Here is a 57671-nt window from a genome sequence, read left to right as displayed (position 1 = left end):
AGGGCGCATTAACGGAAAGACAGGTTAATTGTTTTTTTGTCAGCGAAAATTTCTATAACTCTGTGATCGCGATCACCCTGATAACGCGATGTTAGTTTTTTGTGTATAAAAGACGGGTAACCCCTTCCGCGCGCAGGTGATACAACCGCCCATGCAACATATCTGACCAGCTAATTTTCAGAACATAGCCCATATCACTACTCAAACAACCAAACAGCAGAACATATCGCCATAAGCCCATTCTCTCCCTGCCCTGGTAGTGAAAAAATCCAGTAAAACCTAATGGATGAAATTTAACGCTAAATAACATTTAGGTTTCTGGCGTATTGTATCGGCTTAGTTAAATGTAACAGACCATTACAAATGTATTGCCAGATGGGTCAGGATAGTGAACATTACCCGCCGTTTCCCCTCCCACTATAACTATAAAGCGGATGGTTTTTTAGACATCACGCTATGAACACCCCCGTTAATATGGGATGTAAAAAAAGAGGTATATGTGTCTACTGCAAACAATAAACCAGCGGAAGAGAGCGTAAGTCTTAACGCTTTCAAACAACCTAAATCGTTCTATCTCATCTTCTCTATCGAGTTATGGGAGCGTTTTGGTTTCTACGGCCTGCAAGGGATCATGGCTGTTTACCTGGTTAAACAGCTGGGTATGTCAGAAGCCGATTCCATCACGCTGTTCTCTTCTTTCAGTGCGCTGGTATATGGCCTGGTCGCGATTGGCGGCTGGCTGGGCGATAAAGTCCTGGGTACCAAACGTGTTATTTTGCTGGGTGCCATCGTTCTGGCAATCGGCTATGGCCTGGTCGCCTGGTCCGGCCACGATGCAGGTGTGGTCTATTTAGGGATGGCGACGATTGCCGTGGGTAACGGCCTGTTCAAAGCGAACCCGTCCTCACTGCTCTCTACCTGCTATAACAAAGACGATCCGCGTCTGGACGGTGCATTCACCATGTACTATATGTCCATCAATATCGGCTCCTTCTTCTCCATGCTGGCGACCCCGTGGCTGGCGGCAAAATTCGGCTGGAGCGTGGCATTTGCCCTGAGCTTCGTCGGGCTGCTGATCACCGTGGTGAACTTCCTGTTCTGCCGCAGCTGGGTTAAAGAGTACGGTTCTAAACCGGACTTCGCTCCTGTGCAGATGGGTAAATTGCTGGCAACCATCGTAGGTGTGGTTGTACTGGTTGCCATTGCCACCTGGCTGCTGCACAACCAGGGCATCGCGCGTGCGGTTCTGGGCGTGGTTGCACTGGGTATTGTGATCATCTTCGGTAAAGAAGCCTTCTCTATGCAGGGTGCTGCACGTCGTAAGATGATTGTGGCCTTCATTCTGATGGTTGAAGCCATTGCCTTCTTCGTGCTTTACAGCCAGATGCCGACTTCACTGAACTTCTTCGCCATTCGTAATGTTGAGCACTCTATCCTCGGTATCGCGTTCGAGCCGGAGCAGTTCCAGGCGCTGAACCCATTCTGGATCATGGTCGGTAGCCCAATTCTGGCGGCGATTTACAACAAGATGGGTGACCGCCTGCCAATGCCGCACAAATTCGCTATCGGTATGGTGCTGTGCTCGGGCGCCTTCCTGGTGCTGCCGCTGGGTGCGAAATTCGCCAGTGATGCGGGTATTGTCTCTGTTAACTGGCTGATCCTGAGCTACGCGCTGCAGTCTGTCGGCGAGCTGATGATCTCCGGTCTCGGTCTGGCAATGGTTGCTCAACTGGTGCCGCAGCGTCTGATGGGCTTCATTATGGGTAGCTGGTTCCTGACCACCGCGGGCGCAGCGATCATTGCAGGTAAAATTGCCTCCCTGATGGCAGTACCGGAAAACGTGACCGATCCGCTGCTCTCCCTGAATGTCTATGGCTCCGTGTTCCTGCAGATTGGTATTGTGACCGCCGTTATCGCAGCACTGATGCTGCTGACGGCCCCGAAACTGAACCGTATGACTCAGGACGACGACACGACGGCGAAAGCGAGCAACACCGCGACCGTGTAATGTCATCGGGAAACGACTGAAGAGAAGCCGCTAACTGTGCGTTAGCGGCTTTTTTTTTATCTGGCGGCGCACTAACATAGCGATAACCTTAGCCAAAAGGAGTTACCGATGAAACTGTTCTACAAACCGGGTGCCTGTTCGCTTGCGTCACACATCACGCTGCAAGAGAGCGGTATAGATTATACGCTAAACGGCGTTGACCTGATGAAGAAACGCCTGGAAAACGGCGATGATTTTCTCGCAATTAACCCGAAGGGACAGGTTCCTGCGCTGCTGCTTGATGATGGCACGCTGCTGACTGAAGGGGTCGCCATCATGCAGTTCCTGGCTGACGCCGTGCCGGATCGCCAGCTGCTGGCCCCTACTGGCAGCGTCGCGCGCTACAAGACGCTGGAGTGGATGAACTACATCGCTACCGAGCTGCATAAAGGTTTTACGCCGCTCTTCCGCCCGGATACGCCTGAAGAGTACAAACCGACCGTCCGCGCGCTGCTGGAGAAAAAACTGCAGTACGTGAACGACTCCCTGAAGGATGACCAGTGGATTTGCGGCCAGCGCTTTACGATTGCCGATGCCTATCTGTTTACCGTACTGCGCTGGGCACGTGCGGTTAAACTGAATATGGAAGGTCTGGGCCATATCGCGTCCTATATGGATCGCGTGGCGGCACGTCCGACGGTGGCAGCGGCGCTGCAGGCTGAAGGGCTGAACTAAGCGTCACCGGGCGGCGCAATGCCGCCCGGCATCTTTTAAAGCTGTGTCGCGCTAAAATAGTGCTCTGGCTGGGCAATGCGATCCTGCGCCGCAACCACCTGCAGTTCGTACTCCTGCATCCCCTTTGTAGCGACCATGATCTCGTACACCGCTGCGGTAACGTGCTCCAGCGCTTCACGCAGGCTTGCCCCCTGGAGCAGCTTCACCAGCAGCAGACCGCTGGTCACATCGCCGACGCCCACCGGCTGGCGTACCCCAAAATCCACCAGCGGACGGCTGATGTGCCAGGCTTCGTCTTTGGTAACCAACAACATTTCAAAGCGATCCTGACTTAAACCCGCGCGTGCCAGATGTTTTACCAGCACAATTTCAGGGCCCTGAGCGATCAACTCCCGCGAGGCGGCAACCGCTTCTTCAACGTTTGTCACCGGATGCTCGCAAAGAATTTCCAGCTCCACGAGATTGGGGGCAATGATATCGCTGGCGGGCAGTGCATGGCGCACGTGAAACTCCGCCACGCCCGGCGCCACAATGCAGCCCTTCTCCGGATGGCCCATCACCGGGTCGCAGAAATACTTCGCACCGGGGTTTGCCGCCTTCACCTGGCGCACAATACCCAGAATGTGCTCGCCCTGCTCCGCCGAGCCCAGATAGCCGCTTAACACCGCGTCGCAGGTTTTAAGTTTATCTATCTCAGCGATCCCCTGAACAATCTCGGTCAAGTGCGACGGCGGCATGACGCAGCCAGTCCATTTACCGTACTGCGTATGGTTAGAAAACTGGACGGTGTTTAAAGGCCAGACGTTGGCGCCAAGGCGACGCATTGGAAACTCTGCGGCGCTATTACCCGCATGGCCAAACACGACGTGGGACTGGATGGCGAGGATGTTCTTCATGTTTTACTTACCACAACCCTGAAAAAATAAAGGGGCGTGGTTTCCCACGCCCCTGTGTACTAATTATTACTTCCAGCAGACCAGACAGTAATTTTTCTTCCCGCGACGCAGCAGCGTGTAGCGGCCGTAGAGGCGATCGCCCTCAACGAAGGTATATTCCGGATCGGCCTGTTTTTCACCATTGATCGTGATGGCATTGGAGGCGATGGTTTTACGTGCCTGACCGCGCGACGGCTGCAGCTCTGAATCAACCAGCGCCTGCATCAGGTCTGCGCCCTTTTCCATCTCAACCATAGGTACGCCATCCTGCGCCAGCTGCTCGAAGTCAGCCTCGCTCAGATCGCTCAGGGTGCCGTTGAAGAGGCTGGCGGTAATGCGTTTTGCCGCAGCCAGCCCCTCTTCACCGTGTACCAGTTTGGTCACTTCATCCGCCAGCACATATTGCGCGCGTGGGGCTTTACCGCTGTTTTTATCTTCTTCTTCCAGGGCGTTGATGACTTCAATGTCCATAAAGGTGAAGAATTTCAGGAAGCGATAAACATCGGCATCCGCGGTGTTAATCCAGAACTGGTAGAACTTGTACGGGCTGGTCTTCTTCGGATCAAGCCATACCGCGCCGCCTTCGGTTTTACCAAACTTGGTACCATCGGCTTTGGTGATCAGCGGAACGGTCAGACCGAAGACCTGGTTCTGATGCAGACGGCGAGTCAGGTCGATGCCGGAGGTAATGTTACCCCACTGATCGGAGCCGCCAATCTGCAGCGACACGCCGTGCAGCTTGTTCAGACAGGCAAAGTCATAGCCCTGCAAAAGGTTATAGGAGAACTCGGTAAAGGAGATGCCCTGATCGTCACGATTCAAACGCTGCTTCACCGCTTCTTTGTTAATCATCTGATTTACAGAGAAGTGCTTGCCGATATCACGCAGGAAGGTCAGCACGTTCATGCCGCCAAACCAGTCGTAGTTGTTAGCAGCAATCGCAGAGTTATCGCCACAGTTAAAGTCGAGGAACGGTGCAACCTGTTTGCGGATTTTATCCACCCACTCCTGCACGGTATCTTCGGTGTTCAGTTTACGCTCGGCGGCTTTAAAGCTTGGGTCACCAATCAGACCGGTTGCGCCACCCACCAGCGCGACAGGCTTATGGCCTGCCTGCTGGAAGCGTTTCAGGCATAACAAAGGAACAAGATGCCCCAAATGCAAGCTGTCAGCGGTGGGATCGAAGCCGCAATAGAGCGCGATGGGACCTTGCGCCAGCAGCGAAGCTAACGCTTCTTCATCCGTCACCTGAGCCACCAGGCCCCGCTCTTGCAATTGTTTAATCAAGTTACTGCTTGCCATCAAATGCTCCATTAATAATCGACTGCACCTCTGTCGGTACACGACTTTTCGCCAGACGCGAAAGAGACATAGAATAAAGCGCAAGCGCGGCATGCGCTAGCGCTTAACACAACAAATTTCGGGGATTACGGAGCCAGACGGTCGATTTTCCAGCCGCCATTATCGCGCTGGTATAAAAAGCGATCGTGAAGACGGTGTTCACCGCCCTGCCAGAACTCCATCTGATCGATGGGGATACGGAATCCGCCCCAGAAACTGGGAAGCGGCACTTCGCCCTGCTGAAACTTTTGCTTCAGCTCGAGGAATTTACTCTCCAGCACGCCACGGGCGGAGATGCGGCTTGACTGCTTAGAGACCCAGGCACCTATCTGGCTATCACGTGGGCGACTATGGAAATATTTCACCACCTCGAGCGTAGACAGACGTTCCACTTTGCCGGTCACCATGACCTGACGCTCCAGCATATGCCAGGGGAAAAGCAGGCTGATACGCGGATTGTTCTCCAGATGGTGGGCTTTACGGCTGCCGAGGTTGGTATAAAACACCAGACCTTTCTCGTCAAAGTGCTTGAGCAATACGATGCGCTGATAGGGCTGGCCATTTTCATCAACGGTCGCGACAACCATGGCCGTGGGATCGGCCAGTTTCGCTTCGCAGGCTTGTTTCAACCAGCGTTCAAACAGCACCAGCGGTTCAGCAGGGAGGTCCTGACGGCGCAGCCCCCCTTTGGTGTATTCACGGCGCAGATGCGCAATTTGCTGCAAGTGATCGTTATCTGACATGGCGTTATCTGAGATAAGAAGTGGGTGGCGCTATTGTGCGCCGCCCCTTTGAAAATCTCAACGCTTCGGATTCTGCAGCTGGCAGTTGTTCATGATGATGCGGTCGCGTTTATAAATTGTGGCCGTGTCTCCCTTAGACCAGAAGACATAGACCCCATCGGTATAGCGCGCCCCGGAGGCAGAGATCCCCTGCTTCAGGTTCAGCAGTTTGTTGTCATAGACGAAGCTCACTTCCTGACGCGGGTTATTGAGATTGACGGTGATCGGTTTCTCATCGCACTGGTACTCCAGTTTGTCGGTCTGCATACGTTCGACAAACTGGTTGTAGTAGCTACAGCCGGAGAGTAAGAGAGGGGCAATCACAAGCAGCAGTTTTTTCATGGATCTGTTCCAAAGACTTTCCTGGTCCTGGAGGGTGAAATCACCCTCCCACATGCCCTTAGTGTACTGCCTGCCTGGTAAGGAGAATTTCAGTTAACTCTGATTTTGCCGGGGGTTAGCGGGATAGACCGCTCCCAGCACGCTTGCTTCACGCGCACCGGTCACAGAGGGCAAATTCCCTGGTAACCCCGCCACGGTACGCCAGGCCAGCCAGGCAAATGCCAGCGCCTCCATGTCGTCCCCACTGATACCCGCTTCATCGGTTGTGGTGACTTCGGTACCCGGCAGTAACGCGGCCAGACGAGCCATTACCAGTGGGTTTCGGCTGCCGCCACCGCAGACCAGCAGACGTTCGCAGCCGCCGCTGAGCAGAACCTGTTCGGCAATAGATACCGCCGTGAGTTCGACCAGCGTCGCCTGGACATCCTCCGCTGCCAGTCCCGGGAAGGTGACGAGGTGACGCTCAAGCCAGCCGTAATTGAAATATTCGCGCCCGGTGCTTTTCGGTGCCGGTGCGGCAAAATAGGAATCGCTCAGGAGATTCTGCAGGAGGGGGAGGATCACCTTCCCGCTACGGGCCCACTGCGCGTCCTTGTCATAGGGTTTGCCCATCTGTCGCCAAATCCAGGCATCCATCAGCATGTTGCCTGGCCCGGTATCGTAACCCCGTACCGGCTGACCTGGGATCAGCAATGAGAGGTTGGCGATCCCGCCAATATTCAGCACCATTCGCCGTTCAGTGGGATGCGTGAGCAGCGCCTGATGAAAGGCGGGCACCAGCGGTGCACCCTGCCCGCCTAACGCAATGTCACGGCGGCGAAAATCGCCCACCACCGTCACGCCGGTTCGGGCCACAATCTGATTGTTATCGCCAATTTGCAGGGTATGCGGGGCATCGCCGGTCGGTTCATGCCAGACGGTCTGGCCATGACAGCCAATGGCGACCACATCCTGTGGGCGCAGATTCTCCTGGTCCAGCAGCGCCTGTACCGCCTCGGCAAACAGCTGCCCCAGACGAGTATCCAGCTGTCCCAACTGGGAGAGCGTCAACTGTTGGCCCTGACAGATGTCGAGAATGGCCTGTTTGAGTTCGGGGGGGATAGGCCAACTGAGGCTGGCCTGCTGTGCCACCATGTTCTCATCGATTGCCGCGAGAACAACATCCACACCGTCGAGACTGGTTCCTGACATGACGCCGATGTAACGACCCGATTTCATACGCTTTCCTTTATTCGCGTGGGGGAGTGGCCCACTCCATCATAAACGCCGGGGCAATGCTATGGCGGGATAATACTTTTTAACACTCCCGCGCCAGCCGAGCGATATTCTCATTTTTCAGCGCCAGAATTGTGCCCATTTTTTAAGCCGTTTATCTTTCGTTACGTCAAAATCCAGTACCATTCTGCTGGTGTTTACGCAAGAATATGATCTATGGCAGCCAATGCCTTATAATTTAGCCATAACGGATGCTCTTTGAGCGTTTTTGGTGAACAGGAGATTCAAATGATTTTACGTGTACTGGCTGTTTCCCTTGTAGGGTTTACACTGGCAGGCTGTGTCAACGACAGTTCCCTCTCAGGGGATGTCTACAGTGCTTCTGAAGCGAAACAAGTTCAGAATGTCACCTACGGAACCGTTGTTAACGCTCGCCCGGTACAAATCCAGGGTGGAGACGAAAGCAACGTTATTGGTGCACTTGGCGGTGCGGTATTGGGTGGTTTCCTGGGTAACACCGTTGGCGGGGGCGCCGGTCGCAGCCTTGCAACAGCGGCAGGTGCCGTTGCCGGTGGTGTAGCGGGCCAGGGTGTCCAGGGTGCAATGAACAAATCTCAGGGGGTAGAGCTTGAGATTCGTAAAGATGACGGTAGCACCATCATGGTAGTGCAGAAACAAGGTGCAACCAGATTCGCCGCCGGGCAGCGTGTCGTGCTGGCCAGCAATGGCAGCCAGGTGACCGTCTCCCCACGCTAGCCGTGAATATCAGCAGCGCTAAGTAAAAAAAAGCCTTGCATCAGCAAGGCTTTTTTAATGTATGGCAGGTTAGCCGCGGGACTGAAGCTCGTTGATATTCTGCTCAAGGCGAGAAATCAACGCTATCAGCTGTTCCAGTTCCGCCGGTGAGATACCCGAGAGGATCTCGCCACGCGTCTTGCTGATGACCGCTTCCATCTCAGTGATGATAGGCGCAGCCTTTTCTGTCAGCTTGATGCGTTTGGCACGTCGATCGCTGGCACAGGTTTGACGGGAGATTAGTCCCTTCTCTTCCAGTTGATCGAGCGTACGAACCAGAGATGGCTGCTCAATGCCTATCGCTTTTGCCAGTTGAATCTGCGACTGGTCGGGAGGCAGCTGATGAATGTTATGCAGCGTTACCCAGTGTGTCTGCGTCAGTTCCAGAGGTTTCAGGCGATGGTCAATCAGAGCACGCCAGATGCGTACTAACCTTGCCAGATCAGAACCTAATGGCGATTCCAATTTCATCTCCTTATAATTAGCTTGCTAAGTTATTATACTGATTTTAGAATAGTGTGCAGCATTTATATTGCCAAAACAAATGCAATACGTCCTACATCCTTGATGACACCATGATTTACACTCAAGTTCTGAGGCCGTCGCGCTTCAGGCTGGGCCGCTATGGCCAATTATCAATTGCAAAGGAACGAGCTGGTGAAAATCACATCTCTCGCCGCGGGGCTACCGCTTCAGGATCTCATCGTGGGTGCATCCATATACTTCCCTCCGTTATTTAAAGCGGTGATCCCCGGCTTCTTCCTCTGGCTACTGGTCCACCGTTTGCTTCGCGACTGGATCTACGCCGGTGAAATCTGGCATCCGATGCTCATGGATCTCTCGCTGTTCGTGCTCTGCGTCTGCCTGGCGCTGGTTATCCTGACTTTCTGGTGACAACCATGTTAAAAACGATCAAATATTTTTCCAGTTTAGCCGTGCTTGCGTTGGCCCTGGTCGCCGGATGGTGGGTGTGGAATTACTACATGCAGTCGCCGTGGACCCGGGACGGCAAGATCCGCGCCGAGCAGGTCAGCATTACCCCGCAGGTTTCCGGTGCGATTACAGCCTTAAAGGTGAAAGACAATCAACTTGTCCACAGCGGCGACGTGTTGTTTCAAATTGACGAGACCCCCTATCATATCGCGGTGCTGAATGCGCAGGCGCAGCTGGCGAAAGCCCAGTCCGATCTCGCCAAAGCCAACAATGAAGCGAATCGTCGCCGCCACCTGTCACATAATTACATTTCGGCAGAAGATCTGGATACCGCCAATATCAACGTGAAGGCGATGCAGGCAAGCGTAAAAGTCGCTGAAGCGACGCTAAAACAGGCCGAGTGGCAGTTGACGCAGACGGTGGTTAAAGCCCCGGTGGATGGCTGGGTAACCAACCTCTCCACCCGCACCGGCGATTACGCCACCACCGGCCAGCCGCTGTTCGCTCTGGTGGACAGCCACTCGTTTTACGTGGTGGGATATTTTGAAGAGACCAAGCTACGCCATATCCGTACTGGCGCCCCGGCTCAAATTACCCTCTATAGCGGCGGTGTGACGTTACAGGGTCACGTCGGCAGCATTGGCCGTGCCATCTTTGATCAGAGCGTGGAGACCGACTCGGGGCTGGTACCGGACGTGAAGCCGAATATCCCCTGGGTACGGCTGGCTCAGCGTATTCCGGTGCGTATCGAGTTCGACGAGCTGCCCAGGGATCTGACGTTGGTCTCCGGCACCACCTGTAGCGTCTCTATCGGAACAGCCCGGTGACACTCTCTACGTTCAGCTGGCGTAACACGCCGTGGCTCAAGGCGACCCCTGGGCAGTGGCGCTACGCGCTGCGCAACGGGATTGCTATGTGTCTGGCATTGACCTGCGCCTATTACCTGAATCTGGATGAACCTTACTGGGCGATGACCTCTGCGGCAGTGGTCAGCTTCCCTACCGTCGGTGGTGTCATAAGTAAAAGCCTGGGCCGGGTGGCGGGCAGTCTGTTAGGGGCGACCGCCTCGCTGATTATTGCCGGACACACGCTGAACGATCCGTGGCTGTTTTTATTCTGTATGGCGACCTGGCTTGGGATCTGTACCTGGGCCTGCGCCCACTTCACCAATAACGTCGCCTATGCTTTTCAACTTGCAGGCTATACGGCGGCCATCATCGCCTTTCCGGTCATCAACATTCTTGATACCACGGAGTTATGGGATATGGCGCAGGCGCGGGTATGCGAAGTCATGCTCGGCATACTCTGCGGTGGTCTGATGATGATGATCCTGCCCAGTACCTCCGACGGGACGGCACTCATTACCGCTCTACAAAATATGCACGCCCGACTGCTGGAGCATGCCAGGCTGCTCTGGCAACCTGACACCAACGATGCAATCCGTCTTGCACACGAAAAAGTCATCGCCCAGATCCTGACCACCAATTTACTGCGCATTCAGGCCTTCTGGAGCCACTACCGTTTTCGCCGTCAAAACGCCCTGCTCAACTATTTGCTCCATCAGCAGTTGCGAATGACCAGCGCAATCTCCAGTCTTCGCCGCATGCTGCTCAACTGGCCCGATCCGCCTGAGACGATCCAGCCGGTCATACAACAGCTGCTGGAGGCGCTGAGCCGTCCGGAGACCGATTTCTATACCGTGGCGCGTATTATCGCACCGCTAAAACCGCAAGAGGGGCAAGATTATCGTCATCACGCCTTCTGGCAGCGACTCCTCTGGTTTAGCCGACTCTACCTGCGGAGTAGCCGCTGGATTGCCATGCTGGAAGCGGCGACACCCATTACCACCTTTAACGTACCGCGCAGCCCGGCGCTGGCCCGGCACACTGATAACCTCGAAGCGTTGTGGAGCGGTTTTCGTACCTTCTGCGCACTAACGCTAATCGGCGCCTGGACTATTGCTACGCAGTGGGACGCCGGTGCTGCCGCGCTGACCCTGGCCGCCATCAGCAGCGTACTGTACTCAGTTTCACCCTCGCCGTTTAAATCGCTCAACCTGCTGCTGCGCACGCTGATCTTGCTCTCGCTGTTCAGCTTTGTGGTGAAGTTCGGGCTGATGGTGCAAATAAGCGACCTCTGGCAGTTCCTGCTGTTCCTCTTCCCCTTGCTCACTACGATGCAGCTTCTCAAGCTACAGATGCCGAAACTGGCGGGACTTTGGGGGCAGTTGATCGTTTTTATGGGTTCTTTTATAGCGGTGACCAATCCACCGACCTATGACTTTGCCGATTTCTTAAATGACGATCTGGCTAAAATCTTGGGCGTCGGGCTGGTCTGGCTGGCGTTTGCAGTATTACGCCCGGGCTCTGACGCGCGTAAAAGCCGTCGTCATATTCGTGAATTGCGGCATGGGTTTGTCGACCAGCTCAGCCGCAGGCCTCAGCGGGATGAGAATGGTTATGAGTCGCTGGTTTATCATCATGTCAGTCAGCTTAATACCAGTCAGGATGCGCAGGCGCGTCGCTGGCTGCTGCGCTGGGGGGTAGTGTTACTCAACTGTTCGCATGTGGTATGGCAATTACGCAGCTGGGAGACACGGTCTGACCCACTCTCCCAGGTGCGTGATGTCTGTATTTCACTTCTGCGGGATGTGATGAGCGAACGCGGTGTGCAGCAACGTCCGCTCTCCACCACGCTTAACGAGTTGCAGCGTATCTGCGATACGCTGGCGCGCCATCCGCAGCCGGCGGCGCAGGATCTGGCTGCGCTGGTCTGGCGTCTACACTGCTCATTATCCCAGCTCGAGCATGCTCCCGCGCCGGGGACGCTGGGGGATCAAATGACGCCGCAGGCGTAACGCGCGCCGCCGCCGCCGAGAGGTTTCGGCTGATCGGACATATTGTCACCCCCCACGTGGATCATCAGCGCTTTGCCTTTCACCTCATCCAGTTTTTTCAGTCGAGGGGCCACCACCGCGTCCGTGGCTTTACCGTCGTTGTTCACGACCAATACCGGCAGATCGCCAAGGTGCCCCATACCGTCTGGCCCTTCGTGCTTGCCGCTCTGGTGAGGATCAAGGTGGCCGCCCGCCGCTTCAGCCGCCGACGGTTTTCCCTCTTTCATCGCTGGCTGGCAGGAGCCTTTCGCGTGAACGTGGAAGCCATGCTCGCCCGGAGGAAGGGCGTTAAGCGCGGGGGTAAATTCCAGCCCTTTATCCGTTTCGGTGATGGTCACCGTACCGATTGACTGACCTACCCCCTGAGGTGTGACAAGGTTCATCTCAACTTCGTCGCTGGCGGCTTGCGCACCTGCGCTGACCACCAGCGCCAATATTGCCAGAGTAAAACGCTTCATATGACCTCCTCAGGTTATTTTTTGCCCCTTAAGTTTATACGAGGGGCAAGGATTTCACCGGAAAGTCAGATAAATAGAGATTTAGGGGACATCGTAACCTAAAGCAGCTTTACGAATGCGGAACCATTGCTGACGCGTCATCTTAAGCTCTTCAGCGGCAATGGCCGAGCGTACGCGTTCGATTTTGCCGGATCCGATAATCGGCAATGGGCGTGACGGCAGGCGAAGCACCCAGGCGTAAACCACCTGTTCAATCGATTGTGCATTCAGCTCGCGCCCCACCTGCGCCAACTCATCGCGCAGCGGCTGGAACTGTTCGTCATTAAACAGACGACCGCCACCCAGGCAGGACCATGCCATTGGACGCACACGTAACTGTTGCAGTTGATCGAGGGTACCGTCCAGCAACAGGGGCTGATGTACCGGCGAAATCTCTACCTGGTTGGTCGCCAGAGTGAAAGGCACACGAGACTGCAGCAGCGCGAACTGCGCAGGGGTAAAGTTCGAGACGCCGAAATGGCGCACTTTGCCGCTCTGGTGAAGTGCCAGGAAAGCCTCTGCAACCTCGTCAGCATCCATTAAAGGGTCCGGGCGGTGGATCAGCAACAGGTCGATATGGTCGGTCGCCAGATTTACCAGCGACTGCTCAGCGCTTTGCACAATGTGGTCGCGATCGGTGATGTAGTGACCCAGGGCATGCTCGGGTTTGGCGGTGGTGGCGATACCGCATTTGGTCACCACCTCCATCCGCTGACGCAGCGACGGCGCCAGCTTCATCGCTTCGCCAAACGCCGCTTCGCACTGATAACCGCCATAGATATCCGCGTGATCGACGGTGGTGATCCCTAAATCAAGATGTTCTTCAATAAAGCTCACCAGCTGGCGGGCGGACATGTTCCAGTCCATCAAACGCCAGTAACCCATCACAAAACGCGAGAATTCCGGCCCCTGCGGGGCGAGAGTAATACGCTGAACCATTGGATTTTCCTCAACATAAAGATGAGATGAGTATACGCATTTTGCAGGTTAAAACAGTGAGGGTTGCTGGGGTTCTTCGGCATCGGGCGGCCTGTTTGCGCGTAATTTGCGCAGCAGACGTTGGCGACAGAGGCGCAGTACCTCCTGCTTTTGCGCGTCGCTCAGGGTTTGCCAGTTAAAGCGCTCCTCCCGGCTACGCATACAGCCCCGGCAGAATCCACGTTCATCCGACTGGCAGATACCCCGGCACGGGCTCTGAACGGGAAAAAACTCCAGTTGTTCTGCCACACCCACCTCCCGGCCCAATGAATAGAGTAAAGTGAAGACCTTAAGCCGGGGTTACGCAAGGCGTCAATATTAGAAATGTGGGGCTAAGGTTTCACTAATCTTTGCTCCTTATACTCGCGTCATCACAACAATGAAGGGTTTTACTGATGATGCGCTTTTTTAATAAGTTACAGTGTAACGATACCCGGTTTACGCTCGGCTGCGCGCTCTTTTTTACACTTTTGAATGCCCTGTTCATTCATCGTAGCTGGGCCATTATTGCGCCAGCCCGACTGCATGAATATCTCTTCGCGCTCTCGATTCCAGTGGTGCTGTTCTGCGGCTGGGTAATCGTTTTTAGCTTTTTAAACATCCCGCTGATTCGTAAACCGCTGCTGGTGCTACTGACGCTGGGCTGCGCCGCGGCGACCTGGTTCATGTTTACCTACGGGGCGGTTATCGATCAGAACATGATGGTGAACGTCTTCGAGACGAATTCACAGGAAGCGACGGCGTTGATTACCCCGCAGTTGGTGCTATGGCTGACGGTGGCCGGGCTGGTGCCGGCTGTGGTGTTGGCGATGGTTCGCATCCGCCCTGCCCGCTGGTGGCATGTGCTGGTGATGCGTCTGGCGTCGATCCTGGGAAGCCTGTTGATTATTATTTTGATTGCCGCGGTCTTCTATAAGGATTACGCCTCGCTGTTTCGCAATAACAAAAGCATCGTCAAGATGGTCACGCCAGCGAACTACGTGAGTGCGATAGTGAAATACAGCAAAGCGCGCTGGTTTGAAGGCGATCAAACCCTGATTCGGCAGGGAGAAGATGCCCATAAAGGGCCGGTTTTGCTGGCTCAGCATAAAAAAACCGTGCTGGTGCTGGTGCTGGGCGAGGCCTCACGGGCAGAAAACTATTCGCTCAATGGCTATGGGCGTGAGACGAATCCGGAACTGAAAAAACAGAACGTGATTAACTTCCCCCAGGCGTCGTCCTGTGGCACCGAAACTGCCGTTTCTGTTCCCTGCATGTTCTCCGGAATGCCGCGCAAGCAGTATGATGCCGATCTCGCCCATCATAAGGAGGGGCTGATGGACGTGCTCGCCCACGCGGGTGTGAATCTGTTGTGGCGCGATAATGACGGAGGCTGTAAAGGGGCCTGCCATCGTGTGCACTTTACCGATATGACCCAGTGGAAGCAGGATCAACTCTGCAAAGACAGTGTCTGCATTGATGACGTTGATCTCTATCGTCTGGATAAAGTTCTGGACGGTCTGAAGCAGGACAGCGTGCTGGTTATTCACCTGATGGGTAGCCACGGCCCGGCCTATTATCGGCGCTATCCGCCGCAGTTCCGTCGTTTTACGCCCACCTGCGATACCAATGAAATTCAGAACTGCGATCATCAGGCGCTGCTTAATACTTACGACAACACCATTCTCTACACCGATAGCGTGGTGAGCAAAACGATTGATGCGCTGAAGGCCCGACAGAACAGCATGAATACGGCGCTGATCTATCTCTCCGACCACGGTGAATCGCTGGGAGAGAACGGCCTGTATCTGCACGGTACCCCGTATATGCTGGCACCGTCGCAACAGACCCATATTCCGTTTTTGTTCTGGCTATCGGCGGATTATCAGAAAGGCTTCGGCATTAACGAACAGTGCGTGCGCCAACAGGCGCAGACCGAGGCTGTATCGCAAGATAATCTGTTCTCCACGGTGCTCGGCATGATGAATGTGCAAACCTCGGTGTATCAGCCTCAAAGCGATTTGCTGAACCCCTGTCGACGAACATAACGCTTGCATTAGACCGAACGGTCTACTACATTGAGGCCATGAACAGACACACTGAACACGATACCCGCGAACACCTCCTGGCCACCGGTGAAAAGCTCTGCATGCACCGTGGATTTACCGGCATGGGGCTGAGCGAACTCCTTAAAACCGCCGATGTGCCAAAGGGGTCGTTTTACCACTACTTCCGCTCGAAAGAGGCGTTTGGGGTGGCATTGCTCGAGCGGCATTACGCTAATTACCATCAGCGCCTTGCTCAACATTTTACGGGCGGCGCAGGTAATCATCGTGATCGTGTGCTGGCGTACTATCAAGAGACGCTGAACCAGTTTTGTTCGCAGGGCATTATCAGTGGATGCCTTACCGTGAAGCTCTCTGCCGAGGTGTGCGATCTTTCAGAGGATATGCGCACAGCGATGGACAAAGGGGCCAGCGGGGTGATTACCCTCCTCGCTCAGGCGTTGTCTGCGGGGCGTGATGAAAAATCACTGAGCTTTATTGGCGAGCCGTTGACCCAGGCACAAGTGCTCTACTCCTTGTGGCTGGGGGCGAACCTGCAGGCCAAAATATCGCACAGTGCCGTACCGCTTGAGAGCGCACTGGCGCACGTCCAGAACATCATTATCACGCCTGGTGGTTAACAGGCGTTTTTATTTCGCACTTTACTAGACGACCGGTCTACTCAGGAGACGCTATGTCAGCTTCAAAATTGTTTACCCCACTGAAAGTCGGTGCCGTGACCGCGCCAAACCGCGTATTTATGGCCCCGCTGACCCGTCTGCGCAGCATTGAGCCGGGTGATATCCCGACGCCGCTGATGGGCGAATATTATCGCCAGCGCGCCAGCGCAGGTCTGATTATCTCCGAAGCAACGCAGATTTCCGCCCAGGCGAAAGGCTATGCCGGTGCACCGGGTCTGCACAGCCCAGAACAGATTGCCGCGTGGAAAAAAATCACCGCAGGCGTACATGCTGAAGAGGGGCGTATTGCCGTTCAGCTGTGGCATACCGGGCGTATTTCGCACAGTAGCATTCAACCTGACGGCCAGGCGCCGGTATCGGCCTCAGCCCTGAACGCCGGCACCCGCACCTCGCTGCGCGACGAACAAGGCCGCGCTATCCGCGTGGATACCACCACGCCGCGCGCGCTGGAGCTCGAAGAGATCCCTGGCATTGTGAATGATTTCCGTCAGGCGGTGGCAAACGCCCGTGAAGCCGGCTTCGATATGATCGAGCTGCACTCTGCGCACGGATACCTGTTGCACCAGTTCCTCTCCCCGTCTTCTAACCAGCGTACCGATCAGTACGGCGGCAGCGTTGAAAACCGCGCGCGCCTGGTGCTGGAAGTGGTCGATGCTGTGGTAGCTGAAATCGGTGCTGACCGCGTCGGAATTCGCGTATCACCGATTGGCAGCTTCCAGAATGTGGATAACGGCCCGAACGAAGAAGCCGATGCGCTGTACCTGATCGAAGAGCTAGCAAAACGCGGCATTGCCTATCTGCACATGTCCGAGCCGGACTGGGCCGGTGGCCAGCCTTACTCTGAAGCATTCCGTGAAAAAGTGCGTGCCCGTTTCCAGGGCGTCATTATCGGTGCGGGTGCGTATACACCTGAGAAAGCGGAAGATCTGATCAACAAAGGTCTGATTGATGCCGTTGCTTTTGGCCGCGATTATATTGCTAACCCGGATCTGGTCGCGCGTTTGAAACATAAAGCCGAACTCAACCCGCAGCGTCCGGAAAGCTTCTATGGCGGCGGTGCTGAAGGTTATACCGATTACCCAACTTTATAAACGGCGCATTGATAGCGGCGACACTTCGCCGCTATACTAAAACATCGTTTCTGTTCAAGATGATAAAAAGCTAAGAGGATACTATGCGCTTACTTCATACCATGCTGCGTGTTGGCGACCTGCAACGTTCCATCGAATTTTACACCAACGTGCTGGGCATGAAACTGCTGCGCACCAGCGAAAACCCGGAGTACAAATACTCCCTCGCCTTTGTCGGTTATGGCGAAGAGAGCGAAGAAGCGGTCATTGAGCTGACCTACAACTGGGGTGTGGACAGCTATGAGCTGGGCACCGCTTACGGTCATATCGCGCTGGAAGTGGACAACGCAGCAGAGGCGTGCGAGCGCATCCGTGCCAACGGCGGTAATGTCACCCGTGAAGCTGGCCCGGTTAAAGGCGGCACCACCGTGATTGCGTTTGTTGAAGATCCAGACGGTTATAAAATTGAACTGATTGAAGCCAAAGACGCCGGTCGCGGTCTGGGCAATTAATCCCCCGGGCGCGCTACGCGCCCGTTGTTTTACTGCATCCCTTCTCAAAATTTGCCATAATGCGCACTGCTTTTTCCCCCTTTTAAGAGACCCAGATGTCCGATATCGCTCAATTTTCCGGTCTGTGTGACCGTTTTCGTGGCTTTTATCCTGTCGTCATTGATGTAGAAACCGCCGGATTTAATGCTAAAACCGATGCGCTGCTTGAGATTGCCGCGATCACGTTGAAAATGGATGAACAGGGCTGGTTGATGCCGGACGAGACGCTGCATTTCCACGTGGAGCCTTTTGAAGGTGCCAATCTGCAGCCAGAGGCGCTGGCCTTTAACGGCATCGACCCGCACAATCCGCTGCGTGGCGCGGTAAGCGAATACGACGCTCTGCACGCCATCTTCAAAATGGTCCGCAAGGGGATGAAAGACCAGAACTGTAATCGCGCCATTATGGTCGCCCATAACGCGACCTTCGATCATAGCTTTATGATGGCTGCCGCCGAGCGCTCTTCCCTGAAACGCAACCCGTTCCACCCGTTTGTGACCTTTGACACCGCGGCCCTGAGCGGACTCGCGCTGGGTCAGACGGTGCTGTCTAAAGCCTGTATTACCGCGGGTATTGAATTTGATGGCAGCCAGGCCCACTCAGCCCTCTATGATACTGAGCGTACTGCGGAGCTGTTTTGCGAGATCGTCAACCGCTGGAAACGCCTGGGCGGCTGGCCGCTGCCGATGGGCGACAGCGAGGAATAAAAAAAGCGACCGTAAGGTCGCTTTTTTGCATGGCGAGAGACGTTACTCTGCGCCCGGCTCTTCCGATTTGTGCTTGGCAGCGGTCTCTTTGATGAGCTGCTGCAGTTCACCGCGCTGATACATCTCAATCAGGATATCGCAGCCGCCAACCAGTTCACCATCAACCCACAGCTGTGGGAAGGTCGGCCAGTTTGCGTATTTCGGCAGCTCGGCGCGAATGTCCGGGTTCTGCAGAATATCAACGTAAGCAAAACGCTCACCACAGGCAGAAAGCGCCTGCACTGCTTGTGCGGAAAAACCACAGCTTGGCAGCTTCGGAGAACCTTTCATGTACAGGAGAATCGGGTTTTCAGCGATTTGCTGCTGAATTTTTTCAATAGTGGTGCTCATGTCTTGCTTCCTTTAACTTCTGTTACGGCAATCGTCTGTCATTGTAGCGTTTCAGAACGACAACGGAAAATAACATTTTCGTCACGTTACCTATTGTATCGCGCTACCGATAAAGCTGCATTCTAAAAGTAACTTAACCCTGTTCTGTTCAGGGTTTTGTTCAGCGAATGTACAATACGCTCTCTTTATGGTGATTTTTTTTTGCGCTCGTTAACGAAACGTCGTTTTAGCGGTGAAAGTTTATTAACTTTGTCCCTTTTTATGGATTAGAATCGACGGGCTTTGTAAATCACACGCGGGTATTATTGTTGCCCGGAATTATTAGGGGATTGCCCAGTGGCGCGGATAAATAAAATCTCGATCACGCTCTGTGCTTTGCTGTTTACGACACTGACTTTCACCTCAACGGCGACCGCCTCAGAGCAGGCGCGGACCTCGGCCGTGCAAAAAAAACATCTGGTGAAAGTGACGGAACCCAAGAAAAAGAGCAGCAGCAAAAAAACCACGAAGAAAGAGAGCAGTAAAAAGAGCAGTAGCAAAAAAAACCTCGCAAAAACGCAGACCGCCTCCTCCAGTAAAAAAAGTAAAACCTCTTCCCGCACCGCGCCCAAAACCGCTTCTCGCGTGGTGACTGAAAAATGCACCGTCCGTAAAGGCCATAAAACCCGCTGCGTCAAAACCAGCAAGCCCACGACGCTTGCCGAGGCGCATAAAGTGCGGATGCAGAAAGCGCAAAAGACGGCAATGAATAAACTGATGGGCCAGATTGGTAAACCTTATCGCTGGGGTGGCAACTCGCCACGTACCGGTTTCGATTGCAGCGGTCTGGTCTGGTATGCCTATAAAGATCTGGTGAAGTTCCGTATTCCACGTACCGCCAATGAGATGTACCACCTGCGCGATGCCTCGCCGGTCAATCGCGGCGAACTGGAGAGCGGGGACCTGGTCTTCTTCCGCACTCAGGGTCGTGGTACCGCCGATCACGTGGGGGTGTATGTGGGCAATGGGAAGTTTATTCAGTCTCCACGTACGGGCCAGGATATTCAGATCACCTCCCTGAGTGAAGATTACTGGCAACGCCATTATGTGGGTGCCCGCCGCGTCATGACCCCAAAAACCATTCGTTAACGCCCCACCCCGCTGCAACTGCAGCGGGATTTACAACGCTTTAACCCCACTCCGCTATTTGATACCCTAACCCTACACTCAATAGGGTTATTGGGTGCGCAACTATAATAAGGAGTGAAGCAATGTCGTTCGAATTACCTGCATTACCATACGAAAAAACGGCGCTGGAACCGCATATTTCGGCAGAAACCCTCGAATACCATTACGGTAAACATCATCAGACCTATGTCACGAACCTGAACAATCTCATTGCGGGTACGGCTTTCGAAGGCAAATCCCTGGAAGAGATTATTCGGACTTCCGAAGCGGGCGTTTTCAACAACGCAGCGCAGGTGTGGAACCACACTTTCTACTGGCACTGCCTGGCACCGAATGCGGGCGGAGAACCAACAGGTGAACTGGCGCAGGCGATTACTGCAAGCTTCGGCAGCTTTGCTGATTTCAAAGCAAAATTTACCGATGCGGCGGTGAAGAACTTTGGCGCAGGCTGGACCTGGCTTGTAAAAGAGGCGGACGGCAAACTGGCCATCGTTTCAACCTCAAACGCCGGCACGCCGCTGACCACCAGCGCAACCCCGTTGATGACCGTGGACGTGTGGGAACATGCATATTACATCGACTACCGTAACGCGCGCCCGAACTATCTGGAACATTTCTGGGCGCTGGTAAAGTGGGACTTTGTGGCGAAGAATTTCGCTGCATAACGATAACGCAGAAGGGTCACCCCTTCTGCGCTAGTATCTACTCCGCAACGCAGACCTGTTCAGGCTGACGACGACCCGACAGCAGCACCAGAAGCAAGCCAAAACCGGCTATCACCGCTCCCATCACTGGAACCACGCTGTAGCCCATTCCGCTGGAGATGACCGCACCACCCGCTGCCGCACCAAGCGCATTCCCGAGGTTAAACGCCCCGATATTCACCGAAGAGGATAATCCCGGCGCTTCGCTGGCGACCCGCATCACCCGCATCTGCAGTGGAGGCACCACGGCAAAGGTAGCGGCGCCCCATACCACCATGCTGATGGCTGCACCAATTTCACTGCGCGCCAGCCACGGAATGGCAAGCATGATGACAATCAGCAGCAGTAAAAAACCTTTCAGCGTGGCGGTGACCGAGCGATCCGCCAGCTTGCCGCCCAGATAGTTGCCAATGGAAAATCCGACGCCAATCAACACCAGCATGGCGGTGACAAACGCGGGTGTCGCATGGGTAATATCGCGCAACACCGGTGAGATATAGGTGTAAAGGGTAAACATTGCCCCGGCACCCAGCACGGTGGTTAACAGCGCAGAAAGCACTTGTGGACGCAGTAACACCGCCAGCTCTTTACGCACCTCCGGACGCTCACCCGCGCTCCCTTTCGGTAAAGAGAAGTAGAGCGCGGCCATCGCCACCATACCTAACCCGGCCGTGGCGAAGAAAGACATACGCCAGCCAATGGTTTCCCCCAGCCAGGTAGCTGCCGGAACGCCGCCGATATTGGCGATGGTGAGACCCATAAACATGGTCGCCACGGCGCTGGCCTGCTTATGTTTAGGTACCACACTGGCTGCGACCACCGAGCCGAGGCCGAAGAACGCACCATGATTCAGGCTGGTCAGGATGCGCGAGAGCATTAGGGTGCTGTAATCCGGCGCTACGGCAGAGAGCACATTGCCGACGGTAAAAATTGCCATCAGGAAAATAAGTGCATTGCGGCGTGCGCGGTGCGAGAGGAGAAGCGTCATCAACGGCGCCCCCACCATCACGCCGATGGCATAAGCACTGATCAGCATCCCCGCCGCCGGGATAGAGACATCTACGCCACGGGCAATGACCGGGAGTAATCCCATGGGAGAGAATTCAGTCGTGCCAATCCCGAAGGCACCTATCGCCAGGGCCAGCAGGGGAAAATTGATTTTCATACGTCAACTCCAGAAACCGTGTCTTGATGCGACACAGAACAGTGAAGGCGAAAGCATGACATCAATCACAAAAAATGAGAAGTTAACAATTGCGCAAAAGATTTTTGCCAGAAGGGTAACAATCAGGAAAGGCAGGAGGGAGATGATACTCCCCCAGTCACTCAGTGCAGAATCGCGGTAAAACTTGCCGCAACAATCAGACCCAGAACAATGATGGTGGTTGTCAGCGAAAACTTAAGATCGGTATTCATCAATTTTTCTCCTTATAATCCCCCCACGAAAAGTGAGCCTGCTCATTTTTACACAACTTACGCTAAAAATCTTGCAGGATTTAGTGCGATATCCGTTTTTGCTCTTCCCCTTTTGGTCAAGATCAGACAAAATTCCAGGCTTAATTTATTAGCGTACCGGCCATTGACCCCCTCCTGACGTCCTGTGTCGTTTTCCCGGCGTACCGCAATTCAGATTGCGCAATTAGGGTGAGAGAAGGCAATCGTTTACCTTTCGGTTTTTCAGGAGTTTAGGATATGGTCTGGAGTGACATCTAATGGCAACAATCAAAGACGTAGCGAAACGAGCAAACGTTTCCACTACAACCGTATCACATGTAATTAACAAAACGCGTTTTGTCGCAGAAGAGACGCGTAATGCCGTCTGGGCGGCGATCAAAGAGCTGCACTATTCACCGAGCGCGGTCGCTCGCAGCCTGAAAGTGAATCACACCAAATCTATCGGCTTGTTAGCAACCAGTAGCGAAGCGCCCTACTTTGCCGAGATTATCGAAGCCGTGGAGAAAAACTGCTTCCAGAAGGGCTATACCCTGATTCTTGGCAACGCGTGGAATAACCTGGAAAAGCAGCGGGCCTATTTATCGATGATGGCGCAAAAGCGTGTCGACGGTCTGCTGGTGATGTGTTCAGAGTACCCGGAACCCGTGCTGACGATGCTGGAAGAGTATCGCAATATCCCGATGGTGGTAATGGACTGGGGTGAAGCGAAAGCTGACTTTACCGACTCTGTTATCGATAACGCCTTCGAGGGGGGTTACATGGCGGGGCGTTATCTGATTGAACGCGGACACCGTGAAATCGGCGTTATCCCGGGCCCGCTGGAGCGTAATACCGGCGCCGGACGTCTGGCTGGTTTTATGAAAGCGATGGAAGAGGCGCTGATCACCGTGCCAGAAAACTGGATTGTGCAGGGCGATTTTGAGCCCGAGTCCGGCTATCGTGCCATGCAGCAGATCCTCTCCCAATCTCCGCGCCCGACCGCCGTGTTCTGCGGGGGAGATGTGATGGCGATGGGCGCGCTCTGCGCTGCAGACGAGATGGGACTGCGGGTGCCGCAAGACATTTCGTTGATCGGGTATGATAACGTGCGCAACGCGCGCTTCTTCACTCCGGCTCTGACCACCATCCATCAGCCTAAAGATTTCCTCGGTGAAACCGCGTTTAACATGCTGCTGGATCGCATCGTCAATAAGCGAGAAGAGTCGCAATCAATTGAAGTGCATCCCCGCCTTATTGAACGCCGCTCGGTGGCCGACGGCCCGTTCCGCGATTATCGCCGTTAATCCTCCTGCGGAGCCAGCGCGTCTGGCTCCCGCAGCCACTCCCTGTTCATCGTTTCGCTATCCCCAAGATAATCCAGCAGCCAGGCCAGCGCAGGCGACATGTCATTCTGTTGCCATGTCAGGCAGCAGGCCGCATCCGGGAAGGGATTCTCAAGTTGCAACGCCACCCATTTGCCGGCATCGATCCAGGGGCGGGCAAAATGGGCGGGAACCATCCCCACGCAGAGCCCGGCAGAGAGGCAATCGGCAGAGGATGCCCAGTCCGGGGCAACGATTCGCCGCTGGTTATCCAGCAGCCAGGTAATGCGTTTGGGTAATGAGCGGGAGGTATCTTCCAGCACCAGCGAGGGCCAGCTGCGCAAGGTATCATCGCTGAGCGGCCCTGGCATCGCCGCCAGAGGATGGTGGCTTGCCACCACGCAGTACCAGCTGAGGGTTCCCATATCGCGAAACGCCCAGCGCCCACCCACGGGGATGGCCTGAGTCGCGCCGATCGCCATCTCTACCCGACCATCGGCCAGCGCATCCCAGACGCCATTGAACACCTCCTGCGAGACGCGCAGCTCTACATCAGAAAAGTGTCGATAAAAATCGAGGATCATCTGGCGGGTGCGCTCGGGGCGGACGATATTATCCACGGCGATAGAGAGGTGCCCGCGCCAGCCGTTCGCAATCTGCTGGCACTGCTCGCGGGTGATCTGCATTTTTTTGATAACAGAGCGCCCTTCTTTCAAAAACCATGCCCCTGCCGGGGTCAGTTCCACGTCACGGTGGCGGCGTTCAAACAGCGGCACCGCCAGCCACTCCTCCAGCTGGCGCACCGTATAGCTGATGGCAGAAGGCACGCGATGCAGCTCTTGCGCTGCGCCGCTAAAGCTGCCGTTACGAGCTACCGCATCTACGACTTCAAGGGAATATTCTGACCACATTTTCTGCCTGCAAATTTTTTGAATGCAACCGCCAAATATTAGCGTTTCACAAGCGGTATTGCACTCTCTACACTCAGCGGCTGCCACACCTGCATACAAAATGGGGAATACCATCGTGACACCCGGGAAAGGATTTTTAGTCTGGCTTGGCGGCTTAAGCGTGCTGGGCTTTCTTGCAACCGATATGTACCTGCCCGCTTTTGCGGCGATGCAGGAAGATTTACAAACGCCAGCCGCTGCCATCAGCGCCAGCCTGAGCGTGTTCCTGGCCGGCTTCGCCTTTGCGCAGTTGCTCTGGGGGCCGCTCTCCGATCGCTTTGGTCGTAAACCAATCTTGCTGACCGGTTTAGCGATTTTCGCTGTCGGCTGCCTCGGCATGCTATGGGTGCGCGATGCGACCTGGCTGCTGGTATTACGATTTGTGCAGGCCGTGGGCGTATGTGCTGCGGCGGTCACCTGGCAGGCGCTGGTGACAGACTACTATCCGGCGTCCCGTACCAACCGTATATTTGCCACCATTATGCCGCTGGTCGGGCTCTCCCCTGCTCTCGCCCCGCTGCTGGGCAGCTGGCTACTGGCTCACTTTGACTGGCAAGCCATCTTTGCCGTCTTGTTCGCGATTACGCTGTTGTTGATGCTTCCGGCCTTCACCCTTAAACGCCGTAGCGTGCAGCATGTTAGCGCCGCCGCACCCGTCACCTTCACTACGCTCCTGCGCACCCGCGCGTATCGTGGCAACGTGCTGATTTATGCCGCCTGCTCCGCCAGCTTCTTCGCCTGGCTGACCGGTTCGCCGTTTATTCTCAACGAAATGGGTTACAGCCCGGCCGTAATTGGCCTGAGCTATGTGCCGCAGACTATCGCCTTTCTGGTTGGCGGCTATGGTTGCCGCGCAGCCCTGCAAAAATGGCACGGGCATCAGATGCTGCCATGGCTGCTGGTGTTGTATGCCCTGAGCGTGGTTGCTACCTGGGCTGTCGGTTTTATCCCCGGCGCGAACCTCGTGGAGTTGCTGATCCCGTTCTGTCTGATGGCGGTGGCTAACGGCGCGATCTACCCGATTGTGGTAGCGCAGGCGTTGCGTCCCTTCCCACAGGCCACCGGGAGCGCGGCGGCGCTGCAAAATACATTGCAGCTGGGGCTCTGTTTCCTGGCGAGCCTGCTTGTCTCCTGGCTTATTGCGACACCGCTGCTGACGACCACCAGCGTGATGCTGGCCACCGTGGCGCTGGCGGGGCTGGGCTATCGGATGCAGTATGTAAAAGCATCAGAGCAGCACGAAGCGCTGCAGCCAGAATCCTCAAAGGCATAGTGCCGCCAGACATTATGTTAAAAATCAGTTATTAGCCTGCTAACAACTTTCTGTTGAAGGAGGCTTTTTTCAGGCCTATACTGAGTTCGCGGTCTAATAATAACGATACTTATTATGTAGTAACGGGAGCCGGAGCGCTCCCGTTTCACCATGGAAGGCCTTTCGGCAAGGGTCACCTCCCTTCCTCTGTTCTACGTCGGATACTAGCCTCGCGGGAAAGCCGTGAGATTTCTCACAAACCAAAAGAGCGTCTACGCTGTTTAAAGGTTCTGATCACAGCGAGTGATGGAGAAGCTATGAGTTCATCGTGTATAGAAGAAGTCACCATCCGGGACGACAACTGGTTCCGGATCGTCAATGAAATGCTAAGCCGCGCGGGCATCGCGATTAACGGCACGGCCCCCTCTGATATTCAGGTCAAACACCCGGACTTTTTCAAACGTGTCATGCGGGAAGGTTCGCTGGGACTTGGCGAGAGTTATATGGACGGCTGGTGGGAGTGCGAACGGCTGGATATCTTTTTCACTCGCGTTCTCCGCGCCGGACTGGAAAATCAATTACCCAGTCATCTGAAAGATACGCTGCGCATTGCCACTGCCCGCCTGCTCAACCTTCAAAGCAAAAAACGCGCCTGGATCGTCGGAAAGGAACATTACGACCTCGGAAACGATCTCTTCACCCGCATGCTTGACCCCTTTATGCAGTACTCCTGCGGTTACTGGAAAGAGGCAGACTCTCTTGAACAAGCCCAGCAGGATAAACTGCAGCTTATTTGCCAGAAATTGCATCTGGAGCCCGGCATGAGGGTGCTGGATATCGGTTGCGGCTGGGGTGGGCTGGCCCAGTATATGGCGCAGCACTATGGCGTGAGCGTCGTCGGGGTGACTATCTCTGCTGAGCAGCAAAAAATGGCACAGGCGCGGTGTGAGGGGCTGGATGTCACGATTTTACTGCAGGATTACCGTGAACTGCGCGATCAGTTTGACCGCATCGTTTCGGTAGGGATGTTCGAGCACGTGGGGCCTAAGAACTACCGCACCTACTTTGAAGTGGTCGATCGTAACCTTAAACCTGACGGGTTATTTCTGCTGCATACCATCGGCTCGAAAAAAACGGACCTGAAGGTGGATCCCTGGATCAACAAATACATCTTTCCGAATGGCTGTTTACCCTCTGTACGCCAGATTGCTACTGCCAGCGAACCGCACTTCGTGATGGAAGACTGGCATAATTTCGGCGCAGATTACGATACCACGCTAATGGCATGGTATTCGCGTTTCCTCGCCAGCTGGCCGGAAATTGCAGACAACTATTCAGAACGGTTTAAACGGATGTTCAGCTATTATCTGAATGCCTGTGCAGGGGCTTTTCGCGCGCGTGATATTCAGCTGTGGCAGGTGGTCTTTAGCCGCGGCATTGAACACGGCCTGCGGGTCGCCCGTTAAAAAATACCCCGGCTTGCCGGGGTATTTTTTTATGCTTCATCAACAGCCTGTTTTATGGCTGCCTCTTTTGCCGCCAGGACGCGCTCTACGGTGTCAACCACCGCCTGGGTTTGCGGATCGATTTCAATATTGACACGATGGCCCAATTTTTTATTCGCAAGCGTGGTGCGTTGCAAAGTTTCCGGGATTAAGTGCACGCAGAAGCGGGTTGGGGTCACTTCACCCACGGTCAGGCTAATACCATCCACGCCGATAAAGCCTTTATAGAGGATGTACTTCATCAGCGTCGGGTCCTGTACCTTGAACCAGATCTGACGATTGTTTTCAGAGGTAAGGATCTTAGAAATCTCGGCGGTAGTCATAATATGGCCTGACATCAGGTGGCCGCCAATCTCGTCGCTGAATTTCGCAGCGCGCTCGACGTTCACCCAGTCGCCTTCCACCAGCTCACCCAGGTTGGTAATGCGCAGCGTCTCTTTCATCAGGTCAAAGCTGATCAGATTGCCGTTGATCTCAGTTACCGTCAGGCAGCAACCGTTGTGTGCAACCGATGCCCCCGTCTCCAGCCCGTCGAGCATGGTGTCGGGCAGCGCCACGACGTGGGTACGGAAGTTCGGTTTTTCATCGATAGACACCAGTTTTGCGGTGCCCTGCACAATACCAGTAAACATGCGTACAACTCCTCCAGGATCGGTACGGTGATTCCACCGTTAATCGCATCACAATAACAGTTGGAAATAGAGGTTGCCAGCACCCTGCCCTATCTGACGTTTTTTTCACTAGATAAATGGCTAAACCCCGCTACAATAGCTGAAATTCCCTCTATTTCTTCTTCTTGCTGCCAGTTACGGCGGCTTTTTTAGTCTCTCAAATAACAACAATATCAAAGGTGTTCACGTGCAGAAGTACATGAGTGAAGCGCGTCAGTTATTAGCCCTGGCGATCCCGGTGATACTCGCGCAAATTGCCCAGACCTCGATGGGTTTTGTCGATACAGTGATGGCGGGAGGCTACAGCGCCACCGATATGGCCGCCGTCGCCATCGGCACCTCTATCTGGCTGCCGGCCATTTTATTTGGTCACGGCCTGCTATTGGCATTAACGCCGGTCATTGCGCAGTTAAATGGCTCTGGACGCCGGGACCGCATCGCGCATCAGGTACGTCAGGGGTTCTGGCTGGCGGGCTTTGTCTCGCTCTTGATCATGGTGGTACTGTGGAACGCGGGGTATATCATTCATGCGATGCGCAATATCGACCCGGCCCTGGCAGATAAAGCGGTGGGCTATTTGCGGGCTCTGCTCTGGGGAACACCCGGCTATCTCTTCTTCCAGGTGGCTCGTAACCAGTGTGAAGGGCTGGCAAAAACCAAACCGGGCATGGTGATGGGCTTTATCGGGTTGTTGGTGAACATTCCGGTGAACTACGTCTTTATTTATGGCCATTTTGGTATGCCTGAACTTGGCGGTGTGGGATGTGGCGTCGCCACCGCGGCGGTCTACTGGGTGATGTTCTTCAGCATGATTTCCTACGTGAAGCGTGCCCGTTCGATGCGTGATATTCGCCATGAAGTGCCGTTTAGCAAGCCGGATAAAGCCATCATGATTCGCCTGATACAACTGGGCCTACCTATCGCACTGGCGCTCTTTTTCGAAGTGACGCTGTTCGCGGTTGTCGCCCTGCTGGTTTCGCCGCTCGGGATCGTGGACGTGGCTGGTCACCAGATTGCACTCAACTTCAGTTCATTGATGTTTGTGATGCCGCTGTCGCTGGCCGCGGCGGTGACTATCCGGGTGGGCTTCCGTCTTGGCCAGGGCTCCACGCTTGAGGCGCAAACGGCGGCGAGAACCGGCATTGGCGTGGGCGTATGTATGGCGGTTTTCACCGCCCTTTTCACCATTACCCTGCGCGAGCAGATTGCCCTGCTTTATAACGATAACCCGGAGGTTATCACCCTGGCCTCACATCTGATGCTGCTGGCAGCGATTTATCAGATCTCGGACTCTATTCAGGTGATAGGCAGCGGTGTGCTGCGGGGTTATAAAGATACGCGTTCTATTTTCTTTATTACCTTTATTGCCTATTGGGTTTTGGGCTTGCCGACCGGCTATATTCTCGCCCTCACCGATCTGGTGGTGGATCGGATGGGGCCTGCCGGATTCTGGATGGGCTTTATCATCGGGCTAACCTCAGCGGCCATTATGATGATGCTGCGAATGCGTCACCTGCAGCGCCAACCGTCCCAGGTGATTTTACAGCGCGCCGCCCGCTAATTGCACAGTAGCCGCCTGCGGGCGGCTACTTTCTCTTCATTTTGCGCGGGAATGAAGCAATCGCGTGAAATCCGAAAGAAATTTGCAGTTTACCTCTTGCCACCTCCCGCCTCTGCCGCTAATATTCGACCCCGTTGTCACACACAACAATGCGTTCATAGCTCAGTTGGTTAGAGCACCACCTTGACATGGTGGGGGTCGTTGGTTCGAGTCCAATTGAACGCACCATCTCTTCAGTGCGTCCGTAGCTCAGTTGGTTAGAGCACCACCTTGACATGGTGGGGGTCGGTGGTTCGAGTCCACTCGGACGCACCATTCTGTTTTATCTCGTTCATTCTCAGCTTTTTACCTTAAACCTTGTAATGTCTTTAGCTTATCCTGTAGCGACGGGTTAACGCGCGCTCCCCTGCCCGGTTTGCTGATTAGCTAACCCCCAACGGTTTCGTTGACAATCTTGCCTCCGCCAATGCGTTGTCACACTCAGGCCAGACGGTCAATGGCGTCGAAAAAACAGGCCTCCGTCATGATCACATTCTCACATTCGCTCTCTGGCTGACACATTCATCCCCTGTTCTTATCGGCTATTCCGGCTTTGCCTGTTTCAGCAGGCCGTAACGAGCAATAAGTTGTTGCAGATGCTGCTCCGTCAGGCTCTGCTGCGCCGCAGGCCATGGTTCGCCTTCGGGTAAGACAGAGAGCTGGCGCAGCTGTTCTTCTGCCGGAATGGCGCGGTTAAACGACTGCATAATGGCAAACACCTGCGTTTTAAGTTCGCTGACGGTCATATACTTGCCGCGCTTTTCATCCAGCGCATTGAGCTGGTTCGCCAGGTTCTGTAGCCCCGTCATCCCCTGATACCAGCCGTTCAGGCCGGTCGTGGGTAACGCCTGTGCCGCAACCTGCTGCTGCCACTGCGTCGCCAGCGGTTTTGCCTGCTCAGGCCACAGCGTCAGCGCCTGCTGCACCAGCTGTCGGCTATAGCTGAAGGCCCAGTCCGGCTCTAATTGCCCCAGCCTTGCTAATTGCTGCTTCGTCTGGCTAATCCCCCTTTCAGGCAACAGCAAGCTCTGCGGCAACGTCTTCAACTGCGCCGGAGCAAGCGCGACGGGCAAGGGTGCCAGCGAGGCGGCAAGCTGCGCCTGTAGAGGATCCGGCTGGTGCATCGCCTGCCATCCGCCTACGGTGCCGCCTGCCATGACCAGCATGGTCAGCATTCCGGCGAGAAATGGCTTCCACCTCTTTGCGGCTTGTGAGGGGGCGCGCACATACTCGATATGAGGTTGCGGCTCCGGCTGTACGACGTAGACCCTTTTCACAGGATCTGTTGGTTTACTATCGCGAGCGGGGGGCTCTACGTCACCCGGCTCGGCAACGGGAGAGGGGTAAACCGCCCCGGTCGCACCGTCGCTCTTTTCCAGCCGTATCACCGCGTTATGCAGTAACGTGCGCAGCGCAGTCAGATGACCGCCATGATTTAATTCCCGGCGCTGCAATACCTCTTCCAGCGCTTTAAGATGCGCTTCGACCTGGTACATTTGACTGAGGTCGGTGTACGTCAGGGCCAGGGTGCGCATCCCCCGTTGAAGTCGTTTACTGAGCGTGCTGAGGATTTCCACTCGCGCATTAGCAGGATGCGGCCAGAGGTGCTCCCACTGCCAGGAGACCAGCGCCATCAGAACCGTTAACCCCTCGTTCATGCCGGACAACCCGGCATTATGCGTACGGGCAAGCGTATACCAGGCGGCGGTCTGCAACTCGACACCGTTATGCTCAAACAGCGAAAGGCAGCGTTTCTCGATATAAATCCAGTCGACATCCGGGCGCGCCGGATGGGTCAGTTTGTTGATTTCATCGCGCAGGGCAACATAATCCGCAAGCGTGCGCGGATCGCCACCGGTTTTGAGGTGGCGTTCAGGAAAGGTTGGCATAGTCATTTCCGACAGAAAGAGCGCTAAATTGCGGCGCGAGCGTCCAGGTACTGCTGCTGTTTAAGATGGCGGATTAAGACCCTGCCTTCCGGCATAAACTCGGTACCGTAGCGCACCAGCCCAATGCCCTTTAGTTCCGCATCAATGGCGTAGCGCAGCTCGCCAGGCTGCCTCTGATCCAGCATCACTACGGTGATTTTGCTCAGGCGCGGCTCGTATTTCAGCAGCACGGCGGAGAGCGTCGTGATCAGCTGGTGCGCGGTGCCGGGCATCCCCTGGAGAATTTTGGTCATATCCGGCAGGCCGTAGTCCGGCAGATGTGCCAGCGTCCCGGCGCGGCAGTTGAGAATGCGCTGCATGTTGTCCAGCACTGAAAGGATGAGCTGGTTCTCCTCGCTGACGCTGTTCAGGTCGAGGCCGCCGGCGAAGTTGCCGAAAAGCGTTTCATACAGAGACGGACGTGGCATTTCACTCCTCCTTAAGCGGTTGCAGGGTCAGGCGGTTATTGCTGGCTTCAATAATGCGAGGTTTATCCGGGTCGAGGTCGTCGCGGGTGAGGACCAGACGCCATGTATCGTTCGCCTGGTCCGGCGACATAAACATCCCCGCCACCGCGACAAACTGCGCCGCCTCTTCCAGCGGCATGTCCAGCGTCACGGATTCTCCAGGACGAAGACGGATATCTTTTTCGGCCACCAGGTCAGCTTTAATGGCCTGGCTGTCATCGGCAAACAGCGACGGATAATCGGTGCTGTCGAATGCCTTGCGCTCTTTCAGCTGGTAAATGCGTACGACCGTCGCCAGCGATGCCCCTTTCGCGTTGTTATTTACCCCCGAGCGCGCCTGAATATCCAGATGCAGGGTTTTAACCTGTTTGTAAAAAATGGAGCGGGTCATTGAGACCGTCCCGTCTTTTACCGTTTGCGTCAGCCCGCAGCCGGTTAAGGCCGTGGCGAGTGTTAATGCCAGCAGCGTAGCGGTGGTGTTACCAGCGGTAATCGCCATCTTCATCGCTCTCCCTTCGGTGAATATTTTCCTGAACGCGCTGATAACGGCCCAGGTGAATGGTGATAACGTCATTATTGTTTTGCTGCGCATTGAGCGGCCGCAGTACCGCCGTCCGTCCGATCTGGCTCCCCTGGACGTCATTGCACGCCAGCCGGGCATCCGGCAGCAGATGCCGCGCCACGCACAGCTGCATCCGCACGTCCAGATGCGATCCCAGATAGACATGCAGCAGCGCCATCAGATCGCCGTGCAGCTCCCCGCCGGGCAGCCAGCCGCGCACCTCTTCGGGGTTATCTGAGGTCAACTGCAACAGCACCTGACCATTCACGTCTGTCCCGTGCGTGCCCATAACAGGGCGAATCCGCAGGCCAATCGGCCGCTGCGTACTCATGGTGAGCGGATGCTTCAGCTCGATGCGGCAACGGTCGTGGGGATACACCGTCGCACGGGTATCCGGTGCCAGGAGTTGAACCAGCGCAGCGATCCCCTCCGCCGTGCGTCCCGGTAGCAACATGACCGGCAGCAGCGCCAGAAAGCGCGACAGCGGCGTGGCGGTATTGTCCGCACAACCGGGTATCCCCAGCCCCGCCAGCCCAAGCAGATACTGCGAGGTATTGTCTGTGCCGCCCGCCTCAAAGGTCGCCGGATAAGAGTACTTCCGCCAGATACGGTAATACTGGGCGATCAGCCGATGGTTGAAGATATCGAGAAAATCGCGTGTAGCTTCAACTCCCTCCCGCCGCTGGGCGATATCGTCGATATAGTGCGTCGGCAGCGGCGATTCGACGCCGTACAGGCCCATAAAGGTGATATTGACCGATGGCGGCAGATGCGTATGTTCCGGTTCCGGCTCCGTCAGCCCCCTTATTTCACTGGCCGGAAACCCCATCCCCGGATGCGGGCGGAAACGGACAGGCTCCTGACGTGGCTGCCAGTCGCTGCCGGGCACCGGCGCATCCGGTTGACTCTGTTCAAGCAACCGGCAGAAGCGGTAAAAATTCATGTACGGCAGTTGGGGCCGTACCCTTTCCATCATCCGGGCAGGCGCGGACTGTGATTCTCTTTCCACCGGATACACTTCCCTTCAGGCTGAACAATCAGCGTGAGCTGGTTAAACTGGTTCATGTCGGCGTACAGGGCAAAAAAGCGGTTGAGCATTTCACCAAACAGGTGGATGTCGCCTTCACCCGTAAAGCCGTTGCTGTCGAGCGTCACTTCCACGTCCAGACCCCGCAGCAGAAACCCCTCTTCGAAACGCTGAATACGGTGGTGCCTGACGTCCAGAATGGCGTCCAGGCGACGGTTGTTTAACTCATCGTCCCGCCAGTTATAGAGCGACAGCGTGCCGCGCAGCACATCCGCGCTGCTCATCATATTCAGAAAGCGGGTTCCCAGATGGCTCATCACCCGCCAGTGGAAACGATCTTCCGCAGGAGGGTAGGCCGGGAGCGTCGGCTTACACAGGTTGCGCACGATTAGCGGCGTTTCGGAGACCTGTTCACAGCGGTCAAGCAGCGTGCTTTGCAGCGCCCGGCGCGGCAGCTGGCCGTTGGTGCCGGTGATACGCAACGACACGGTTTCCCGGGCTATTTCCCGGTCAGCCTCCCACTGCTGGCCGCCGAGGATCAGCCAGGTATCGTGCATGCCGTTCACGCCCCGCTTCACGCGAGTGTGGAAATAGCGTTCCGGCGCATGGCGGCGCATCATCCCGCCCTGATGACGGAAGCTGGTGAACGGCACATAGCGCGCATCCCCGGTACGCCCGGAGCCGGTAACGCTGTCAACGGAGTAAATCTCGGTGTGCCCGTCCTGCAGGCGCTTCGGACGCAGCAGATACTCGCTTTCCAGCCCGCTGATAGTCAGCGGATCGGCCTCAAGCATGAACAGGTTAATCACCGGAACGCAGTGCAGGCGCAGGGTGTCGCGGGTCACCGGCAAATCGCTCTGCCAGACCTGGCTGAACACCACTTCGATATCAACATGTTCTGTCCCCGACGGCAGTGTGATGTTTTCCAGGCCGTTAAGGTGCACGAACATAAATTTTTCACGAAACGTGAAATACTCCAGCAGCAACTGATACCCGCTAAACGCACTGCCCGCTTTGGGCCACAGGCCATCTTCATCGCCAAAGCCGCCTGGCGAGAAGTAACCGTCGAACGCTATGCGATCTGTCTGTCCCGGCAAATGCAGGTAAAGACTGGCCTGGCGTTTGGTCAGCCACAGGTGCAGGGCGCTGCCCGTCACGACCTCTTCCCCGAGATACAACGGCAGTCGGCGCAGATCGACCTGCGACCAGTCGGCCTGGCCGCTGCAAGTGAAGCGTAACCGCAGGACTGAACGTCCGTCCGGCTCTGTGGTCATCACCACGTCTGACACCACCAGCGGGTTGAGCCTAAGATCACGGGTGGTGCGGTAGCGGCAAACGGTATTTTTCTGCCCCACCGGGCGGGACGAGATTTCCAGCCCGGCGGGAATGACTTCGCTCATCTTCATCGCCGCAACGTCCGGGCTGAACGCCACAATCGACAGCGACGGAATGGTGCGCATGTAGTGTGGCCACAGCATGCTGACCAGCCCTTCCGTCAGCTCCGGCAGGTCGTCATCAATTTTCTCGCGCAGACGGCCCATCGAGAAGGCAAACCCTTCAAACAGGCGCTCGACGTACGGGTCTGGCGTACCGGCCTTATCAAGATCCAGCATCGCCGCCCGGTCCGGGTGGGTTTGCGCGAACTCCTTTGCCGCCTCGCGCAGGTAGCGCATTTCGGCGTCAAAATAACGCAGGGTTAAATCTTCCATTTATTTTCTCAGCGTCAAGAGTGTGTACGTCAGCCACATAGTACTGCGGCTTTTACCGGATCAATTGCAACCAGCCCTGCCAGCAGCAACTCCATTTCCGGATTCAGACGCGCCTTATCCGCCTCGCTACGTCCTGCTTTCATGCGCAGCAGTTGCAGGCGGCGGGCTTTTACTTCAAACAGAAGCCCGGGTTCCCACTGGGTGAGCGTGACGGCTGTCGCCCCGTCGTCCAGCTCACCCAAAAGGTGCAGCGCCAGCTCATTTTTGCCCGTCTGCTCGGCGACTCTCGCCTTCAACAGACGCAGCAGCCAGCGGTTGCGCCTTGAGGTGATGCCAGGGCGATTTTGCAGCCACGCCAGCGCAGCCTCCGTCCCTTCGCTATCGGCAAGGGCTAAGGCTTCTGTCTCAAGCTGCAGAATGTCCTCATCGCCCACTGCGGGAGAAGCCCCGAGCGTGTGTGCCTCAGACCAGCCTGTCGTACTCTCCTGCACTTGCTGTTGGATCCAGTTAAGCGTCACTTCGTCGGCAAATGGCGTACCGTCGTTAAATGCCAGCGTCTCCAGCCCCGTCAGACGTGAGAGAAACCCTTTCAGGTCAGCCTGGATAATGGCCGCCTCGTGTTCACGGCCTGATTTGACCAGCGCCTGATGCAGATACCACTGCACATCCAGCCACAGATGGTTGGCCCCGCGTGACAGCAGGCTGTCCGACTCCTCCATCAATTCCCGCCAGCTCTGCTGCAAATACAGGCGTTTCAGAAGCGCCCGCTGGTCAGGTTTCGGCGGCTCAATGCGGGTTCTGCCGTCCGCCAGGAGAGGCGGTAGCTGGTGAAGCGTATCGTGGCGAAGGTTTTTTATTAAACGATGAGCGGACAGCCAGCCTTCCGGCTGGTTTCTCAGGTAATTAGCCAGCACTCGCGCCTGCGCCAGCAGCTCCTGCCCTGACGTGATACCGCCCAGCAGGGGCACGTTCGCGTCCGTCATGGCTGTATGACCAGTATCGCTAACGTTTTGGGGCACCACGGCCTCCGGGCCGCCGGATTTTTGCAGGCGCGTTTCCAGCGCGGTGTAAAGCCCGGCCGGTAAAACGATTTCTCCTGCCTGCTCCAGCAGTAACAGCGCACCGGCAATACGCAGAGTATCGGCATTGTTGACTTCCGGGTAACGTGCGAGGCTGTCGAGCATTCTGGCGCTGGCAAGCCATTCGAACGCCCCCAGGCGACTGCGCTCGCGCTGCGGATGCAGTTGTACGCCATAACGCAGCACTAATGCTGCCATCAGCTCAAGACCGTCTGCCAGGCCCACCTCACCATCGCGGTGCAGGCGTGCCCAGGCGTAATAAGAGACCACGCGAATATCTTTGGTTGTGGTGGTCAGCAGTTTTTCGGCAAGCTGACAGACCCGATCCGTATCTGCGCCAGAGAGTTTGTTTACCTCCTCTCGCATCTGCTGAAAATCATCATCGTAGCCCGGGTCTTCCCCGACTGGATTATCAACTGATACCGGTTGCAGCCAGTTTTCCCATAGCGACAGACGCTGTTGCGTCCGCGCAGCCACATCATCCGCATTGGCCTGGCAGGCGCTAATCAATGTCTCAACCGTCGCCATCAGAATCTTTCCTCACTATTGCCTTCGTCCTCTGTCGGGTACGCCGCAACAGATGCGTTGACGTTGAATATGGCCTCCGGCAGGCTAAAGTTACGTAACTTCAACAGTGCCAGCGGCCCTTCTCCCGCTTCGGTGCGCAGGGTATAGTTCAGCGGCCTGCCATCCTGAGCCTGCCAGCTCAGACTCCAGCTACTGCCCGTTCCCGGGTAGGCGCTGACCGTGGCTTTGTCCAGCAGCCGTATCCAGCCCCATGCGCCGGACATATCGGCGTACTGCCGCGTTCCGGCCTGGGTACTGATCCAGCTCAGGGCCGCGCCCGGGGCTTCCGTATCCGCAGGCCAGGTGAATCGCTTCCAGGCGGGCATCTGGTTCATATAACTCAGCTTTTGGCTGTCAATCACCAGCGTGGTTTGCATAACGCCATCAGCCGTGCCGGGGCGGATCTCAAAGGAAAGCCCGGCCTCGCCGTTGATAAACACCACATCGGAGAGGTGGCTCAGGGTATCGACCGCGCGAATGAAGGCCAGATTAAAGGTTAACCCCTGAGCGTTTATGCTGTCCGGCACCCAGTGACTTCCTTCTTTATGCAGTACGCCATTTAGCCGGGTCTGCAGAAACTGCGTAATGCGTCCGGAATCGGCATTGAGGTATTTCGCCAGCAGCGGCAGGGATACCTCGCTGCTGACATCCTTAAACGGATACCTGCCGCCAAATGCCGTGTTCCAGTCCGCGACCACCGCGCTTTGCCACTAGGCATTGAGGCTTTCCGCTGCCGGGGTCAGCACCTGCTGCCAGGCCTGTTCCATGGGGCGAACGAATACCGTCTGCCCGAAGCCGCTCCACTCCTGGCCCAGTCCCGCCGCCACCAGACTGCCGTAGTCCCGGGTTTCGGTTAAATCCACCGCCTTTCCCTGGAACACCGTCTGAGCCAGCGCCTGGGTCATCGCCTGCGGATCGGTGGCATTGGTCACCTGCTGTAGGCGCAGGCGCACCTGAGTCACGCGAGTCAGGAAGGTTTGCAGGCTGAGGTCCGAATTGTCGGTCCCTTTCGTCTGACTGCCCATCAGCGCCAGTACCGGCCCAAAGGTTGCATCGAGCGGGCCATGTGCACCGACCTGCTGGTCGATGGCGGGTTGCTCATCGCGGTTAAACAGGTTTTTCGCCGATTTGACCAGCGAATCGGATATTGCCTCCCCGGTCTGCCCGGTGCGTCCCTGTACGCTCAGGGTGTTCATCAGAGCTACCAGCGGCGACTGACGCACATCGGCCATCAGGGTCAACTGGTCAATAGCGTCCGACAGCGTGGCTGCCGGCTGAAGCCGCAGGCTATTGAGGAAGTCGAGCCAGACGCCGCCAAAATCAGCAAAGTAGCGTTCCGTCAGGCGCGCTTTCAGCGCGTCCGGGGAGGTCTGCTGTGTGGCTGGCTGTTTAGTGTCGCTCAGTACCCAGTCCATTTCATCGCGACGCTCCCTGACGACCTTTTCAATGGCGGGCTGCACCGCCTGCTCCCACGCCTGCCGGGTGAACATCCCCGGCACCACTTCACTGGTCGTGAACAGGCGTGACGCATCCGTATCGCCGGTCATGTCCGACAGGCGCATGTCTGCATACTGGTTTGCCACCTGCGCGAGCATCTTCTGGTACAGCGTGGATTCGCTATTACGCATCCCCATCTGGTGGATCAGCAGCGTCCGTGCCTGGCTAATCAGCCCTTCATCAGGATGCAATCGCCACTGCGGATGGGTCACCAGATTGGCGCCGTAGAACCGAAGCAGCGATGTGCCGCTTCCCTGCCAGATGCCGTCTTTCACACCCGAACGCTGCGACCAGTCCTGCATCAGCAGGCCGGAAAACCAGGCGGCGTCCATTCGCTCCGGTCGGGCCAGCATCAGGTACAGTTTCAACTGGTCGTAAGCGGTTTTGGTCATCTTCTCGCGTAGAGGGCTGTCCGGCGGTAGCAGCACGAAGGCGCTCAGCTGTTTCTGAAGATGAGTAGCCGCCGCATCGCGCAGCAGCGGTATCGCATTTTCGCCGTAGCGCGGCAGCAAGGCCGCCAGGAGTTCATCATTCTGGCTAAGGCCGCCGCGGGCGTACCACGGCGCACCGTGTTCCGCGCGATACTGAAGGCGGGAAAGGGTTTTCTGCAGTTCCGAAAGCGCCTGCAGACGCGCAGCCAGCGGCTGATTGTCTGCGGAGGCCTGTTGAACTTGCTCCTGTGCGGACGCTACCAGACTGCGGTTGGCGGTGAAGGAGACCATCATCGAAATGCCCCATCCCACCATCAATACAATGACCGCACCCAGGAGTATTTTTGGAGCGCTGATGCCGGGCTTACGCGGGCGCAGGCCCTCCGGGAGCGACTGCACCGAATCAGTAATAATGTCCCAGCGGTTATCCTTACCCCAGTGGTGTTTCACGCTGCGCGCGGCTCCCGCTGACGGCGGGCTGAACACCACGCCTGCCAGCGGGAGTGGACGGTATGGATTGAGCAGAATCGACAGCGGCCCTGCCACCGTTTCCGGCATGCGTGAGAGCTGGTCGGCCAGATTCAACAGGAAATTATGCTGGACCTTCGTGCATATCTGCTGAATACCCTGTGCAATAAGAGCAGGTGTCAGGGTGGCAAGCTGATTGCTTAGCCCTTCCGGGCGACTGCCAGATGGCAGCAGAAAACCAACGGGCTGGGTGATCCGATCGGCCTGCTGCCCGGCGCGGGTATGCAGGGACCAGACGTACAGCGGCAGTTGCCAGCCCAGGGCAGCATAACGCGCACTGAGCGACGCGGCGAGGCTGTCCATCGCATCTGGCGAGAGTGCCGGCGCGTCGTTTTCTGCCTGTAGTTCCAGTTGTGACGTGACCCACACGATGCCGTCCACCGGGCGGCGGCGCAGTTTACGCAAGGCTGCCAGCCAGTCGGTGTCTGCCGGGGTCTTCAGGTCACCGCCCCACAAAAGCAGCGTGCCTTGATCTTCCTGCCAAAGCTCCTGCGTGAGGTTTGGGGTGAGTTGTTCGATGTCAGCGACGCTGCCGGTCACGAGCAGGATGCGGAGCTTGCGGGACCAAGTGCGGCCATACTGGTAGCGCATAGCCTGGCGGATTTCATTCGATGGCAGTGAAACAAATGAATTAACTTTCGTTGTTGCTTTCTGAATTCCTCTACTGGCCAGAATATTCTCTGGATTGTAAATGTGTTGCTCCTTTCTAAACTTTCGCCGCAACCAGAATGGAAATACAATCACACCAGATAATAACCCGGAAAATACCCCTCCCCAGATCATCCATGCCGTCGGCACCGTCACACCAAACACAACCACTCTGTTCTGATTAAGGAACAGTAACAACGCACATATTCCGGCGAGACCGATTATCAGAATAATATATCCAGTAATACTGTAGCGGTTCTCAGCTATTAGTTTTTTCGCCGTCATAAAAATAACTCCTGAGCAACCAGACAAAACGAATATCCTTTTCCTTTCTGACAGGAAATGAGCAATTGTATTTCACCTGTATTTACGGCGGCATCAACCATCAACGCAACAGAGACAGGGAATGATAGTGGTCCACTGGGGCCAAATGTATGATCAAGTAAATGGCAGGGGAGCTTCGCCGGCAGTTCCCACGGCAGATCTGCGGCATACTGAATAATGTTCACCCGATCATCACCGTCAGTGCCCGTCAACCAGACATGACGTAACCGTATATCAGTTAATCTACTGTACTCACACAAAATATCCAGACCTTCACTTAGGGAATCAGAAGACAAAACCCGTCCAACCCCGGCTATAATCGGTAATTTATGTTCTGAAGCGAATGAAACTGATGTGATAATCTGTGCAGAAATAGACTCACTGTGTTTTTTGTTATTATCAGTAAACCAGTCCTGAATGCAAAGCAAAAGAATAAGTCCCTTCGATTCTGCTTCAGACTGGACATCATCTACTGAGTTAATATATTCAGGATACAAATCCCACTGTTCATAAACAGCTTTACTGACAGAGTGTTGCATGCGCATATCAGGAAGAAGTATTTGGATCGAGAAAAGAAAGTGACGATAACCTGGGCATTGCCTTTCTGAATGAATATCAATATATTTCAGTCGGTTATACAACCCTATAAGGGTGACATGTAATGGGCGGGGTTTGCAAGGATAAGCGGGTATATCCGCATAATCCCCAAGCAAAGCACTTACTCCTTCTTTTTCTGGTGTCAAAACCACATTGCTCACAATCCCCCATTGCTGCATACACCAGTTTTGCCAATATAGTTTTATACGTTCTGACTCTTTATTCCATAGCAGCGCATTGTTGACAGATTGCTCATAACGGTGCCAGGTTATCCCATAGAAGCATAGCCAGATCAAAAACGCAGGTAGTGCTCCATAAAGAATTACCTCTCCGTAACTGGTCGCTCTGCCCACAAAAACTAACAGCGCTCCCCCGGTAATCACCATAAGAAAAAGCATCCCTCCCCACTTTTTATTCACAGGACGAGAGACGGGATGTTTCACTGGAATATCAGGAACAGGCCATTGCATAATTATGACTCAATACTGTTTTCGGCATAAGAACTAATGACACGGCAACCGCATTCGCATAAGCAATTATCCACAACTACAGACACTCCTTCTTCTGATGTTGTAGAATCACCTTCAATAATACGGTTTGGTCCATGTTCTGGACAGGATATCAAGTCACCAACCAGTGCGACCTGAACACCGCTAATAAACATTGTGGAAGACGCTGAAATAACTTTACCACCGTGTGTGGTTGAATCTCCAAGACAGACTAATGCTGGCATAGTCTTTCCTTTTTTTTAAAAAGCATTCGGGCGCAAACGTATTGTATGTGTTATCGCATCCCAGAAAGCAATGAGTTCTTCCTGCGAATAAGGTAAAGGAGTTTGAGGAAAATTGTTTAATTCTACCGTCAATTCAGGATTGTTATAACTGGTCGTTTTTTCATTAATATAAAGACCGAAACTATATCTGGGTTTACTATCCGGTGGTTGTGGTGCCATCATCAGCATTTCTTCGACGTACAGTCCGTTAACATCGAAAGCCCCCTTCCTGACAATACGACCATTCACCTGCGCGAGATCATGCTCAATTTGTCCGGTTCGCTGTAGTACAGCGTCACTCCCTTTTGTGAAATTATCCATATTCAAAGAAACTTTTAATCCACGAATCTCATCACTCAAATAATTACGATAAATATCCTCCTGTTCCTGAGCATATTTATCAGTAGCGATAAAAGCATCGGCAACGCAACTCCCAGGGATCTTTGGAATTTCGTCTTCCTGTCTGCCCGTTATCCGTGAAAGCAGATTATTCATTCTGTCAATATCACGGACAACAAAATTCTGAATTGGATCGCCATCTCTTTCTTTTTCGTAGCGTGGAGACGAGTCATTATAAGTTCTTTTTAGCAATTTAATAGCTACACCATTTGTGTATAAATAAGATTCTATCATTTGTACAGCATCCGGGGTAATAAGGCTTTCATTCCGTTGAAACATTATCCCTTTCAATCCATCTGGTAACTTCCAGACTTTTTTCAGATAAGGGCCATCCTGAGGTTCCACTACTGTTTCATTTCTTAATTCTTTTTCGCGCCGTTGAATGAACTGCAGGAATGCAGGATAATACATACGTTTGGTTGAAATAAATGATCTTCTCCTTCGATCATCATCAGGCATATTAATAGTTGTATCCCAACTATCCGGATCCTCTAACCGCTGAGAATCCCGATATGGTAAGAATGATGCGGGCAAGTCAATTAAGTAACGTCCAACACAGCGAGTTTTCATTTCTTTCAACATTTTTTCCACATTTGCCTCCTGGCGGGACGTAAGATTTTCCTTTGGGGGATAGGGTCGGTTATACCACCAAAGTATCGCACCAGCAGAAATAATAAAAAAAGCAACACTTAAATTTTTATTAATCTTCATAGACCAACCCTGTATTTTTTATGTCTTGCGCAATTTTAAGAATGGCCCTCAAGGTAAACCAGCGCGACTCCTCGCTTTTATAGGCACCTTCGTGATCCACACTAAATCCTGCCTGTGATTTAAGACCTGGAGCCTTAAAAATGGCTCCGCATACTGGAACCGTACCATCGCCGTCAGCATCCGGTGGTAAAAGCTCAAGTTTATTGTACTGATGCTCACCATCCTCAGCAATCAACCCGACAAATCTGGTTGTTTTATTACTCACGTGTGGTGGATAAAATATAACACCACTATCGGCAATTCCTCTGTTGTTATTTTTTATACTGCGGTTAATGGAAAATACTTCCTCAAACTAAATAGCATTAGAACGAATACGTGTGGTTTCAATAATTTTCTGCCAAAGATAATGAATCTCTTTTTCTGATAAGTGCTGATCAGGTAATGGACCATGCATCATATTGACGCGTAAAAAAGGAGATTTATAATCACCATGTTTTTCATTTATATTTAGAATAAAATTGTGCCCACTAAGAACATCATCCCCCTGGCCTACCGTCAACCACTCCTCTGCTTCTAGTCCATTTATTTTTTTATAACCTTTCATTATTGTTCTCATTTTTTCTCTGGATAACACACTCGATATATCAGAACTACGCTCTAACATTGAATGGTCCTCCTGAAGAAAATTATTAGTCTCAATATTCACGTATACATTTGAATTAGCACTAGATTGATAAGAAAAAGAAACTTCTTCTTTTTCATCACTGGTCCCTTCGATTATGCCATTGGGTATGCACAAGCCTTTGCTCTTAGGTATAACATCTGCTTCGCGCCCTTGTAATCTTCCCAGAAATGAAATCATACTATGAACCTTTTTATCGACATTATTATAATAAACATCTGGTTCATTATTACGCTCTTCTGCATAGCGCTCCCCATCAGCATTAACAGCATCGATTATTAATTTAAAGGCTACTCCATTATCATATACATGTCCTTCTAAATTCCGAAATGCATCTGGAGCAACTTCACTGCTTGCATACTCAAATATTACACCATTCATTCCAGCGGGCAATTTATAAATTTTTTTTAAGAACGGAGAATTTATCGTATGAATTGGTTTTAACTCCTGCAATTCTTTTTCTCTTAGTCGGATTCGTTGTTCAAATGCTGGAAGATACATTCGCTGAGTTTCTATTTGTTTATCATTTATCATAGTTAACCCGCCTTTAAAAACAAAATCCTCAGGAAGATCAATTAAATACCTTCCAATACAACGTGGAGTATAATTACCCATTTTCTCATCCATAACCTTACGCTCATTTGCAGTTAACTGTTCTGTAGGCACCGGTGATTTTGGCCAAAACAAAACCGTAGCTATAGTTATAACAATCAATAGCATAACTGAAAGATTTTTTTTAGTATGCATCGTGATAACTCAAAGAGGTTTGTTTTATTTCTTGTACTATTTTTATGATTGCCCATAAAGTATAAACTTGCGCATCTGGATCTGTATAGGCTGGTTCATGCGCCACGGACAATTTACAACGCGAACGTAAATATCTATCCGGTATTTTAGAAGAACGAACAGGAACTGTACCATCACCTAAATCAGTTGGATCAGCAATTTTGTACTCCTGGTATATTCCAGTTTTCCAACCGCCCCCGCCTAACGGTGTTGCCACCGTTCTACTTGTAAAAATCTCTTCACCTTCTTTCCCTAATGCTCGCCCATCCAAAGGAAACCTTCTCTGATTCCTCGCTAATCTTTCATCCAGGTAATTTGTACTACCTTCCCAAATTAAATCTCCCAAGGTAGGAGTTGAACCTCCATAAAAAGAATGAGTACAATTGTGATAACATCCACTCAATGCTTCTATTACTGGTTGAACTTTTTCATCCATCATTCTTCTATATGATTGCCAGGCATTATCAATCTGTTCTTTATTTGATGTTTTAACATTTGGATCAATCAAGTTTTCTTCACATAAACTCCACCAATACCCACGAACCTTATATATTTCCACAAATGGATTCAAATTTGGCTTTTGATATATTTGCTCTCCATCCTTAATCTTAAACCAGTTTCGGCCATATTCAATACCAGGCAATAACTGCAGTGGGCCTGGTGATTGAGAAAGAACAGCTGTCATTTCTGCAGCATTTCCCCCAGCAACCAAAGATACAGCCTTTCCTTTGACCCCTTCATACTCCATCCCTGCTTTCATACGTCGATAGGCTGAAGCAGCCCCTATCGCTGGCAGCACTCCATGCACCACCCCCAAAATAAGATTATTACCTTTTTTCAATTCAGAACAATATCGTGCAACCAATCCTCCCATCGAGTGGGTTACCAAAATAACCTTTTCACACATTTTATTTAAATCTTTATAGGACTGTATAATTTCAATTATTTTCGAAAGCAATATTTCCGATGAAGGCACAATGCTATCAAGCCAGTTATACCCCACTACATGTACAGGATATAAATACTTATAACTAAGACTCACTTCATCTTTTCCCAATGGTTCCTCACCTAATTCGAGATTAAGATTCATACCTATAAGTCTTGTTCGTAAATCTTCTTTTGCATTGTCGAAATCATCAAGAGCAGATTGTAACCACGGCAAAAACTGCCCATAACTCAAATAAGAGACCTCTCCCCATCCACGCTTACGCCGTGAAATAAAATGGCAGTCTGCTAAATCTTTATCAATTTTGCCACCAGGGTCCACTACAACTTTATTTGGATCTAATTTTTGCCGTCTATCCTTGGGACCTCGGAAAAACCATTTAGCGACAGTTTTGTTATCATCTAATCGCCAAAGAGCATCAGAAGGTCCATTCCCATTTTTTGTCATTAAATTACTACCCATAACACCAGGTAGGAAAATTACAGGAATAACTCTATCAGGCGTTTTATAAATTACCGCTTTGGCATCCTTCTCTTTTGCATCCATTACTATAGAGTGACCCCGAAGAATACTTTCATGATTATCCCAAGATACATTACTCATCTCTTAGTCCTTATCCTCTAAATACGCTTTTAACAATTCAGCATTGATTCCTGATTGCTTTGGAGCACTTCCTGAACCTGAGGTTGTAAGTTTCTGTTCGGTTCCATCTTCACTAACTAATCTGATCAACTGTCCTGCAATAGGGGCATCATCATACGGCCAGCGCACTTCCGGTGTAATAGCAAAATCTGCGCTATCCCACTGCTGGGCCGCTTCACTAATACTCTGACCACTGAATTTCTGCCATACCGCACCACGCTCAATTATTTTATCTGGCGCTGCACACTCAACCGTCCCATCAGCGATCCGAATATACCCACCACCACTGGTCAGGATAATTTCCTTTTTCGCACTAATTATTATTTTTCCCTTACTACTGCTAACCCGGATATCCTTCAGTGCATCCAGCGTCATTTCATCTCCCTGAGCCTGTATCTCCACTTTACCTTTACTGGCAAACAGTTTGATACCTAGCTTCTGGGCATAAAGACTGATTCGCTCGCCAGCTGCCACTGTCAGTTTCTTCATGATGCTGAAATCGGTATTACCACCACTCGTGGCAATGATATTTTCACCGGCAGATAATTGCAGAGATTTTGGTGTAACCTGCGCTATCCCCGCAGGAGCGGACAGTAACAATGCAGATTTTTTAAGCTCTGTCAGAGCCTCGCTGAGTAAGGTTTTCTGGATCTGCATGTCAGCCAGTTCTGCTTTCGCCGTTTCTGCCGCACTGCTCAAAGACTCTACCAGACTCTGAGCCTGCTGCAGCTGGTTAAGAGCCGCAGCCATATCCAGCATTACCCCTTCGGCTGATTGCTGTATATCTGCGCTGATAAAAATCCCCTTCCCACTACGTATGGCTCCCCACGAGTCAGTTCTCAGCTCAAATCCTTCTCCCCGAAGTGTCCGCCCGGCATCCACGTTATGCCCCAGGTTCAGCTGCGTCTTGCCGCCGTACTCGGTACTGAGCTTGATATGCTCCTCGCCGCGTTTGTCTTCCATCCGCAGTTTGTTGTTCGCCGGCGTGCGGATCACGTTGCGGGTACTGTTCTTCTCCGTGACATGGTCGACATGGCGGGAGTCGTGCAGGGCATGGGCGATATACGGCCGGTCAGGGTCGCCCTCATGAAACGCTATTGCCACTTCCGTCCCCTGAATTAACGGGAAGTGGAAGCCGTACACATCACCGCCGTAGGGTTTGGCGAGGCGCACCGGCATACTCTCCTGGCCCTGCGACTTGTCATCCCGGTCGGCATCAAACTTCACCCGGTACAGGCCGGACGCATCCTGCCAGGCGTAGATGTCGTTAGCCTTTGCGCTGGTGACGCGCGCGGTCATGGTGCCGGTCACTTTCGGGCGCGGCAGCAGTGGCGGACGCCAGCACAACGTTTCGCTGTACGGGACCGCCAGCAGGGTTACCTGGAGTGCATCCCTGCGGCTGGCAGTGAATCCGACAGCGGTAAGCAGTAACGGACCCTGAAGCATCTCTGGCAGCATCGGCGGCAGGCTGTCGGTGAGGGTCAGTACCTGAGCCGGGGCAAGCGTCACATCCGTGCTTTTACCGGTGATTCGAACCTGATCCGCCAGAAAACGCTCATGGTCAAGACGTGCATAGAAGTTGGCGGTTTCCGCCTGCGGGTCAATTTTATCGCCGCGCTCAAGGTGGCGCAGCCGGTAGTGATACACCTCGCCGTAGTTCATCCCTTCCCCGTCGCCCCGCGTCATATCGGCAGGGGCGGACTGGAGTACGCTTTGCGCGTCACGGTGGTTGTAATCTTTCGTGGTGACGTTCGCTTCCACCACGTTGTGTGAGACGTTGAGCCCCCACACCGAATCCGTGCCGCTGTCACTCATCCCGGACGGACTATTTACTGGCAACATTTTACCAAACATCAGCGCACGCTGTGCGTCGGCAAAGTGTACTACTTCCGACTGCGTCTCCTCCTGGAGAGTGAACCAGTAAAATATCCCCACCTCGGCCAGCAAACGCTGAATAAAGGTAAGGTCGCTCTCCTGATACTGGTTTATCTGCTCACGCTTCGGGTAGTTCTGTTTGAGATTGAACTCGTACTTCCAGCCGTGCAGGCCGTGTTCTTGCAATACCTGCTCCACCACTTCCGGGACGGATTTGTTAACAAAAAAACGGTGAGTACGGAACTGCCGGCCCAAAAGCGCAAAAAACGGTTCAACGAGAATCTGGTAAGTAGACTGATCTGCTGAGCCACTGATACGTCGAAAATGTGTCACGGTGCCATGGATCACCTTCATTCCAGTCATGGCAGCCAGGGAGCCTGTTCCCATTGAGAGAGTGGCAGACTTATTCAGTAACTGTTCTGCAGAAATATCGTGGTCAACACTGGTGAAACGAATGGTGTACAGATACAACGCACTCATACATTCGCGGCCACTGAACTCTTCTACGTCCAGAGGTGACGTGCAGGACGGGATATCAAGGCGATAACGGTTAAGCGAAGATGTGAGAGTTTCAGAAAGCGTGTTTTTTAGACTCATGGCTCTGATTCCAGATTAATAAACTTTGCGCAATAAAAGACAGTTCAGGATCTGTTTTTATTGTGGGGATAATTCACCATATGGACGCGCAATCTCCCTGTCGGTGAGTTGCAGGTTATAAGCACGCTTGTTTTTCATGCCGACCCCGACAACTATCTTTCTGGCGACCCTGTCATCTTTATTAGTGTTGGAAACCAGAAGATATTCGACGATGAACTCCCCATCGTCTGCAAAGCGATAAAAAGAGGGGGATATACATAAACGGCCGTCGCTAATAATAAGCGCTGGATTAAATATGAATTTCTTATCCTTCGGTGGCATCCCTCGTAAATTTATCGCGATATCGTAAAGTCGGTAGCCATCTGAAGAAGCAATGGAGAAACAAACATCATTCCCGGAGGAGTACACGCTCGCGGTTTCATCAAACTGCGTCCTGTCTCCTGGGCCTGGGCATCCCATCAGGAGGAGTGAACCTCCCACTAGCAGGGCACAACGGTACCAGGTGCGAATACGATTTCTCATTACCATGGGAACCCCCTCAGACAGTGTTTATATTTCTCTCTGATAATTACTTCAGGGATATTATCATCGCAGGTGATTACCGGTTCTTTTCCTTGACGCAAGCGGTTCCATAAATAATATCCGCAATTGTCCAGTACAAATTGGTCGGCAATAATCTGGGCCTGCTGCTCCATGGGATATTCGCTTAACAGCCTGCCATCCAGGGTATATCGGTAATTTACCAGCCAACTGCCCAGCCCCCGGGCAATAACATTCATTCCATGGCCGCGTTGCCAGACATGACTCATCTCATGAATAAAAAGGTGCTGGAAATCGTCTACCGATTGGGAAAAATCTTTATGGTATAACGGTAGCCGAAAATAGATCTCTCCATTCGGAGACATTGCCGTATGGTTATCCTGAAGACCAAAAGGCAGATAGCTGTCGCAGTGGATCCAAACTTTGTTATAGGGAATTGTGGACATGAAGACGGATTTTGCCAGTTTGATTTCTCCTGGCGTCAGTAACCGTAATGTCCCTTCCTTTTTATTCTCTTTTTTTTCGTCCTTTTTTGCATCATGGATAGTCATCATTCACCTGCCTGCTGCAACTCAATGACTATCCCCACTTCCTCATCCCATCCCAGCGCCAGGCTCTGCGGCTTGTTACCCGCCGCCATATGTGTCAGCAGTTGCTGACTCAGCACCGGCAAAATCTGCTGGTTCAGCAGGCTGTCGATGTTGCGCGCGCCGGTGTCCGGCAGCAGGCAGGCACCGGTCAGCGCGTCCAGCAGGCCGTCCGCAATGACGGTTTTCATGCCGTAGTGGCGCGCCAGGCGTTTGCTCACCTGGTTCAGCTTCATGCCGACGATGGTGCGCATGGCCGGTTGTGTCAGCGGGCGGTAAATCACCGTCTGGAAGCGCGCTAGCAGTGCGGGCTGGAAGTGGTCACGCAGGATGGGGCGCAGCAGCTCGTGCAGGCTCCCGTCGCTGGCATCCGGCTGTTCCTCGAGCATCTCCATAAGAGGGTCGCTGCCGAGGTTCGAGGTCATCAGGATGACCGTGTTGCGGAAGTCAATTTCGCGCCCCTCGCCGTCGCGCATAAAGCCCCGGTCAAACACCTGGTAGAACAGGTTCATCACGTCCCGGTGCGCTTTCTCGACTTCATCGAGCAGCACCACGCTGTACGGGCGCTTGCGCACAGCTTCGGTGAGAATGCCGCCCTGGCCGTAGCCCACGTAGCCCGGCGGGGAGCCCTTGAGCTGGCTGACGGTGTGCGGCTCCTGGTACTCGGAGAGGTTTATCGTAATCAGCGATTTCTCACCGCCGAACAGTTCGTCGGCCAGCGCCTGTGCGGTCTCGGTTTTTCCCGTCCCGCTCGGCCCGACCAGCAGGAACACACCCTGCGGGCCGTTCTCCGGCGCAAGGCCAGTTTTTGCGGCGCGCAGGCGCTGAGCAATGGCGTTCAGCGCCGCGTCCTGGCCCACCACGCGCCTGGCCAGGTTATCCTCCAGGCTCAGCAGTTCTGTCTGCTCGTCCTTCATTAATGAGGAGAGCGGCACGCCGGTCCAGTCGGCAATCACCGTTGCCACGGTGCGGGCGTCCACGTCCAGGCCCAGCAGCGGGCTACCGTTCTGCACGCCGGTGAGCTGCTGCTGCAGGTCTGCGATTTCAGCGTGGCGGGAGATGTCCTGACGGCAGGCCAGCAACTGCTCCGTGAGCCTCAGCTCCTCTCCGTACTGGGTTTCCAGCGCATCGAGTTCGAGGATGATACCTATCTCTTCCTGTTCAATCGTCGCCAGACGTTCGCCGTGGCTGTTATTCCCGACCGCAATATCTTCCAACAGCGCCTGCTTTTCCATTCCCAGCGCGGTCAGCTGCGCTTTCAGGCGGGTTAGCGGCTCCGGCACGGTGTCGAGGCTCATGCGAATCCGCGCCGAGGCGGTATCTAGTAAATCTACCGCCTTGTCCGGCAGTTGGCGGCCCGTAAGGTAACGGCGGGAAAGCGTGACGGCGGCGCGTACCGCTTCGTCGGTTATGTGCACGCCGTGATGTTCAGCGTAGCGGGATTTCAGACCTCGCAGCATCAGGCAGGCGGTGTCGTCGTCTGGCTCGTCGACTTTGACCATCTGGAAGCGGCGCTCCAGCGCGGTGTCGCGCTCAAAATACTGTTTGTACTCGCTCCAGGTAGTGGCGGCGATGGTTCTGAGCTCCCCGCGCGCCAGAGGCGCTTTCAGCAGGTTGGCTGCGTCCGCACCGCCCGCCTGGTTACCCGCCCCGATGATGGTGTGGGCCTCGTCAATGAAAAGGAGAACAGGCAGCGGGGACTGCTGCACCGCCTCAATAATGTTTTTCAGGCGCTGCTCAAACTCCCCCTTCACGCCCGCGCCCGCCTGCAGCAGGCCGAGGTCGAGGGTGCGCACACCGACGGGTTTCAGGCTCTCCGGGACGTTGCCTTCGGCAATGCGCAGCGCCAGCCCCTCCACCAGGGCGGTCTTGCCGACACCCGGCTCGCCGACCAGAATCGGGTTGTTCTTGCGGCGTCTTGAGAGAATGTCCACCATCTGACGGATTTCATTGTCGCGGCCGAACACCGGGTCGATTTTGCCGTCGCGGGCGCGGGCAGTGACGTCAAGGGTGAACTTGTCCAGCACGTTCTGCAGGGCCGGGCTGAGCTCCCCTTCATTTATATCCGCAATCACCGGGCGGCCAACAAACTCCACGTCACCGCCGCTGCTCAGGGAAGCCTCCTCCTGCACCTCTTCCCGCTCGTCGGACTGCGTATCCAGCAGCCCACGCAGGCGCTCAAGTTGGCTCTGCCCGGTGGTGGTCAGCGGCCACAGGCCGTCGCAGCGCAGGAGCGAAGGCTTTTCCACCACCGCCATCAGCAGGTGCTGGCTGCGGATGTGCGTCTCCCCCGCCAGCGAGGCGTGCAGCCACGCGTTCTGCATCAGGGTCTGCAAACCGTCCGAGAGCTGCGGACGGCTGCGCACCGAACGCGGAAGTGTCTCCAGGAATGCCAGCAGATCCTGCCATATCGCCTCCATGTTCCACTCGTAGCGGCGGGCAATCACCATGATGTCGCCCTCGCCCTGCTCCAGCAGCTTCAGCAGCCAGTGCTCGGGGAGGATTTCAGCGTGCGCCCGGGTCTGACACAAGGAGGCAGCCCCTTCCATCGCACGGGCGCAGTAAGGGTTTAGACGACGTAGCAGGATGGCTGGATTTTCCATGAGATTCTCTCTTTGTCAGTTCCGGGCACGCTACCGCCCCTCGCTGTTGACTTACCAAAGCGCATCAGGTCAGGCAGGCAGATTGTGTGTTCTTTGCTGAGCGTCCGTTATGGCAGGCGCTCAGCAAAAAAAAGCAGACGGAAAACCGTCTGCCAGGGTAATTACGCAGTAGTACGCTCGTTCCACGAGTCAGAATGAATGATGTTGCCGTCTTTATAGGTCCAGGTGATTTTTTCGTAGCGCAGCTCAATCTGTTCCAGATGGTTGTGCTTCTCGAAGGAGGGATCTTTGACGTCGTGCATCAGCGGGTTCACTTTCACCACCTTCACGTTTTCCAGTCTGGTGTTGAAGTACTCCACTTCCTGGCCCGCGTCGTTGATTTTGTACCACTTGAATTCGGCCGATTTTAGGGTCTGACCGGTGGTCACCGCCTTATACAGGTACGGGCTGGAGGAGTCGATTTCCTTGGTGAACAGGAAGGGGGTGTGGATACGCGTGCCGGTCAGCTTGCCGGTGTTGTTGTCGGTCGGGATGTACAGGTTATGCTCCTGCGCCACCACTTCGATGCTGCCCTCACGGTCTTTCACATCCACGGAACCTTTAATGTCCGCGCCGCCGTCGTCCTTGAGCCACAGATAAACAGGAATTGCCATGTTATTTCTCCATTTCATTTTTTAATGCGCCATCATCCTGCGATGACGCACGGGTGTTGCCCGGCATCTGGCAGGCGTTCGCCTGCGGAACCAGACTGATTTCGACACGGCGGTTCAGCGTCCGGCCTTCCGACGTGTCGTTGGTAGCGACTGGACGGCTTTCGCCATAGCCCTGCACCGCAAAACAGCTCTCCGGCACGTCGCCGGTGTCGCGCATCCAGTCGCGCACCGATTCCGCGCGTTTAAGGGAAAGCAGCTGGTTGGACTTGTCATCACCGGTGCTGTCGGTATGGCCCGCCACCACAATCAGCCAGCCGGGTTTCGCCTTGATGCCGACCAGCGAGTTCACCAGTAGCTTCGTGGAACCCGGCTTCAGCGCCCACCTGCCGGTGTCGAACAGCGACATGCTGTCGAGGCGGATCGTCTGCGGTCCCTTCACGATCTGCTTGATGATCGGGCGAGGCGGAGGTGGCGGCGTCCAGTCGTTTATGGCTGCCTCCACAGACGGGATCAGACGCATCCCCTGATACAGCCCCAGACCGTAGCGCAGCGGCTCGCCGCGACGCAGCCAGTCATCAAGCAGGCGGCTATCGGCGCGAAGACGCTGCTGAGCCTGCAGTTTTGGCTCAGGGGGCGTACCGCTGAGGCGGTAATAGACGGCAAGGTGATCGCCAACGCTGCGGACCAGCCGCTGGTTGTTAATAAAGGAAGCCAGCATCGCCAGCGCGAGGAAAACAAAACAGACGCCCCCAGCCAGACGTATATCCTGCATCCTGCGACTGACACCCTGGCGGCGCGGCAGGTACGGGAGAAGGACATCCGGGAGAGAAAGCATTTCCGACACGGGTGCACTGTCCGGGGCGAGCGTGGTGATCTCCCCTATTTGCTGCTGCCAGGGATTATCCGCAGCGGCAGAGACCGGCGTCAGGCTGATACCGCAGGCGCAGAGTGTCAGGGCCGGAAGTTCGGCCTGTCGGGTACTCAGCGGCGGGCTAATATGACGCTCCGTCAGCGCAAGCACGCTGTCCAGCCAGAGCGCGTGGTAGAGCCAGTAAACGTGACCGGTGGCCTCACGCTGCCAGTCCTCAACCGGAAGCGGAACATGGCTACTCTGACGCACCCGCACTCCCGACAGGTCTGGCGTCACGGTAAACCAGCGCTCCTCTTGCGGGCATTCGCCGTCCGGCGGCGTTACCCAGACTGTGCTCCAGACCGGCGGCAGGCCATTCAGCCACGCGCGGCACAGCGCAATGCTTCGCCGCCATCCGCGCAGCGACTGCGCCAGCCCCTCTTCTGAATGATGCTGCTCCGGCACGACCGCCAGCAGTACCGAAACCTGGGGTATCAGGTCAGGACGGGCGTTCGCCAGATGCTGGGCCAGCAACGGCAGTTGCTCAGCATTCTCTACCCGCAGATACCAGCCCTGGCGCGTTTCCCGATGCGCCAGACCCTGCGAAAACAGCGATGCGGTATCGCCACAGACGAATACCACTGCCCCCTGAAATTCCTCGGGCGGCAGATTGTTCTCTTCGCGCTGCTCACGGGCCGCAGATAGACGCCGAAACCGTCGCCACTGCCGCCATAGCACCGCGCCGCCCGTCAGTAAAATACACAGGCAGAGGGCAAACCTGCTCCCGCCGGAAAGCGGCCAGAAACCCAGGAACAGCCACAGCGCCAGTACAGTAGCGAGCATCGTCAGTACTACCCGGGATAATTCACGCATCCCTTATCCCTGCCCTGCAATATGTGACACCATCTGCGCCAGTACTGAGGAAAAGGTGAACCACAGCGCCACCAGCACCACAAAGCCTGCCGCCCAGCCCAGCCAGTAGAGCCTGCGTCCACTGCGCAGCCCTGGTGCCTTGACCACCACAGGCGAATCCTGCGTCAGGGTAAAGGGCGGGACATGCTCGCTGAGCGCACGGATGACGTCCTCGCGCCGCTCGTCATCTTGCGCACGGTATTCGCCGACAAAACCGAGCTGTAACGTCCGGTACAGGCAGGTCAGTACCGCAACATCCGGCGCGGGTTCCCGCAGGATGAGGCGGATGCGCTCCCACAGCTCTTCACCCGCGTTCAGGGTGCTAAAAAACCGGGCCTGCAACGGATCTTTACGCCACCTGCGGTAGCCATCATCCTGCCTGTCACGGTTGAGCACGCTCTCATCCAGCAGGGCGCAGTAGGCATATAACATCCGGTCACAGCTCAGCTCGCTGAAGCCCGCCTGAGTCAGAGACTCGCGGGCATCCTTCACCCACCGGCAGGCGCGGCGGTAAAGCGCCTCGCCGTCCTGTATCTCATGGCCACTTCGCAACTGGCTGACCATCAGCCAGCCTGGATAAAACGTTTGGTTAATCAGGTCTATATCCGGGGTATTCATGAGCGCAGCACCGCAAAGAGTTCAAGTTTCACGTCACCCAGCGATTGCGGCGTGTAGAAGGTGCAGTTTCCTGCTTCCAGCATGGCGCGGGCCGCATCGGTGGACAGGTCAAGCGCAAAGTACTGGTTCTCCAGACGCAGCGGGATAGCCGCAGGGACATGGCTCAGCGGTTTAATGACCATGCCGCTCAGGGCGATATTGACCACCTCAGACACATCGTCATGGCTGCCTGCTTTACACAGCTGCGGGAAGCGGGTCTGCAGTTCGTGGTTTGGCATGGAAGAACGCACGGAGAGATAGAAATCCGCGCCTTCGCGCAGCCGCGCATCGTGCAGTTTTCCGCGCCAGATTTCCTGGTCCTCACCCTGTTCCAGCGCAATGGCGATAACCCGCGACGGCAGGCTGGCCTCCAGAAGATGGTCCAGAAGGGTAAACAGCGGCGGAAACACCCGCTCCGGCGCGTCGTGCCGGTAAGGAGGTATATCGTCGGCGTTGTGCTCGAGAGAAAACGTCAACAGGCTGCCGGCAAGCCGTGCCAGCTCCCGATACAGCAGTTCAGGGTGGCGTGTCGGCGTCTGGTGCAGCTCTGTCAGCACGGGCTCGGCGCTATTTAGGGCATTAAGCAGCCAGAACAGGGAAACGTCCGCCACGGCGAAATCCGCCATCCGCTCATTGCTTTCACGTCGCATCGACATCAGACGCTTACGTCGTGCTGACAGGCGGTGCAGGAGATCCCTGAGTTCACCCGTCAGGACGGGACTGGCCTCCAGCGACAGTAGCGGTGGGATAAATTCGGCATCCCGAACCCACTGCCCCTGCGTATTGCGGGTAAGCCTCGCCACCGGGCAGGTCAGGTACGCGCTGTTTTCCTGAGTGGACAGCCGCAGCGTCAGCGCATGACGCAGTACCGCCAGATCGCTACGTTCATGACCGGCAAGCTCCTGAACCGTCACCCGCTCAGACATCCAGCGACGAGGACGGGCGCTGTCGCGCCCGTCATCCAGATTACCGCCGTTCGCGCTGAGCAGGGGCAGACACAGCAGCAGCTCCACACTCTCTTGCCCCACTGCGGACACATCACATACCGGCGGCAGGTTATCCGCCAGATCCGTGTCCACCAACGTTCCGTCGGCAAAACGTACCGCCAGACGCGTGGCATTGAGGCGGGAGAGCGACAGTGCGCTGTCGTCAAACTCAGCGCACAGCACACCCCAGGGATGCGCCAGCGCCATTCGCGCGACGTTATCAGCAACGTGCGCATCCCAGCGGGCCTGCTGCTGGAACTGTTGCGGGGCCAGAAACGCCCCGTCACTCCATAACGGACGATAAATTTTCATCCCTGCTACCGCCTTACGCTTTCGCTTTCGGCATCTGGCTGACCAGAGACAGGTTCACGTCCATCCCTTCCACCTGGAAGTGCGGCACCGCATACAGACGCACGCGGAAGAAGCCCGGGTTGTCCTCGATGTCTTCCACTACCACCTTCGCATCGCGCAGCGGATGGGATGCCTGCAGCGCGTCGCCCGGATCGGTCATTTCGGTCACCAGACCCCGCACCCAGGTGTTCAGCTCCAGCTCCAGCAGGCGGCGATCCTTGGTGGTGCCGATGTTTTCACGCTGGATCAGCTTCAGGTAGTGGGCAATGCGCGACAGCAGGAAGATGTACGGCAGACGCGCGTTGATGCGGCTGTTGGCGGTCGCATCGGCGGTGTCGTACAGCGCCGGTTTCTGGGCAGAGTTCGCCGAGAAGAAGCAGGCGTAATCGCGGTTCTTATAGTAAGACAGCGGGATAAAGCCGAGATTGGCGAATTCGAACTCGCGGGTTTCCGGGATCATCACCTCTGACGGGATTTTCACCTGGTTGCCGGTGCCCAGATCATACAGGTGGATAGGCAGATCTTTCACCGCCCCGCCCGCCTGCGGGCCACGGATCTGCACACACCAGCCGTTGTTGATGAAACTCTTCACCATATTGGAGGCGAAGGAGAACGCCGCGCTAGTCCAGAGGTATTTCTCGTGATCCGGGCCTTTCACCTGCTCAACGTAGTTGAAGCTACGCACCGGCACGGTGTCCGGACCGTACGGCAGGCGGCCCAGCACGCGCGGCATTACCAGCCCGATGTAGCGGGAGTCGTCGGTGTCACGGAAGGATTTCCACTTGATGTATTCGGCGCGGTCGAAGTAGTTAGCGATATCCTTAATCGCGGCCACCTCTTCCATGGAGTCTTTCAGGAAGAATGTCGGGCCAACGGAGCCGATAAACGGCATATGTGCCGCGGCTGAGACGTTGGAGATGTTGCGCAGCAGCGCGATGTCCTGCGGGCTGGCGTCAAACTCGTAAGAGGAGATCACCGAACCGATCGGCTCACCGCCCGGGGTATCATATTCGGCGGTGTAGGTGTGCCAGTAGAGGCCGCTCTGGATCAGTTCCGGCGCGTCCTCGAAGTCCTGACGCAGATCGTCTTTGGACACATCCAGAATTTCGGTTTTTACGTTCTGACGATAGTCAGTATTGTCGACCAGTTGTTTCAGGCCACGCCACAGGGATTCGACTTTCTGGAATTCAGGATGGTGCATTACCGCATCAAGCTGGCGGCTAATCTGGTGATCCAGTTCGGCGATATGGTGGTCGATCAAGGTCTTGTCGAGC

52 protein-coding genes, 2 tRNA genes and 1 pseudogene (1 of these 55 running past the window's edge) are annotated in these 57671 nt (G+C 54.7%); 19 read left to right on the top strand and 36 right to left on the bottom strand.

The genetic code is table 11. The features are described 5' to 3' along the window. The first annotated feature begins 499 nt into the window (after window positions 1–499). Complete coding sequence (dtpA, locus tag B3B59_RS03155; RefSeq protein WP_212477989.1) at window positions 500–2008, top strand: dipeptide/tripeptide permease DtpA; 1509 nt, start codon at window positions 500–502, stop codon at window positions 2006–2008. A gap of 108 nt (window positions 2009–2116) precedes the next feature. Continuing rightward, on the top strand, window positions 2117–2722 hold the full coding sequence (gene gstA, locus B3B59_RS03150; RefSeq protein WP_286808071.1) for a glutathione transferase GstA: 606 nt from the start codon (window positions 2117–2119) through the stop codon (window positions 2720–2722). A 35-nt stretch (window positions 2723–2757) separates the two neighbouring features. Here gstA and pdxY read toward each other — a convergent pair whose 3' ends face one another. From pdxY to anmK, 5 genes are all read right to left on the bottom strand, one after another. Then, window positions 2758–3618, bottom strand: a complete 861-nt coding sequence (pdxY, locus tag B3B59_RS03145; RefSeq protein ID WP_046885981.1) for a pyridoxal kinase PdxY — start codon at window positions 3616–3618, stop codon at window positions 2758–2760. Window positions 3619–3684: 66 nt separating this feature from the next. Then, entirely contained in the window at window positions 3685–4959 is a 1275-nt protein-coding gene (gene tyrS / locus B3B59_RS03140) for a tyrosine--tRNA ligase (RefSeq protein ID WP_040075905.1), read from the bottom strand. Between the two features lie 125 nt (window positions 4960–5084). Then, window positions 5085–5741 carry a pyridoxamine 5'-phosphate oxidase gene (gene pdxH / locus B3B59_RS03135; protein WP_046885980.1) on the bottom strand — a complete coding sequence of 219 codons (657 nt, stop codon included), beginning with the start codon at window positions 5739–5741 and terminating at the stop codon, window positions 5085–5087. A gap of 57 nt (window positions 5742–5798) precedes the next feature. After that, window positions 5799–6122, bottom strand: coding sequence for a C-type lysozyme inhibitor (gene mliC / locus B3B59_RS03130; RefSeq protein ID WP_212477988.1), 324 nt, complete (start codon window positions 6120–6122; stop codon window positions 5799–5801). Window positions 6123–6215: 93 nt separating this feature from the next. After that, on the bottom strand, window positions 6216–7340 hold the full coding sequence (gene anmK, locus B3B59_RS03125) for an anhydro-N-acetylmuramic acid kinase (protein ID WP_233802059.1): 1125 nt from the start codon (window positions 7338–7340) through the stop codon (window positions 6216–6218). Window positions 7341–7625: 285 nt separating this feature from the next. Between anmK and slyB the strand changes: the two genes are divergently transcribed. Beyond that, on the top strand, window positions 7626–8093 hold the full coding sequence (gene slyB, locus B3B59_RS03120; RefSeq protein ID WP_046885978.1) for an outer membrane lipoprotein SlyB: 468 nt from the start codon (window positions 7626–7628) through the stop codon (window positions 8091–8093). A gap of 69 nt (window positions 8094–8162) precedes the next feature. Here the strand turns inward: slyB and slyA are convergent, their stop codons facing one another. Continuing rightward, entirely contained in the window at window positions 8163–8603 is a 441-nt protein-coding gene (slyA, locus tag B3B59_RS03115) for a transcriptional regulator SlyA (protein ID WP_040075910.1), read from the bottom strand. 186 nt (window positions 8604–8789) lie between these two features. Here slyA and B3B59_RS03110 point away from each other — a divergent pair, with 186 nt between their 5' ends. From B3B59_RS03110 to B3B59_RS03100, 3 genes are read left to right on the top strand one after another with little or no spacing between them, the layout of a single operon-like run. Further along, window positions 8790–9026, top strand: a complete 237-nt coding sequence (locus B3B59_RS03110) for a DUF1656 domain-containing protein (protein WP_040078506.1) — start codon at window positions 8790–8792, stop codon at window positions 9024–9026. 5 nt (window positions 9027–9031) lie between these two features. Further along, window positions 9032–9892 (top strand): HlyD family secretion protein, encoded by an 861-nt coding sequence (locus tag B3B59_RS03105; RefSeq protein WP_286808069.1) that lies wholly within the window; start codon window positions 9032–9034, stop codon window positions 9890–9892. After that, window positions 9889–11922, top strand: a complete 2034-nt coding sequence (locus tag B3B59_RS03100) for an FUSC family protein (protein ID WP_286808067.1) — start codon at window positions 9889–9891, stop codon at window positions 11920–11922. The genes B3B59_RS03105 and B3B59_RS03100 overlap by 4 nt, the downstream gene beginning before the upstream one ends. Here B3B59_RS03100 and sodC read toward each other — a convergent pair. The 3 genes from sodC to B3B59_RS03085 form a co-directional block, all read right to left on the bottom strand. Then, entirely contained in the window at window positions 11901–12419 is a 519-nt protein-coding gene (gene sodC / locus B3B59_RS03095; protein ID WP_040075913.1) for a superoxide dismutase [Cu-Zn] SodC, read from the bottom strand. The genes B3B59_RS03100 and sodC overlap by 22 nt on opposite strands. Before the next feature lie 81 nt (window positions 12420–12500). Then, complete coding sequence (locus B3B59_RS03090; protein ID WP_046885974.1) at window positions 12501–13397, bottom strand: aldo/keto reductase; 897 nt, start codon at window positions 13395–13397, stop codon at window positions 12501–12503. 48 nt (window positions 13398–13445) lie between these two features. Continuing rightward, window positions 13446–13685: a DUF1289 domain-containing protein gene (locus tag B3B59_RS03085; RefSeq protein WP_040075915.1), complete on the bottom strand. Its 240-nt coding sequence runs from the start codon at window positions 13683–13685 to the stop codon at window positions 13446–13448. A gap of 149 nt (window positions 13686–13834) precedes the next feature. Between B3B59_RS03085 and eptA the strand changes: the two genes are divergently transcribed. The 5 genes from eptA (at window position 13835) to rnt (ending at window position 18489) form a co-directional block, all read left to right on the top strand. Then, entirely contained in the window at window positions 13835–15463 is a 1629-nt protein-coding gene (gene eptA, locus B3B59_RS03080; RefSeq protein WP_286808075.1) for a phosphoethanolamine transferase EptA, read from the top strand. A 38-nt stretch (window positions 15464–15501) separates the two neighbouring features. Beyond that, entirely contained in the window at window positions 15502–16101 is a 600-nt protein-coding gene (locus B3B59_RS03075) for a TetR/AcrR family transcriptional regulator (RefSeq protein ID WP_046885973.1), read from the top strand. Between the two features lie 53 nt (window positions 16102–16154). Then, window positions 16155–17252 carry an alkene reductase gene (locus B3B59_RS03070; protein WP_040075917.1) on the top strand — a complete coding sequence of 366 codons (1098 nt, stop codon included), beginning with the start codon at window positions 16155–16157 and terminating at the stop codon, window positions 17250–17252. An 83-nt stretch (window positions 17253–17335) separates the two neighbouring features. Continuing rightward, a complete protein-coding gene (gene gloA / locus B3B59_RS03065; RefSeq protein ID WP_046885972.1) occupies window positions 17336–17743 on the top strand; it encodes a lactoylglutathione lyase in 408 nt (135 codons plus the stop codon). Window positions 17744–17838: 95 nt separating this feature from the next. Next, window positions 17839–18489, top strand: coding sequence for a ribonuclease T (gene rnt / locus B3B59_RS03060; RefSeq protein WP_040075919.1), 651 nt, complete (start codon window positions 17839–17841; stop codon window positions 18487–18489). A gap of 42 nt (window positions 18490–18531) precedes the next feature. Here the strand turns inward: rnt and grxD are convergent, their stop codons facing one another. Continuing rightward, window positions 18532–18879, bottom strand: a complete 348-nt coding sequence (gene grxD / locus B3B59_RS03055; RefSeq protein ID WP_286808066.1) for a monothiol glutaredoxin 4 — start codon at window positions 18877–18879, stop codon at window positions 18532–18534. A 336-nt stretch (window positions 18880–19215) separates the two neighbouring features. On the opposite strand from grxD, the gene B3B59_RS03050 reads away from it, so the two are divergent. Further along, the gene (locus B3B59_RS03050) at window positions 19216–20007 is read left to right on the top strand and encodes a C40 family peptidase (RefSeq protein ID WP_207293625.1); all 792 of its coding nucleotides are present in this window, start codon (window positions 19216–19218) and stop codon (window positions 20005–20007) included. Window positions 20008–20129: 122 nt separating this feature from the next. Continuing rightward, window positions 20130–20711 carry a superoxide dismutase [Fe] gene (gene sodB, locus B3B59_RS03045; protein ID WP_286808065.1) on the top strand — a complete coding sequence of 194 codons (582 nt, stop codon included), beginning with the start codon at window positions 20130–20132 and terminating at the stop codon, window positions 20709–20711. A 37-nt stretch (window positions 20712–20748) separates the two neighbouring features. On the opposite strand, the gene B3B59_RS03040 is transcribed toward sodB, so the two are convergent. Together B3B59_RS03040 and B3B59_RS03035 are read right to left on the bottom strand one after the other, a co-directional pair. Next, entirely contained in the window at window positions 20749–21915 is a 1167-nt protein-coding gene (locus B3B59_RS03040; RefSeq protein ID WP_040075923.1) for an MFS transporter, read from the bottom strand. Window positions 21916–22076: 161 nt separating this feature from the next. After that, window positions 22077–22166, bottom strand: coding sequence for a YnhF family membrane protein (locus B3B59_RS03035; RefSeq protein WP_040075924.1), 90 nt, complete (start codon window positions 22164–22166; stop codon window positions 22077–22079). 296 nt (window positions 22167–22462) lie between these two features. Here B3B59_RS03035 and purR point away from each other — a divergent pair, with 296 nt between their 5' ends. Further along, window positions 22463–23488, top strand: coding sequence for an HTH-type transcriptional repressor PurR (gene purR, locus B3B59_RS03030; protein ID WP_040075925.1), 1026 nt, complete (start codon window positions 22463–22465; stop codon window positions 23486–23488). Here purR and punR read toward each other — a convergent pair. Then, window positions 23485–24417 carry a DNA-binding transcriptional activator PunR gene (gene punR / locus B3B59_RS03025; protein WP_046885967.1) on the bottom strand — a complete coding sequence of 311 codons (933 nt, stop codon included), beginning with the start codon at window positions 24415–24417 and terminating at the stop codon, window positions 23485–23487. The two genes, purR and punR, sit on opposite strands and share 4 nt — an antisense overlap. 115 nt (window positions 24418–24532) lie before the next feature. Between punR and punC the strand changes: the two genes are divergently transcribed. Both punC and cfa read left to right on the top strand, forming a co-directional pair. Then, entirely contained in the window at window positions 24533–25729 is a 1197-nt protein-coding gene (gene punC / locus B3B59_RS03020; protein WP_286781739.1) for a purine nucleoside transporter PunC, read from the top strand. 296 nt (window positions 25730–26025) lie between these two features. After that, window positions 26026–27174 carry a cyclopropane fatty acyl phospholipid synthase gene (gene cfa, locus B3B59_RS03015; protein ID WP_286808064.1) on the top strand — a complete coding sequence of 383 codons (1149 nt, stop codon included), beginning with the start codon at window positions 26026–26028 and terminating at the stop codon, window positions 27172–27174. Between the two features lie 29 nt (window positions 27175–27203). Here cfa and B3B59_RS03010 read toward each other — a convergent pair whose 3' ends face one another. Beyond that, a complete protein-coding gene (locus tag B3B59_RS03010) occupies window positions 27204–27845 on the bottom strand; it encodes a riboflavin synthase (protein WP_046885965.1) in 642 nt (213 codons plus the stop codon). Between the two features lie 226 nt (window positions 27846–28071). On the opposite strand from B3B59_RS03010, the gene mdtK reads away from it, so the two are divergent. The 3 genes from mdtK (at window position 28072) to B3B59_RS02995 (ending at window position 29760) form a co-directional block, all read left to right on the top strand. After that, window positions 28072–29445 carry an MdtK family multidrug efflux MATE transporter gene (gene mdtK, locus B3B59_RS03005; RefSeq protein ID WP_212477978.1) on the top strand — a complete coding sequence of 458 codons (1374 nt, stop codon included), beginning with the start codon at window positions 28072–28074 and terminating at the stop codon, window positions 29443–29445. 151 nt (window positions 29446–29596) lie between these two features. Further along, a tRNA-Val gene (locus B3B59_RS03000) sits at window positions 29597–29673 on the top strand. A 10-nt stretch (window positions 29674–29683) separates the two neighbouring features. Further along, a tRNA-Val gene (locus tag B3B59_RS02995) sits at window positions 29684–29760 on the top strand. Window positions 29761–30026: 266 nt separating this feature from the next. Here the strand turns inward: B3B59_RS02995 and B3B59_RS02990 are convergent. The 22 genes and pseudogenes from B3B59_RS02990 to tssC form a co-directional block, all read right to left on the bottom strand. Next, window positions 30027–31373, bottom strand: coding sequence for a VasL domain-containing protein (locus B3B59_RS02990; RefSeq protein WP_286808063.1), 1347 nt, complete (start codon window positions 31371–31373; stop codon window positions 30027–30029). A gap of 23 nt (window positions 31374–31396) precedes the next feature. After that, window positions 31397–31840, bottom strand: coding sequence for a type VI secretion system baseplate subunit TssE (gene tssE, locus B3B59_RS02985; RefSeq protein ID WP_286808062.1), 444 nt, complete (start codon window positions 31838–31840; stop codon window positions 31397–31399). A 1-nt stretch (window position 31841) separates the two neighbouring features. Next, window positions 31842–32378, bottom strand: coding sequence for a type VI secretion system lipoprotein TssJ (gene tssJ, locus B3B59_RS02980; RefSeq protein WP_263616236.1), 537 nt, complete (start codon window positions 32376–32378; stop codon window positions 31842–31844). Further along, entirely contained in the window at window positions 32359–33414 is a 1056-nt protein-coding gene (gene tssG / locus B3B59_RS02975; protein ID WP_286808074.1) for a type VI secretion system baseplate subunit TssG, read from the bottom strand. Before tssG ends, tssJ begins: the two co-directional genes overlap by 20 nt. Beyond that, window positions 33414–35177 (bottom strand): type VI secretion system baseplate subunit TssF, encoded by a 1764-nt coding sequence (gene tssF / locus B3B59_RS02970; protein WP_286808061.1) that lies wholly within the window; start codon window positions 35175–35177, stop codon window positions 33414–33416. The genes tssG and tssF overlap by 1 nt, the downstream gene beginning before the upstream one ends. A gap of 29 nt (window positions 35178–35206) precedes the next feature. Then, window positions 35207–36784, bottom strand: coding sequence for a type VI secretion system protein TssA (gene tssA / locus B3B59_RS02965; RefSeq protein ID WP_286808059.1), 1578 nt, complete (start codon window positions 36782–36784; stop codon window positions 35207–35209). Then, window positions 36784–40062: pseudogene (locus tag B3B59_RS02960) on the bottom strand (ImcF-related family protein). The gene tssA and the pseudogene B3B59_RS02960 overlap by 1 nt, the downstream one beginning before the upstream one ends. Before the next feature lie 146 nt (window positions 40063–40208). Next, window positions 40209–41318, bottom strand: a complete 1110-nt coding sequence (locus B3B59_RS02955) for a hypothetical protein (RefSeq protein WP_286808058.1) — start codon at window positions 41316–41318, stop codon at window positions 40209–40211. A 2-nt stretch (window positions 41319–41320) separates the two neighbouring features. After that, window positions 41321–41581 carry a PAAR domain-containing protein gene (locus tag B3B59_RS02950; RefSeq protein WP_212477972.1) on the bottom strand — a complete coding sequence of 87 codons (261 nt, stop codon included), beginning with the start codon at window positions 41579–41581 and terminating at the stop codon, window positions 41321–41323. 15 nt (window positions 41582–41596) lie between these two features. Further along, complete coding sequence (locus B3B59_RS02945) at window positions 41597–42730, bottom strand: T6SS immunity protein Tli4 family protein (RefSeq protein ID WP_286808056.1); 1134 nt, start codon at window positions 42728–42730, stop codon at window positions 41597–41599. Beyond that, entirely contained in the window at window positions 42720–42995 is a 276-nt protein-coding gene (locus B3B59_RS02940; RefSeq protein WP_286808055.1) for a hypothetical protein, read from the bottom strand. Before B3B59_RS02940 ends, B3B59_RS02945 begins: the two co-directional genes overlap by 11 nt. A gap of 87 nt (window positions 42996–43082) precedes the next feature. Beyond that, window positions 43083–44159 (bottom strand): T6SS immunity protein Tli4 family protein, encoded by a 1077-nt coding sequence (locus B3B59_RS02935; protein ID WP_286808054.1) that lies wholly within the window; start codon window positions 44157–44159, stop codon window positions 43083–43085. Next, complete coding sequence (locus B3B59_RS02930) at window positions 44149–45747, bottom strand: esterase/lipase family protein (protein WP_286808053.1); 1599 nt, start codon at window positions 45745–45747, stop codon at window positions 44149–44151. The genes B3B59_RS02935 and B3B59_RS02930 overlap by 11 nt, the downstream gene beginning before the upstream one ends. Window positions 45748–45750: 3 nt before the next feature. Further along, the gene (locus tag B3B59_RS02925; RefSeq protein WP_286808052.1) at window positions 45751–48258 is read right to left on the bottom strand and encodes a type VI secretion system Vgr family protein; all 2508 of its coding nucleotides are present in this window, start codon (window positions 48256–48258) and stop codon (window positions 45751–45753) included. A 57-nt stretch (window positions 48259–48315) separates the two neighbouring features. Then, entirely contained in the window at window positions 48316–48786 is a 471-nt protein-coding gene (locus B3B59_RS02920; protein WP_286808050.1) for a putative T6SS immunity periplasmic lipoprotein, read from the bottom strand. Then, a complete protein-coding gene (locus B3B59_RS02915) occupies window positions 48780–49352 on the bottom strand; it encodes a type IV secretion protein Rhs (protein ID WP_286808049.1) in 573 nt (190 codons plus the stop codon). The genes B3B59_RS02920 and B3B59_RS02915 overlap by 7 nt, the downstream gene beginning before the upstream one ends. Next, on the bottom strand, window positions 49349–51988 hold the full coding sequence (gene tssH, locus B3B59_RS02910; RefSeq protein WP_286808048.1) for a type VI secretion system ATPase TssH: 2640 nt from the start codon (window positions 51986–51988) through the stop codon (window positions 49349–49351). The genes B3B59_RS02915 and tssH overlap by 4 nt, the downstream gene beginning before the upstream one ends. 161 nt (window positions 51989–52149) lie before the next feature. After that, window positions 52150–52641 (bottom strand): type VI secretion system effector Hcp, encoded by a 492-nt coding sequence (gene hcp, locus B3B59_RS02905; RefSeq protein ID WP_233802084.1) that lies wholly within the window; start codon window positions 52639–52641, stop codon window positions 52150–52152. Between the two features lies 1 nt (window position 52642). Continuing rightward, window positions 52643–54364 carry an OmpA family protein gene (locus B3B59_RS02900; protein WP_286808047.1) on the bottom strand — a complete coding sequence of 574 codons (1722 nt, stop codon included), beginning with the start codon at window positions 54362–54364 and terminating at the stop codon, window positions 52643–52645. A 3-nt stretch (window positions 54365–54367) separates the two neighbouring features. Beyond that, window positions 54368–55021, bottom strand: a complete 654-nt coding sequence (gene tssL / locus B3B59_RS02895; protein ID WP_286808046.1) for a type VI secretion system protein TssL, short form — start codon at window positions 55019–55021, stop codon at window positions 54368–54370. Further along, entirely contained in the window at window positions 55018–56358 is a 1341-nt protein-coding gene (gene tssK, locus B3B59_RS02890) for a type VI secretion system baseplate subunit TssK (RefSeq protein WP_286808045.1), read from the bottom strand. The genes tssL and tssK overlap by 4 nt, the downstream gene beginning before the upstream one ends. Window positions 56359–56371: 13 nt before the next feature. Beyond that, window positions 56372–57671 carry the 3' portion of a type VI secretion system contractile sheath large subunit gene (gene tssC, locus B3B59_RS02885; RefSeq protein WP_286808044.1) on the bottom strand. Its footprint extends 236 nt past the window's final position, so 1300 of the gene's 1536 nt are visible here — the last part of the coding sequence; its start codon lies off the right edge, out of view; it ends in the stop codon at window positions 56372–56374.

It is taken from the genome of Leclercia sp. UBA2479 (genome assembly GCF_002341985.1).
Classification (GTDB): domain Bacteria; phylum Pseudomonadota; class Gammaproteobacteria; order Enterobacterales; family Enterobacteriaceae; genus Enterobacter; species Enterobacter pneumoniae.
The sequence above is the reverse complement of the archived record's forward strand: the minus strand, read 5'-3'. Positions and strand labels throughout refer to the sequence as shown.

Bases quoted from the DNA above. Each gene is read 5' to 3' on its own strand.
- B3B59_RS03070 (WP_040075917.1), top strand. From the start codon at position 16,155: ATGTCAGCTTCAAAATTGTTTACCCCACTGAAAGTCGGTGCCGTGACC.
- B3B59_RS03035 (WP_040075924.1), bottom strand. From the start codon at position 22,166: ATGAATACCGATCTTAAGTTTTCGCTGACAACCACCATCATTGTTCTG.
- sodC (WP_040075913.1), bottom strand. From the start codon at position 12,419: ATGAAGCGTTTTACTCTGGCAATATTGGCGCTGGTGGTCAGCGCAGGT.
- tssG (WP_286808074.1), bottom strand. From the start codon at position 33,414: ATGGAAAGGGTACGGCCCCAACTGCCGTACATGAATTTTTACCGCTTC.
- eptA (WP_286808075.1), top strand. From the start codon at position 13,835: ATGCGCTTTTTTAATAAGTTACAGTGTAACGATACCCGGTTTACGCTC.
- B3B59_RS02990 (WP_286808063.1), bottom strand. From the start codon at position 31,373: ATGCCAACCTTTCCTGAACGCCACCTCAAAACCGGTGGCGATCCGCGC.
- B3B59_RS02930 (WP_286808053.1), bottom strand. From the start codon at position 45,747: ATGAGTAATGTATCTTGGGATAATCATGAAAGTATTCTTCGGGGTCAC.
- B3B59_RS02915 (WP_286808049.1), bottom strand. From the start codon at position 49,352: ATGATGACTATCCATGATGCAAAAAAGGACGAAAAAAAAGAGAATAAA.
- B3B59_RS02925 (WP_286808052.1), bottom strand. From the start codon at position 48,258: ATGAGTCTAAAAAACACGCTTTCTGAAACTCTCACATCTTCGCTTAAC.
- sodB (WP_286808065.1), top strand. From the start codon at position 20,130: ATGTCGTTCGAATTACCTGCATTACCATACGAAAAAACGGCGCTGGAA.
- B3B59_RS03075 (WP_046885973.1), top strand. From the start codon at position 15,502: ATGAACAGACACACTGAACACGATACCCGCGAACACCTCCTGGCCACC.
- purR (WP_040075925.1), top strand. From the start codon at position 22,463: ATGGCAACAATCAAAGACGTAGCGAAACGAGCAAACGTTTCCACTACA.
- gstA (WP_286808071.1), top strand. From the start codon at position 2,117: ATGAAACTGTTCTACAAACCGGGTGCCTGTTCGCTTGCGTCACACATC.
- tssL (WP_286808046.1), bottom strand. From the start codon at position 55,021: ATGAATACCCCGGATATAGACCTGATTAACCAAACGTTTTATCCAGGC.
- B3B59_RS03105 (WP_286808069.1), top strand. From the start codon at position 9,032: ATGTTAAAAACGATCAAATATTTTTCCAGTTTAGCCGTGCTTGCGTTG.
- pdxY (WP_046885981.1), bottom strand. From the start codon at position 3,618: ATGAAGAACATCCTCGCCATCCAGTCCCACGTCGTGTTTGGCCATGCG.
- anmK (WP_233802059.1), bottom strand. From the start codon at position 7,340: ATGAAATCGGGTCGTTACATCGGCGTCATGTCAGGAACCAGTCTCGAC.
- mliC (WP_212477988.1), bottom strand. From the start codon at position 6,122: ATGAAAAAACTGCTGCTTGTGATTGCCCCTCTCTTACTCTCCGGCTGT.
- gloA (WP_046885972.1), top strand. From the start codon at position 17,336: ATGCGCTTACTTCATACCATGCTGCGTGTTGGCGACCTGCAACGTTCC.
- slyA (WP_040075910.1), bottom strand. From the start codon at position 8,603: ATGAAATTGGAATCGCCATTAGGTTCTGATCTGGCAAGGTTAGTACGC.
- grxD (WP_286808066.1), bottom strand. From the start codon at position 18,879: ATGAGCACCACTATTGAAAAAATTCAGCAGCAAATCGCTGAAAACCCG.
- B3B59_RS03090 (WP_046885974.1), bottom strand. From the start codon at position 13,397: ATGGTTCAGCGTATTACTCTCGCCCCGCAGGGGCCGGAATTCTCGCGT.
- B3B59_RS02900 (WP_286808047.1), bottom strand. From the start codon at position 54,364: ATGCGTGAATTATCCCGGGTAGTACTGACGATGCTCGCTACTGTACTG.
- pdxH (WP_046885980.1), bottom strand. From the start codon at position 5,741: ATGTCAGATAACGATCACTTGCAGCAAATTGCGCATCTGCGCCGTGAA.
- B3B59_RS03010 (WP_046885965.1), bottom strand. From the start codon at position 27,845: ATGTTTACTGGTATTGTGCAGGGCACCGCAAAACTGGTGTCTATCGAT.
- tssJ (WP_263616236.1), bottom strand. From the start codon at position 32,378: ATGGCGATTACCGCTGGTAACACCACCGCTACGCTGCTGGCATTAACA.
- slyB (WP_046885978.1), top strand. From the start codon at position 7,626: ATGATTTTACGTGTACTGGCTGTTTCCCTTGTAGGGTTTACACTGGCA.
- B3B59_RS02955 (WP_286808058.1), bottom strand. From the start codon at position 41,318: ATGCAATGGCCTGTTCCTGATATTCCAGTGAAACATCCCGTCTCTCGT.
- B3B59_RS03040 (WP_040075923.1), bottom strand. From the start codon at position 21,915: ATGAAAATCAATTTTCCCCTGCTGGCCCTGGCGATAGGTGCCTTCGGG.
- tssF (WP_286808061.1), bottom strand. From the start codon at position 35,177: ATGGAAGATTTAACCCTGCGTTATTTTGACGCCGAAATGCGCTACCTG.
- rnt (WP_040075919.1), top strand. From the start codon at position 17,839: ATGTCCGATATCGCTCAATTTTCCGGTCTGTGTGACCGTTTTCGTGGC.
- tssA (WP_286808059.1), bottom strand. From the start codon at position 36,784: ATGGCGACGGTTGAGACATTGATTAGCGCCTGCCAGGCCAATGCGGAT.
- tssK (WP_286808045.1), bottom strand. From the start codon at position 56,358: ATGAAAATTTATCGTCCGTTATGGAGTGACGGGGCGTTTCTGGCCCCG.
- hcp (WP_233802084.1), bottom strand. From the start codon at position 52,641: ATGGCAATTCCTGTTTATCTGTGGCTCAAGGACGACGGCGGCGCGGAC.
- tssE (WP_286808062.1), bottom strand. From the start codon at position 31,840: ATGCCACGTCCGTCTCTGTATGAAACGCTTTTCGGCAACTTCGCCGGC.
- B3B59_RS02935 (WP_286808054.1), bottom strand. From the start codon at position 44,159: ATGCATACTAAAAAAAATCTTTCAGTTATGCTATTGATTGTTATAACT.
- cfa (WP_286808064.1), top strand. From the start codon at position 26,026: ATGAGTTCATCGTGTATAGAAGAAGTCACCATCCGGGACGACAACTGG.
- tyrS (WP_040075905.1), bottom strand. From the start codon at position 4,959: ATGGCAAGCAGTAACTTGATTAAACAATTGCAAGAGCGGGGCCTGGTG.
- B3B59_RS02950 (WP_212477972.1), bottom strand. From the start codon at position 41,581: ATGCCAGCATTAGTCTGTCTTGGAGATTCAACCACACACGGTGGTAAA.
- tssH (WP_286808048.1), bottom strand. From the start codon at position 51,988: ATGGAAAATCCAGCCATCCTGCTACGTCGTCTAAACCCTTACTGCGCC.
- B3B59_RS02945 (WP_286808056.1), bottom strand. From the start codon at position 42,730: ATGAAGATTAATAAAAATTTAAGTGTTGCTTTTTTTATTATTTCTGCT.
- punR (WP_046885967.1), bottom strand. From the start codon at position 24,417: ATGTGGTCAGAATATTCCCTTGAAGTCGTAGATGCGGTAGCTCGTAAC.
- B3B59_RS02920 (WP_286808050.1), bottom strand. From the start codon at position 48,786: ATGGTAATGAGAAATCGTATTCGCACCTGGTACCGTTGTGCCCTGCTA.